Raw genomic sequence first — 57671 nt, forward strand, 5'->3', positions numbered from 1 at the left:
CACATCCTGTTCGACGAAGAAAAGCTACCGGGTATTAAGCCTTGGAATGCCGAACATCCTAACCTTTATACATTAGTGCTGGAACTGAAAGATGCGAATGGAAAAACCACACAACGCACCGGCTGCTCAATTGGTTTCCGCACCTCGGAGATTAAAAACGGGCGTTTCTGCATTAACGGTGTTCCAATATTAGTGAAGGGGGTAAACCGTCACGAACACTCGCAACAGGGACGTACAGTAAGTAAGGAACTCATGGAACAAGACATTCAATTGATGAAGCAACATAACCTGAACACCGTGCGTAATTCGCATTACCCTACCCACCCGTATTGGTACGAATTGTGCAACCGCTACGGATTGTATGTTATTGATGAGGCAAATATTGAGTCGCATGGTATGGGGTATGGTGAAGCTTCTTTAGCCAAAGACTCCACCTGGCTTCCTGCTCACATGGACAGGGTGAAGCGCATGTACGAACGATCGAAAAATCATCCGGCTGTTGTTATATGGTCGTTGGGTAATGAAGCCGGCAACGGTATCAACTTTGAACGCACTTACGATTGGATGAAAGAGGTAGAGGAAAATCGTCCGGTACAATACGAACGGGCAGAACAGAACTATAATACAGATATCTATTGCCGGATGTATCGTAGCGTAGAAGAACTGTTGGCCTATGCCCGGCAACAAGAGCCCAAAGTGTATCGTCCTTTCATCATGACCGAGTATCTGCATGCCATGGGTAATAGCTGTGGCGGGTTGAAGGAGTATATGGAAGTATTCGAAAGCGAACCCATTGTTCAGGGAGGGTGTATCTGGGATTGGGTAGACCAATCTTTCTGCGAGATAGATGCAAACGGGAAGTGGTATTGGACATACGGCGGCGATTATGGGCCGAAGGATGTACCAAGCTTTGGAAACTTCTGTTGCAACGGACTGATAAGTGCCGATCGTAAACCACATCCGCACTTGCTTGAAGTGAAGAAAGCCTATCAGTACATAAAAACCACACTAACAGATAGTCAGACCTTGACATTAAAGATTAAAAACTGGTACGACTTTACCGATTTAAGCAACTATACACTGCATTGGCAAGTAATAGGCGATAATCAGGAAGTTATCCGAACAGGAACCGAACAACTAAGTTGTCCCCCTCACGAAACAACAGAGCTTATATTGGGAAAAATAAAACTTCCCACTAATATTCGTGAAGCTTATCTCAATCTGAGTTGGACACCTAACCGGCAACAGCCTTTTATCCATACAGCATACGAGGTGGCCTACGACCAGTTTGTACTACCTGCCAACACCAACTACCGCAAGCCACAACCCAAACTCGCAGGAAAGGTAGAACTAGACATTGACCAGCAAACCGGAGCATTACGTTCATATCGTTACAACGGACAAGAAATGTTGGCCACTCCAATAATATTGAGTCTCTATCGTCCTGCCACAGACAACGACAGGCGAGAAAGAGCAAACGGGGATAGAGCATGGAAAGCAATAGGCCTGAATATGCTAACACAAAAAGCTACATCCGTAAAACTATCGGGCAAGGGTGGCGAAGCCGATGTTGAATTATTCAATCCGCAAGGCATAAAGGTAGGGCAGGCTGTGTTCAAGTATACCCTAAAGAGCAATGGTGCACTTGAGATACATACCCGTTTTATGCCGGATACTGCGCACATCACTTCACTGGCAAGAGTGGGATTAACGTTTGAAATGGCGGATAAATATAATCGTGTAAGCTATTTAGGGCGCGGAGACCATGAAACGCATACCGATCGCAATCAGTCTGGCCGTATTGGTATCTATCATACAGATGTAGAACGTATGTTTCATTACTATGTGCGTCCACAATCTACAGGCAACCGCACAGATGTACGATGGATGCAACTGGCAGATAATACAGGGAAGGGATTGTTGTTCCACTCGGATGCAAACTTTCAGTTCACTGCTTCTCCTTTCACTGATGCTGTGATAAACGCTGCCGGGCACATTAATGATTTGCAACACACAGGCAGTGTAACTATACACCTCGATGCAGAACAGGCAGGTGTAGGTACAGCTACTTGCGGTCCCGGGGTTTTACCTCAATATCGTGTGCCAGTGAAAGAATATACATTCGGATTCAATATCCGTCCATTGAAATAATGTGAAACAATCATGAAAAAAAACATCTCAATCTTTATTCTTTTGCTTGCACTCTTTGTGGAGGCACAAGCACAGAAACAGTATTACGAGAAACATGTTGTATTCCCTGCAAATGCCACTACCGAAGAGAAGTTGGATATGGCTTCCCGTCTGGTGCCCACTCCGCAACAGTTGGAGTGGCAACAAATGGAGCTGACTGCCTTCCTGCATTTTGGAGTGAACACGTTCACGGGGCGTGAATGGGGGGACGGAACAGAAGACCCAAAGATATTTAATCCTACTGAATTGGATTGCGAACAATGGGTGCGTACACTTAAAGATGCCGGATTCAAGATGGCTATCATTACAGCAAAGCATCATGATGGATTTTGTCTTTGGCCAACAAAAACAACCCAACATTCCGTTGCTGCCTCTCCTTGGCAAAACGGCAAAGGCGATGTGGTACGTGAGTTGCGTGATGCTTGCCTGAAACACGATATGAAATTTGGAGTTTACCTTTCTCCATGGGACCGCAATGCACCTTGTTATGGAGATTCACCAACCTACAATCTATTTTTCATTGAACAGCTTACCGAACTACTGACCAATTATGGTGATGTGCACGAAGTCTGGTTCGACGGTGCCAATGGTGAGGGTCCTAATGGGAAAAAGCAGATCTATGATTGGGAGGCAATACTGGCAACCATTCGCAGGTTGCAGCCCAAGGCTGTTACTGCCATTATGGGCGACGATGTGCGCTGGGTAGGCAACGAAAAAGGTATTGGACGCGAAACGGAATGGAGTGCCACAGCTCTTACACCGGGCATTTATCCACGTTCGGGTGAACAAAATAAAGCACTGGGTATTTTTGGAAAAGCAAAAGATTTGGGTGGACACAGCATTGTAGCTCGTGCCGCCGAACTATTCTGGTACCCATCGGAAGTAGATGTTTCAATTCGCCCGGGGTGGTTTTACCATACCGAACAAGACAATCAGGTGAAGTCGTTACAGCATCTGGTAGATATCTATTTTAAATCTGTGGGTTATAACTCTGTACTTTTACTCAACATCCCACCCGACCGTCGTGGGTTGATTCATGAGAATGATGCGCAACGGTTGAAAGAGTTATCTGCTTACCTGAAAAAGAGTTTTGCACAAAATCATGTGCGAAAAGGCAGAGCTGCATGGCAGGCAGCTTCGGGCGCAATGCGTCAATACAATGTACAAAAGGGCGCACTAGTCAATACATTCATGATACAGGAAGACATATCTAAAGGGCAACGTATAGAGAGTTTCCTTGTAGAAGCCTATAAAAATGGAGCATGGCATTATTTATGCGAAGGAACAACAGTAGGTTATAAACGCCTCGTGCGGTTCTCGGATTCCCGGCCGGAGCGCATCAGGGTAACCATTCGATCGGCCCGCGGCATGGCTAATATTTCTGCTGTGGGGCTTTTCTATGCAACGCCCCTTGCTAACAAAAACGAAGAGATACAGTTGAGCGATGTTCCTCTTGACAAATGGTGTGCTACAGAGGATAGTTCTTGTTTGGCTTTCGATGGAAACCGGAATACCGTTTGGCGCTCTCCCTCATTGACTACACTAGTGGTTGATATGAAGCAGAAAGTTGAGGTAAATGGCTTCAGTTATACACCTCCTACTGAAAATGATTTAACAGGAACAATCTATAAATACACTTTCCACGTCAGCCTTGATGGCAAAACCTGGGAGAAATGCGATGCCGATGGCGAGTTCAGCAACATTATGCATAATCCAACTCCTTATTTTGTGCGTTTCGGAAAGACTTATACAGCACGCTACTTCAAACTGGAACCTCTTTCCGAAATCAATGGCGAGGCCTGCACTGCTATTGCCGAAATTGGTATCCTTACCAACAAATAGCATTTCACTGAACAAATAATTCACCTTAATTATCAATATATCCACATCCTGAATTACAAATAGAAGTATTTTTGCATTGTTCCTTAATAGCGAATAAATGAAAACAACCCTTATATACTTCTTTTTTATTCTGGGTGTGGTTATGCCCTTCTCCGTATATGGACAAGACAACTCCATAGTCTACGAAATTGTAATTGCCAACAAATGGAAAGAGCACAGAACCGATGCACCTGTTGCCATTAATATAGGTGAATTTATTACCAGCTTCCCTGTTTTGTCGGCTGTGGTAACAGAGGGCGATACAGAGATACCCTCGCAGTTGGACGATTTAAACAACGATGGACAGCCGGACGAACTGGCTTTTGTGATAGACATCCCGGCTCAATCAACCAAAACACTTCAAGTACGGTTATCGCCTCAAAAAGCAACCCATAATTATAAGCCTCGTGTATATGCCGAAATGCTTTTACGTAACGATAAAGGCAAACATCAGCCTATAACTTCGCTAACCGTACCGGGAAGCAGTGATATTTATAACCTCCTGCATCATCATGGCCCGGCATTTGAATCGGAGTTGGTTGCTTACCGCATCTACTTCGACCGCAAGCAAACAGTAGATATTTATGGCAAGTTCAACAAGCAACTGGAAATCGAGGAATCACAGTTTTACCCTACCGACGAGCAACTGGCACGTGGTTTTGGTGATGATGTTCTTCGCGTTAGCGGCAGCTGCGGACTGGGAACACTGAAAGGTTGGAACGGCAATAAAGCCATACATATTGAACCTGTAAAAACACGCACCGAAAGTATTCTGGCTACCGGACCTGTACGCACAATTGTTGATGTGGATGTAAACAACTGGGAATACCAGGGAAGCAACCTCAATATGAAACAACGCTATATTCTGTATGCTGGTCACCGCGATTGCGAAATACAGGTAAGTTTCCAAAAACCACTGAAAGATGAACTATTCTGCACCGGGGTACAAAACATCAAGGGGTCCGAATCTTATTTCGATAACAAAGGATTGGTGGCCTGCTGGGGAACCGACTGGCCTGTTAATGATACCATAAAGTATGCCAAAGAAACCGTAGGATTAGCCATCTCGCTACCCGAAAGGATGGTTAAACACCCACATACCGATAAAACCAATTTTCTTTATGTTATTGGGGCCAACAACGAAACAACATTCAGCTATCATATCAGCTTTACTTCCATGAAAGAAACATTCGGCTACAAAACCAAAGAAGAATGGTTTGCCCATGTACGCCGTTGGAAAGAAGAAATAAATAATCAGTTACAAGTTGCGAGTTGCAAGTTACTAGTAAAGTAACCTGCAACTCATAACTCATAACTTATAACTCATAACTTATACATGAACCGTATTATTAGTTTAGGTGCAGGCCTCCTCCTGCTTATGTGTAGTATAGTGGGAAATGCCCAACAATCGAATTATGTTTCCCAGGTATGGGTAGCCGATCAGGGAGATGGTACCTATCGCAACCCCATTTTATATGCCGATTATTCCGATCCGGATGCTATCCGGGTGGGTGATGACTTCTACATGACGTCGTCCAGTTTTAACTGTATACCAGGATTACAGATACTTCATTCTAAAGATCTTGTAAACTGGACAATTATTAGTGCAGCCATTCCCAGCGCACTCGAGCCCTATAATATGCCCGAAGTGCCCGAACATGGCAATCGTATCTGGGCACCTTGCATGCGTTATCACAACGGAGAGTTTTATATTTTCTGGGGCGACCCCGACCAAGGTGCATACATGACCAAAGCGAAAGATGTTCGCGGGCCATGGAGTAAACCGGTACTGGTTAAACCGGGAAAAGGTATTATTGATACCTCTCCTCTTTGGGACGATAACGGTAGAGTATATCTGGCACATGCTTATGCCGGAAGCCGTGCCGGATTAAAAAGTGTTCTGGCTGTTTGCGAGCTGAATGCCGATGCAACTCAGGCTATTACCGAAAGCCGAATAATATTCGACGGACACAAAGGAAACGAAACCATTGAAGGGCCTAAGTTTCATAAGAAAGATGGATTCTATTATATATTTGCACCTGCCGGTGGAGTAGCTACCGGATGGCAGGTTGTACTGCGCTCTACCAATCCTTATGGTCCATACGAGGTTAAAACCGTTATGGATCAGGGACGTAGCACCACAAATGGCCCACATCAAGGGGCTTGGGTAGATACCCAAACTGGTGAAGACTGGTTTGTTCATTTTCAGGATGTGGGTGCCTACGGCCGTATTACCCATCTGCAACCAATGAAATGGGTAAAAGGATGGCCTGTTATCGGTTCGGATAAAGATGGCGACGGCTGTGGCGAACCTGTATTGCAATATAAAAAACCGAATGTAGGCAAAACATATCCTATTTGCACACCGCAAGAAAGCGACGAGTTTGTAAGCAACGAACTTGGGCTACAGTGGCAATGGCATGCCAACGCTAACAGTAAATGGTATTATACCGATGCTACAAACGGAGTGCTTCGCTTATTCTCGTACCCGGTAAAAGAAGACTTCCGCAGCTTGTGGGATGTACCTAATCTGTTGTTACAGAAAACCCCAGCCGATGCTTTTACTGCTACCATGAAGCTGCGTTTTTCGCCTTCATCGAAATACAAAGGCGAACGCACCGGATTGGTTGTTATGGGTCTTGATTATGCCGGGCTTATTCTTGAAAACACCGATGCAGGCATCACCTTGTCGCAAGTTGAATGTTTAAAGGCCGATAAAGGAAGTACTGAAACTGTAAATAACAAGGTTACTGTATCCGATAAATGGATATACCTTCGTGCATCTTTCAATCCGGCAGCCGAATGTACTTTTACTTATAGTACGGATGGAGTTAATTATCAGCCGTTAGGCAAAACCTTCCAGGCACGCGAAGGTAAATGGATTGGAGCAAAAATCGGTTCGTTCTGTACCCGTCCGGCCATTACCATTAACGATGGGGGTTGGGCAGATATCGACTGGTTTCGTATTACGCCTAACAAAACCAACGAGTATCCTGCACTGAAGTATGCTATTGACATTGTAAACTCGGAAATGGTTCGTTGCCCGGAATCGTGGCAGCTCGATTTTCAACCCACACTTAAATGGGATTATTGCCACGGTTTAGAGTTGCAGGCATTTTTAGACCTTTACGAACGTACCGGAAACGAAAAGTATTTTGAATATGCCAAGGCTTATGCCGATACAATGATACACGCAGATGGTTCAATAACCGCCTACAAACTTAGTGACTATAACATTGACCGTGTAAACTCGGGCAAGATGCTATATAAACTGTACGATTATACCAAAGATGAGAAGATTAAAAAGGCAATAGACCTGCTACGCAGCCAGTTAGATACTCATCCGCGGAACGATGATGGTGGTTTCTGGCACAAGAAGATATACCCGCATCAGGTATGGTTGGATGGCGTTTATATGGGCACTCCCTTCATGGCAGAATATGCTGCACGCTATAATAAACCACAGGATTTTGCCGATGTTATAAATCAAATAACAATGGCTGCACGCCATACGTACGATTCGTCGAACGGTTTATACCGCCATGCATGCGATGTTAGCCGCCAAATGTTCTGGGCCGATCCTACAACCGGACAGTCTAAACACAGTTGGGGACGCGCTATGGGATGGTATGCCATGGCTATTGTCGATGCACTCGACTTTATTCCGGAGAACGAAAAAGGACGTACCGAAGTACTGGCCATCTTAGATAATATAGCCGTACAGCTTAAAAAGATTCAAGACAAGAAAACAGGACTTTGGTATCAGGTATTAGACCGTAGCGGTGCCAAAGGCAATTATCTGGAGTCATCTTGTTCGGCTATGTTTATTTACTCGCTGTTCAAAGCAGTAAGAATGGGATATCTTGATGCTTCGTACCGCGATGTGGCCGAAAAAGCATTCAATGGTTTTATTAAAGAATTTGTAGAATACGATAAAGATGGTTTAATGAATATTACCCGCGCCTGTGCAGTTGCAGGATTGGGTGGTAAAGGCGATCGATCGGGCACATTCGAATACTATATTAACGAACAGATTCGTGCAAACGATCCGAAAGTTGTTGGCCCCTTTATTATGGCAGTATTAGAAAGAGAAAAGGTAGGGTTAAAATAAGGGTTTGTATCATTTCTAAAAAAGAGTCGCACAAAAACATTGTGCGACTCTTAACATTAAAAAGGTCATAGTTAAGTAAGTATAAAAGCTTTAAGAGAGTTAATATATTATCTTCTACCACCCGAGCGAGAAGAAGAACTGCTCGAAGATGATCTGGAAGAACTGGATGAACTACTTGAACTTGGTGAGCTGCTACGACTGCTTGATGAAGACGAAGAACTTACCGAACTGTTTGAACGACTACTGCTGCTACTTGAACGGCTACTACTTGAAGAAGAAGATGGCGAAGTACTTTCTGAACGTCTGGTACTGCTGCTACTTGAAGAAGAAGTAGATGTTCTGTTACTGCTTGAAGAGCTGGAAGGCCTGCTTGTTGAACTGCTACTGCTGCTACTTGGTGCAGTAGTTGTAGTTGAAGGCCTGCGGCTACTTGAATTACCCGAAGAACTATTGTTGGTCGAAGTAGACGGTCTGCTTACCGAGCTACTACTTGACGAAGTTGTAGTTGATGGGCGACGGCTTGAACTACTTGAGTTACTTGTTGAAGTAGACGGTCTGCTTGAACTACTACCTGATGAAGTTGTAGTTGAAGGCCGACGGCTGGTACTACTTGAACTACTTGCTGCATTCGATGGGCGGCTTGTTGAACTGCCTGACGAAACAGATGGCCTACGGGTACCACTTGAATAAACATCATCGTTTCTTCTAGGTGCAGTACTGGTGTTGGGGCGTACTCTTACCGAACTAAAATCTGATTTACGTGTGTTATGATACACATTATTGTTTCTGATATAAACCGGTTGGTGATAAACAGCATGGTGGTGGCGTCCCTGATAATAGCTAACATGGTCATGATGAGCACGGTAATGTCCGCCACAATAACTGGTATAGTGATAAGGTACCGGATAATAGAAATGATTAAAGTTGGTATAAACAATATGGATACGGAAATTCCATTTTCTTCCATTGGTATAAACCGGACGGTAGAAGTACTCGGTATCCAAGAATCTGTAATACTGTGAATTGGTTAATACCCAACGCAAATCATCATTGCGAATATCTAACAGTTCATAATACCTGTCCATTGCCCACTCTTCACCTCTCATTACATCGTCCATTAAATAACGGATTGAGTAAATAAAGTCATAATTGATTTCGTAAGCATCATTATATTGGTTATTATTTAAATTCAATTCATAAGCCATTTTATCTGTAAGGAAGCGTGTTTCTTTACGTACTTTGTTAGTGCTCATGGCGGCCATACTCATACTGCTCATGGCAGCTATTCCGATGGCAAATAAGGTTATCATCAATCGTTTCATAATTTCAACTTCTTTATAAATTAATACTCTCACTGTTTCTTATAATGCAAAGATATTGTCAGGAATTCCTTTGCCCTAGTGATTATCTCTAATCGTTCATAGGGATTTCCCTACAACTATTTCCAAACCATTCTCTTTTATTGCAATAAGTCTTTTCTTATATAAATCACCTACAGCCTTTTTAAACACTTTCTTACTAACCCCAAAAGTATCGTATATTAATGCAGCATCGCTTTTATCAGTAAATGGAATAAAGCCTTTATTATCTGCAATGTATTGCAATAGCTCGTCCGAGAAATCTTTTACCTTACCTATTCCTCCTTTTTGCTGAATCAAATCAATCTTACCATCTTCGCGCACTTGCTTTATATATGCTTTCAGTGTCATACCGGTATAGAGGTTGGTAAATATCTCACTATCATACAATAAACCACTAAATTCATTGTCGACTATTGCTTTAAATCCTAAATCGGTTTTCTGCCAAATCAGTATATTTACTTCATCGCCGGGATTATACTCGGGTATTTCTTTAGATAGATACCTGTCGACCTTTGCCGAGGCTACAATACGGTAACTTTCTTCGTCCAGATGCGCATGAATAATATATTTCTTTCCTACCTGCATTTTCATTTTCTGTTCCGAGAAAGGAACAAACAGGTCTTTCATTAATCCCCAATGGAGGAAAGCACCATACTGGTTTATCCATGCTACTTCGAGAAAAGCAAACTCGCCCACCTTAACCAAAGGAGTAAGGGTGGTAGCAATTAGTCGTTCTTCGTTATCGAGATAAAGAAAAACGTTTAACCAGTCGCCAATTTGTGTATTGGCAGGCACATAACGGGTGGGTAACAATATTTCGCCGGCATCATACCCATCCAGATAGATTCCAAAATCAACTTCTTTAACTACCTCTAATTGATTGAACTCACCTAACTTTATTTGCATATATTCTTTAATTTTATACAAACCTACAATAAAAATAAGAATAACGAAAACCAAACATTCATTTTATTGTTTAAGTTATGAAAGTAGATTTAATGTGCCAATGTGAAAATATGCCAATGTGCCAATTACCATGCGGATACTGCAAATCAATTTTCACATTGGCATATTGGCACATTGGCACATTAAATCTTACTGAAGTATAAACCTAAACTTTTAAAAACAATAGTTATGTCACAATTTTATGAATCACTGAAACGCTTCGTAACTCCTGCCATGATAAGCAAAGCAGCAGGAGTTGTTGATGAAAAAGAAGCAAACATTTCAACCGCAGTATCCTCTATTTTTGCCAGCCTTTTAGGTGTTATGGGCAAAAAAGGTAATTCTCACCTCAAAAATATTCTCGATGAGGGAGGAAACTTGAATATACTGAAAAGTGTTGAACTTTTGTGTGAAGAGAACCCTAGTGAAAACCAAAGAAAACTTGGTGATGATTTCCTTCAAAACATTTTAGGCGATAAAGCTGCCGATTTCAGTAACTCGATTGCCAAATATGCAGGTATATCGAAAGTTGCTGTTAACAGATTGGTTTCAATGCTTGCACCTATAGTTGTTGGATACTTCGGTAAAAAAGTAGCGGTCGATGGATGGAGTATGCAAAAGATTCAACATGAAATCCAAAACCAGAAAAACAGTTTCATCGGATTGATTCCTGACGACCTGGCTCGCGGTTTTGGCATAAGCAAAGTCGCCACCAATGGTAGTGAGCCTCAAAAACCTGCTAAAAAGAATGGTTGGATTACATGGGCAATTATCGTTTTGCTACTGCTTTTGGCTTTATTCTTGTGGCGTTCGTGCCGAAGTGGTAATTCAACCATCAACACCCAAAGTATGGTTATCGACACTATACGTCAGGCTCCTAGCAATGTGAGCACCGCCTCTTATACCGACGATACACAGTCGACAAACGTTGGTACAGCCACTCGTGCCGTTACTGCTGTTACCTTACCCAACGGAACTGTGCTCAATATTTACCGTGATGGTACAGAAGAGATGATGCTAAAGTATTTGAACTCTGACGAATACAAGAAAGCTACTGATAAGGATTTGCAAAACAGATGGTTTGAGTTCGATAACATCTCGTTTGAGCTTGGCAGTGGCAGCAAACTAAAAAGCGGTTCAAATCAGTTAGAAAATATAATTTCTATCCTCAAGAACCACAAAGATGCTAAGATTGCAATTGCCGGATTTGCCGATAGAACCGGTGGTGAAGAAATTAACATGGAGCTATCGCAAGAAAGAGCCCAAACCATTGAAAAAATATTCGATAATGCCGGAGTAGGTTCACAAGTGGTTAAAGCCAAAGGGTATGGCGAGGAGTATGCTAAATACAAAGCCAGCGCACCCGAATCGGATCGGGCTAAAGATAGGGATATTGCGTTGCGATTGGTGAAGTAATAAGCCTTAAGTAGATAATTAGTTCAGGAAATTTTAACCCTCCTTAGTCAATTGCGACCAGGGAGGGTTTTTGTTTTAAAGCAGATTCTTCATTGCTGCATCAATATCGCAGATCTACTTTGAATAATTTGCTTATATTCTTCTTTCATTGGTTCAGGCAGGAAAGACGCATCTATAAAATCATACCATTGAGGTAGTACCTTCCTGAATTTCTCATATACATTTTCAATCGTCTTTTCGTCTACTTTAAAGGATTTTAGAAGATAATCGAAGTCTGCCCTTTTCAGTTTTCGTTTCTTACCATTCAAGGTCAAAGCTAGTTCTTCATTATCTTCGGGTATAACTAATTTGGTAGATAACAAATCATAAGCAGGAGCAAAAGTATATTGCCCTGTACCTTTGTAAAGAGAGAAATTTTTCAAGTGCATATCTGCATTTCCTGTCAAATAGCAAAATAGTAGAACTTCAAAATAATTAATCAAGTCCAATACAGGATAAGCTGAATACTCTATAATTTTTTTGGCTATTTGTTCGTGTGAACCTTTATATTTCTGCTCTGTTAGCTTCTCCGTTAACTGGCACATATCTTCCATTGGTATTTTTTCGCCTCTTTTATCTCGGTCTATCCGTTTTGTGATATAAGCCAATGAACCATCTTTGAACCGTATTAAAGAATGAGGAACGGTTTTTATCTTTGCCAACTCAGCCAAATGCATGGTTAAATCCTCATTTTCAGGAAGATTATCATATTCTTCGGTTTGAGGTTTCAGGATGTAACCACCCCATAAACCAACTATTGTAAAACGTTTCTCACCGTTTTTCTCTTTCTCTAAATCAACGGATAACTTCGGCTGTACACCTGTAATCGTTATTTGCGAACGAACAACCTCTAAAGCTAACAATTCTATATCTGCTTTGCTATATGGAAGAACAGGAGGCGTTGCTGTTCCAAATATGTTTATTTTCGGGTATTTACGGGATTATCCTACTGTGATATAAAAAGTTTACGCAAAGAGCAGATATTGACGGATAACAAGGGCAATCAATGGTATGAGGGAACTGGCGAGGGGGTAAAGTGTTCAAAATGCTTTGCATGAATGTGGTTTGTTCCTATACCAAACAAATCGGAAAGCTCTGTAAATTAGATAAGAAGATGAGCCGCCACTCGTTCGGAACGACTATTTGCCTCTCGCAAGGTGTTCTGATTGAAATACTTAGCCAAATGATGGGGCATCGGAATATCAAAACTACACAGATTTATGCGGAGATTACAGGCTAAAATTGAGGAAGATGCAACTGCTTTCCAAAAAGATTAAAGATGATTATTTGCTGGCGGGTAGTTAATCAGGTAGATACCCAGATTTGCAAACAGAGCCGTTCCCACAATGAACGGCTCTGCATATTTCAATGACTTAGCTTGCTGCAATAACAGGAACTTTATATTTTTCGTCTCTTATATATGTTTCAATTGACATTATAAATTTCTCCAAGTGTTCAACAATGTAGAGTTTCCACTCATCTAAACGATTATATGGAAAATCTTGCCCTATTTCTGCAAAAGACTTATCTCCGTGAGCTAACCAATTCCGATTTCGTTTTATTTGCCTGAAAGCCTCTCCATGTGTGTTTTTATCAAACCCATTTTTAAGATTTCCAATATTGACCCCCAAATCAATTGCTGTATCCTCAATTGATTCTGCATCTAATGTTCCTCCGTATTTTAAATAGTTAGAAGCCAATGATAAGGATTCACTAAAAATACGATTAGCAATTTCCATGAAACTTTTTACAACAGTTTCTTTTTTTATTTTCTCGTCATGCTTATAAACATTATTGAGCCAATACTTCTTAATAGCATCAATTACATCAAAATATTTCAATTTAGGGTTATGTCTATCCGAATTAACCGCGTCGAAAATCGATGTAACTGAATTAAAAACAGTTGATTCCACAAGGTTGTATAATAATAAAAATGCGTTTGAACGTAATATATTTATTCTTCTACTATCAAAATTAATTTCTACAGATTGATTGCTTTCTATATTATGAGCGGATAATTTAGGTTTATCCAACTCTAATAATTGCAAAATCTCAAAATATGTATTGACTTCAAGAAGTCTTTTGTCAAACTCTTCCCTAATTGCCATAAGTCAAAGTGTTTACATCTACTCTTGAAAGAAGACAATCTCGAACAAACTCTATTCTACCTATGAGTTTACTTTTATTGTTTGAAGAACCCGAAGTCACCCAGTTCAAGTATTCTTTTGATTCAAGCCACCTTAAATCAGGGTTTGCTAAACTAGGATTCTCTTTTAAAGCAAGACTCGTTCCAACAGCAATAGATTCAAACCGAACTTTAGGAATGGACTTTGAAGTTGCTGTTCTACGGAATCCATTCGGGAAATACAGGGTAATAAATGCCAGCGTATCTTTTATTATTTTTGTCTTTTCAGCTTTTTCTGCATCATTAAATGTATCTCCCTTTTCCTTGATATAATCATTTAAAAATTCTTTAACAGAGTGCTCAAACTCCGTATATTTTTCGGTATAAGCAAAGAAGCGAGTAATTAATTCCTCTTTATCTCCTCTCAATTTTTCATCTTCTTTTGCTGCTGAAAACAACGATAAAAATTCAGGATAATTTATACACTCCAAAATGAAATCATAAAATCTATTATTTAGAAAACTTCCTTTCCTGATTTCAGCAGGAGATAATTTTTTGCCCGTAGAGTTTATTCTATTAAAAATATCTGCTCTTATTCCTTCATCAGCATCTTCGTCCAAGATGTATATTTTAAGGGATAGATTATTAAATTTTCGTTGTCTCGAAATTTCCAATTCAGAAAACTTATAACCATTCAATGAATCTAACACTTCGAGATTATCCAATGTTAGTTGGTCTTTCACAAAAGCAATAATAGTTGATAAGCGTTGTACCCCGTCTAATAATTCTAAATTCCCCTCATCATCCAATAGAAATGCAAATAATGGCGGCATGGGAATCCTCATAAAAATAGATTCAATAAATTTGGCTTTCATTTGGTCGTCCCAAACAAATTCTCGTTGAAATTCGGGAACAATTATTACGGAAAATTGCTCTGCTCCTTGTGGAATAAGCTCCTTATAGGTCTTGTTCGCTGACTTAGGAATAAACTTTTTAACAAGAACTTCGATAGGCCATTCTACCAATCTATAATTGTAGTCTTTCTCTGTATCTTTGATTTGTTCTTCAACTAAATCAAGTGCTATTTTTTCTGCCATGATTTATATTTCTTTAAATGCTCTTTGATACTCTGTGCAACAATTTGTCCCAACATTGGAGGAACTGCATTGCCAATCTGTTTGCAAATAATGGATGTATTATAAGTTTCCATTGATTCAAAAAACTGATAATTTTCAGGAAATGTTTGCAATAATGCTGCTTCTCGTAAAGTAATTGCTCTATCTTGCTGTGGATGTCCAAAACGTCCATTTCCCAATCCTGTACAATGAGTTGTCATTGTAGGCGAAGGCTTATCCCACCTCATTCTGCCATAAACGCTACCATATGTTTTACCCGAATCTTTTTTAAAACATTCGGGTAATAGTTCTTTTGGCCAATCTTTCCAACCACCACCCTCTTTAGTATATCTAAGGCGTTTAAGATTTAACGCATTTAATAACCTTGCCCTATGTAACGGGTCTGCCTTATCATATTCCCCTGCTTTTACAGGGTTCAAATGACCAATAGCATCTCTTACTGTAACATAGTTTTCGGGGGTATGAGTTGGGGTTAATAAGGATATTTTTCCAAGTTTTGATGCTAAAAGGACTAATCGTTTTCTTGTTTGTGGAATGCCGTAGTCAGGACAATATACAATCTTATAATCAATATGGTAATCCAAAGATTTCAAGACATTTATAAAATCATTGAATATAGATGACTTATTAAAATTTAGAAGTTGAGGAACGTTTTCCATTGACACTATATCAGGAGAACATTCTTTTATTAATCTGGAAAATTCATAAAGTAAATTTACCTTATGCTCATCTTTTTGCTTTATTTTGAAGCTATATGAAGAAAAAGGCTGGCAAGGAGCACAGCCTATCAATATTTTGATATTTTCACCAAACAAAGAATTCAATTCACTACCTTTTAGCAGTGTAACATCTTTGTGGTGAAATTTTGCTTTGTTGTTTTTTTCATAAGCATATTTGCAATTCAAAACATTGTCATACCCAGCCACAACATTAAAGCCCTCTATCACAAATCCATGTGATAGCCCACCAATTCCACAGAAGAGGTCTATAACTGCAATGTCGCTTTGCTTTTTCGCCATATATGCATTTTTTTGCAAAGGTACAAATTTGCATCGAAAAATTCTCACTTGTCATCTAAATATTTAAAAGACGAAATAGTTGCTTCTGTGTACCAATCCCCTGCATATTTTTTTCCTTTGTTTATCTGTTAAACACCCCTCTTATGGAAAGAATGAATAAGGCAATACTTTGGGGGAATTTACTCTTTTTGTGAAACAAAAAGGAAGAAATTCTTCCAAACGATCGCCATGATTATGTGTCAATAATATTAGATCTACATCTTGGATAATATCTTTAAATCAACTAAAGGACTTTTTGCTGTTCCTGTTATTGACCATAGAGCACCTTTAGGAGAAAACATTGGGTCAACTAATATCTTATGACCCGCATAATTAATCGTTACTGTTACACTTCTGATTAGCCTAATATTTGCTTCTGCTTTTAAATTTACTTGTGTGTGTGAGCTTGTATGCAAGCCAGCATGGCAAACATAATCATTGCTGTCTTTAAAAAACACTTTTTAATTATTAAATTTTAACAATGCAAAAGTAGATGTGGCAGAAAATTTACAGGCTACCAAATAACTGCAATTAAATACCATTTTGATAACCAAATACAAACTGAGAGGTCGTTTGGAATTTGAAAAAAGCATTAAATGGTTGGATTCCGAGAAATTAAGTTTATCAGTAATATTATGATTAATATTTATCTTTGCATTTAAGCTATTTGAAACAGTGAGAAACTAAGCAGACCGAAGAACTTCGCTCGTTTCTAAATCATTACCTATTCTACTTTTCCGGTTTATTAAATACTTGTTATATAGCGAAATAGCAAACAAACGCATCTTATTGATGAACACCTGCAAATGTACTGTACATGTAAATCTTAGCTTGTTTCATGGTTCTATAAGACTGCTTCTATCCATTGGTACAACACCAAGCTGCATCCCGAATAATTTTAGTACCTGATTTACTTTATCCATTTTCAGGGTTTCTTTTCCCTGCTCTAATTCACGTAAAAAGCGAAGTCCTACGCCTGCTTTTTGTGCAAGCTCTTCTCGTGATAACCCCAAGTGCTTTACGCTTGGTTTTCACATATTCATTCAATGGTAAATTATTCATATTTGATACCTTTTCGGGTACAAATATAAGAGTATTATTTAATAAATACCCGAAAGGGTGCTAAAATTGGCACTAAAACAAAATAATACCCGAAAGGGTGCTGACGCATGCAATTTCTGCAAGTTTATCCCGGTAGGATAACTCTTTTGTCCCGGTAGGATAAGGCCTTTATGCCGGTAGGATAAACGGTTTATGTCGGTAGGATAAAGGCGTTATCCTACCGGCATTAATCGTTTATGAATGTGTAATATAATTCTTGTTTTTATCCATTCTGCAAAACATCCTCCTCAACCTTAGCAGGCTCAGCAGGTTCCAGACGTTCGCGTGGTGCAAAAGGATTAAAGTAATAGATATTCTTTGTATCCAGGTATTGCAGGAACAGAGGGAGTTTTTGCATAAATACAGAGCATTCCTTTCTTTTTTCCAGTGTCCAACCAACTTCGGCTACAGCAGCCAAACGGGGGAATACCATATAATCCAGACGTTTACCATCGCCTACCCGCTCGGTCCACATACACATTTGTATGCCCTTTACCTGTTCTTCGTATCCCTGGGTGAGGTAGTTTACAGGATCGGGAAAACGATATACCTCTTCTATTGTATTGTAGCCGCCCCAATAACGACCTATTTTATGTTCGCCATATTGCACAAAGTCTGAATAGAACGGACGACGGGGACACATTACAACATCAAATCCCTGCTCTAGGGCTTTAAGCAGTTGGTACTTCCTGTCGTGTCGCCACCACAACACAATTGCTTTGGATGGAGAAACTCCGGCATCAACAATCTCGTCCCACCCGGCAATCTTTTTACCTTTGGCAAAAACCATATCCGTAACACGCCTTATAAAGTAATGCTCCAGGCCAACTTCGTTGGTCAGTTTTTTATCTTTGATAAACTGTTGTATTTCGGGATCGGTAAACCAACTTTGGTTTCCATAATGTACCTCATCGCCTCCAATATGAATGTATGGAGCAGGGAAAAGCTGAACCAGTTCGTCTAAAATGTTATTGATAAACTCGTAAGTGGTTTCCTTACACGGATGGAAGGTGAAATGTTCCCATCTCCCCTCTCCGCCCCCGGAAACTTCGGGATAGGCACGACAAACTGCTGTTGCATGACCAGGCATATCAAACTCAGGAATAATCATAATATGGCGGTCGGCAGCATAAGCTACAATTTCTTTTATCTCTTCTTGAGTATAGAATGAAGCCGGAGCATTAGGGTCGTGATAGTTTCCGGTTGCCCCAATGGTTGTAAGTTTGGGATATCTCTTTATCTCGATACGCCATCCCGGTTCGTCGGTGAGATGCCAATGGAACACATTCATGCGAAGCGAGGCCATGATATCCAGATATTGCTTCACTTTTTCTTTTCCAAAGAAGTGACGACTTTCGTCGAGCATAAAGCCACGCCAACTGTAACGGGGATGGTCTTCTATTTTGCATACCGGCAATGTACCTTTATTAAAACGCGCCAGTTGCAGTAATGCTTCTTTTGCATAAAATAGTCCGGCCGGGGTCGATGCTTCCAACGTTACTCCATTAAGTGTAACATGCAGTATATACCCTTCGGGTTTAATTTGCAAACCCGGATCTAAGGTTAGTTTTACGTTTCCTGCAGCAGCAGGATTTGTAAGGTCCAATTTACTTAATTCGGCAGTAAATGTTTCAACAAGTTTTCTTTCGTACTCGCCTTGTGCTTCAAATACTGCTTTCTTCCCAATGGTATAAGTTCCTTTGCCCCCTGATGTTTTAGAAGGAGTTGGAAACAAGTTGATTTGTGCAATGGCCGAGGTTACATAAAGAAAGACAAAAAGGTTAATTAAGATCGTTTTTTTCATAAAAAATAGTTATTTAGAGATTTCGTTTCCTGCACTTTGCCATGACAAGAAGCCTTTATCTAATTCATAGACTTTGTATCCTTTTTCATAGAGAATGCCAGCAGCTTTCTTACTTCGAACCCCACTTCGACAGTATAATGCTACCGGTTTTTCTTTATTCAGTTGTTTGATGGCTTCCTGCTCAAAGCCTTCGGCATTTACATCAATATTTACTGCGCCGTGGATGTGTCCCTCGCTAAATTCATCGGGTGTGCGAACATCAAGAAGCTGTACTTCTTCTTTCTGAATAAATTCGGCAAAGGCCTCAACAGACAATGATGTAAACGATTCCTTTTCCGTTTTGCACGAAAACAAAGATAATAACGAGAATGCCATAAGTAATATTGTTTTATTCATTATCCTGTAAAGTTAAGAAGTTTTTCAATGGGTTAGCATACATCAACAAAAGCTTTTCGCGCAAGAAAGGGATGTCTTTATTGGGTATTGTAATCTTATCCAACTGTCCCTGAATATAGTTTTCGAACTTCTTTTTATCGTCTGGCGTATACTGTGAAGCAAACTGTTGTGTGCCTTCAAGAAGATCGAAAGCTACATAATTACCCGGATAGAAACGATAGTTACGGTGAATGTGAGTATCAATCAGTTTAGCTATTGCTTCGAATAATTGTGATTTGGGTAATGAGCGATCCAGTGCTTCCAACTCTTCGTTTAACAAGCCGGTGGTTTGGAAATGCACCTTGCCTTTATAACCCATTAATCCGGTTTGCATGTTGCGCAAATCATCTTTTGGACTTTTCTTATAACCATCAATATCGCGTTTCAACTGAAACTCTTCTGCTTTCAGATAATCGCAGGGGTCGTACTCGTAAGAAATTGCAAGTGGGGCAATATTCAGTTCTACCAAGCGGTTTATGATGTCGCCTTCTCCGCCCATAGCCAGCATTTTGAGAACACTTTCCTGGGTACGGTCGTTCGAGTCTTTGGCGCGGCCTTCGCGTTGGGCTATCCAGATAGATTGTTTTTTTGTTTGAATGGCATAGTGCATATAGCGCGACATCCTTGCCGACGACTCAAGTATCTGCCGCATGGAGAGGGCACGTTGTACTATAAAGCTTTTATTTACACGTACCAGTTTTTTAATCCATGGATAAATCAACAGGTTATCGCCAATGGCAATCTCAACAGTATCCAGTCCTTCATCAATTAAAAGTACAGAAAGGAAACCGGAGTCCAGGATAATATCTCTATGATTAGATATATAGGTGTATGCCAGCGCTTTATTCTTCAGGGATGAATGATCGATATCAAACCCTGTTGTAGTTGTTTCGGCCAGCTTTTTAATTAATGCATACGAGAAAGCTACCTGAAATTCTTTTTTAGTTTTACAACTACGTATCTTTTGCTCAATTAATGCTGCCGGTGCTTCGGGGAAAGCCATGGATATTACTTTCCTGAAATCAGGATCGGCCAGAAGCTCTTCAAAGATAACGGGTAATTCTTCGTCGTGGTACGGACGAATTTCATCAAATTCGGTATTCATAATAGAGGAGGTAAAGTGAGGTAGAGGAGGTAAAGGAGGTAAAGTAAGATAAGAGTATACTTCTACTTTACCTCCTTTACCTCACTTTACCTCCTTTACCTCACTGATTAATAAATTCTTCTTCAATAATATCTGCCATCACATCCTTAATATCCAATCCGGCAGCCTTTACCTGTTGAGGGATAAAGCTGGTGACAGTCATTCCGGGAGTGGTATTAACTTCGAGTAGGTTTATTTTATTGCCTTCGGTGATGATATAATCAACACGGATAATGCCCGAACAGCCAAGTATATCGTACACGGCAGAGGTTAACAGTTTCACTCTTTCTGTAAGATCATCCGATATCCGGGCGGGGGTTATTTCATCTACCTGACCGTTGTATTTGGCATCGAAATCGAAAAATTCATTTTCGGTAACCACTTCGGTGATGGGGAAAACGACTTCTTTGTTTGCTGTTTTGTAGCAACCACAAGTAATTTCGGTTCCTTCCATATATGCCTCGATCATCACTTCGGGGGCCTCATCAAAAGCTTTTTCAATGGCGGGTTGTATCTGTTCGGCTGTTTTTACTTTGGTTACTCCAAAGCTCGACCCTCCCAGGTTGGGTTTTATAAAGCAGGGAAGTCCCACTTTATTGATCACTTCCTGATCGAGGATTTCGAAGCCTTCACGAAGCATCAGCGACTCTGCAACGCGTATACCAAACCCTTTCAGGTATTGATTACATGTAAATTTATTGAAGGTCAATGCCGAAGGAAGTACTCCACAACTGGAATATGGAATCTGGAGCATCTCAAAGTAGCCTTGCAGTAAACCGTTTTCGCCGGGAGTTCCGTGAATGGTGATATAAGCAAAATCAAAGACTTTCTTTTCACCGTTTTCCATGAAGCTAAAATCATTCCGGTCTATAGGTGTCATAGATCCGTCGGGTAGTTTAACTTCCCAACGAAGTCCTTCCATTTCTACGATATAGGTGTTGTATACATCTCTGTCGATAAAAGAATATATACCTTCGGCACTGCGGAGAGAAACGACTATTTCCGACGAGTCTCCTCCTGCTATTATTGCAATTCTGCGTTTCATTCTAAATCCCTGTTACTTATATAGCCTCTCCATTTGTTGAGCAGCAAGGTCATATCTTCGGGAAGTGGAGATGTAAAGTTCATCTCTTCGCCTGTTACAGGGTGTACAAATCCCAAAGTCATGGCATGTAGTGCCTGCCGCGGACAAGTATCAAAGCAGTTGTTTACAAATTGTTTATACTTACTAAAATGAGTTCCTTTCAAGATTTCATGCCCTCCGTAACGTTCGTCGTTAAAAAGTACATGACCAATGTGTTTCATGTGTACCCTGATTTGATGGGTACGCCCTGTTTCGAGTATACACTCTACCAATGTAACATAACCTATACGCTCCAACACATTGTAGTGGGTAACAGCGTGTTTGCCAATCTCGGGATCGGAGAAAACAGCCATTTGCATACGGTCGCGGGGATTGCGGGCAATGTTTCCGGTTATGGTGCCTTTGTCTTCATCCATAATGCCCCATACCAATGCCTGATACCTGCGTTTAGTTGTTTTATTAAAGAATTGAAGACCAAGGCTGGTTTTTGCATCGGGTGTTTTGGCTATTACCAGTAAGCCGGATGTATTTTTATCAATACGGTGCACCAAACCCACTTGCGGGTCGTTAGCATCGTAATCGGGGTTATCTCTCAGGTGCCATGCAATGGCATTAACAAGCGTACCTGTATAGTTTCCGTGTCCGGGATGTACCACCAATCCGGCTGGTTTATTGACTACCATCAAAGCTTCATCCTCGTACACTATATCCAGCGGAATATCTTCGGCTATGATTTCGTTATCATAACGCGGACGATCCATCACAACCGTTATCACATCTAAAGGTTTTACCTTATAGCTGCTTTTTACCGGCTTGCCGTTTGCCATCACAAATCCAGCATCGGCAGCTTTCTGTATACGGTTGCGCGAAGCATTTACAATGCGTTCGAAGAGGTATTTATCTACTCTAACCATTGCCTGACCTTTGTCTACCACCACCCTGAAATGTTCGTACAGGTTGGCTGCATCTCCTACAGGTTCAATGTCGTCAATGTCGTCAAGATCATTCTCTATCATAATAATGTGCCAATGTGGTTAATGTGCCAATGTGGTTAATGTGCCAATGTGCTAATGTGGTTAATATGCTAATATGAATAATGAACTAATGCGCAGCCAATTGGCACATTGGCATATTGTCGAATTGGCATATTGTCGAATTGGCAATTAGAAAAATGAGTCGTCCGAGATTAATGTATCATCGGTTATTGGTTCTGTATCGCCCAATTCCATCTCGTCGCTGGTTCCATCTCCAACCACCAGTGTAAGATTAGCTCCCACAGGGGCCTTGTCGCCGGGTTTCAACATATTTCCGTTGTGTTTAATGCCATATACCCAATCTTTTGCCCCACTAATATGTTCGGGTGTATTCAATTTGAATCCAGCTGCAAGTATACGGGCTTGTGCCTGCCTTAACGAACTGTTATCGGCAACATCGGGTACCAATTGCAAAGGAACGGTTAATGTATTGATTGTTAAATAAATCACTCTTCCTTTCTTTACCCTCCGTCCGCTTTGTGGGCTGTGTTCCAGAATAATTCCGGCAGGTTTGTCTTTTACATAAGTAGAGTCGGAGATTACAGCCTCTAGTCCTTCGTTTTTGAAGAGGGTCTGCGCCTGAGCTATAGTCATACCTTTTGCATTGGGCACAGCAATGGCTTCGCCATGGCGTGTATATGCATCCAGTGATTTCAACACAATGAATATCAGCACAACAGCAACCACAATCATAGCCAGCAGGTTGAGCCAGAACATCTTATTTTTCCAGGAGAAGAATTCTTTTATTTTCATTATTCTATTATAAAATTAGAACACAAAGATAATATCTGCTGCTTGAATTACCGTATATAATTGAATAAATTTGCCTGTAAGCCCGTTCGATTTAGCCCAGGGTTTTAACCCTGGGTAAGCTATCAATCGCCAGCAATGAAGTGCTGTAAGCACGAACGAATAGCCTAGGATCGTGCTTACAGCACTCTGATTGGTGCTTTTCGTACATACCCAGGGTTAAAACCCTGGGCTAAATCGAACGCACTTTCAGTGCTTAACTTACAATTCGTTACTCTAAGAACACGTTCTATTTTGACACAGCTTCCTGAATTAAACCGGGCTTACAGCCCGTAGAACGCAGATTGCAAACAATGCAAAAACAGTTCGAACATAACTGGGTTTTCTTTTGTAACCATACTCCCTTTTCACTAAATGTCTATTTTTATCCATTCGCAAATCATTACTATTTCATTATGCTGCAAATCGTAATTTCAAAATGCTGCATTTCGCATTGATGAAATGCTGCATTTCGTTCAATCAAAATGCTGCATTTCGAAAGTGTGAAATGCTGCATTTTGAAAATACGCACTAAAATAGCCCCTACAGCACGTACAGCGGGTGGCAAGCAAGGTGTTTTTCTGTTTTTTGTTGCTTTTTGCAGGTGCGAAACAACTAAACAGGCGGATGGGTTTCGGAAAGATTTTTCGTTTTCAATGTGGAGCCTTTCAGGTTATCTGCCCTGAATGTTTATGAGTAGGCTTGGTTTTAATAAAACCAAAAAAGGAGTAAAGCTTATAAAACCTTTACTCCTTTCTATTTTGTTTAAAATAAGCTTGTTGCTTATTTTGTTCCGTTATACTCATCCGAAACGGTTAATTTCTTTCTGCCTTTAGCACGACGTGAAGCCAATACTCTGCGTCCGTTTGCTGTGGCCATTCTTTCACGGAAACCGTGTTTATTCTTTCTCTTTCTGTTAGAGGGTTGGAATGTTCTTTTCATTTTCTATATTGTTTTATGTTATTGTCTCACAAATCGGGTTGCAAAAATAGGTACTTTTTTTAAATAAACCAAGAGATAAGTCTTTTTTAAGTAGATAAGTTTTTGAGTTCCTGAGTTTTTGAGTTATTTTTGCACCGAGAACCCACGAACTTATTAACTTAAAAAACTTATAATTCAAATTTATGGCTACTACAGCAGACATCAGAAATGGTATGTGTATCGACCTTGATGGTCACTATTATTTTATTACTGAATTCTTACATGTAAAACCGGGTAAAGGAGCAGCTTTTGTTCGTACCAAAATGAAAAGTGTAACCACCGGACGTACACTCGAAAAAACATTCAATGCCGGAGTTAAAATTGAAGAAGTTAGAATCGAACGTCGCCAATATCAGTACCTATACATGGACGATATGGGTTACAACTTCATGAATCAGGAAACATTTGAGCAGATCTCTATCCAAAAAGAACTGATTACCGGAGTTGACTTCCTGAAAGAAGGCGATACTGTTGATGTTGTAAGCCATGCCGAGTCGGAAACTGTACTGTATGCCGAAGTTCCTGTAAAAGTACAACTTAAAATTACTTATACCGAACCTGGTTTGAAAGGCGACACTGCTACCAATGCAACAAAACCTGCAACACTCGAAACCGGAGCAATTGTACGCGTACCTTTATTTATTAACGAAGGCGAAACAATTGAAGTAGATACAAGAGACGGCTCTTATCAAGGAAGAGTTAAAATTTAGTTGAGAGTTAATAGTTGAGAGTTGAGAGTTACTATACAGTTCAACTCAACTCTCAACTCTCAACTCTCAATTCTCAACTGTAAATTATGTATTACTCTGTCATCATTCCTGTTTACAACCGCCCCGATGAGGTTGACGAACTACTTGAAAGTCTTACTCATCAGCACTTCAAGCAATTTGAGGTTATTATTGTTGAAGATGGCTCTTCGCTATCCTGCAAAAATATTGTAGACAAATATATGAATGATTTAGACATTCAATACTTCTTCAAATCAAACTCCGGACCTGCGCAATCGCGTAATTATGGAGCAGAACGTAGCAAGGGTGACTATTTTATTTTCCTCGATTCGGATTGTATTGTTCCCGAAGGTTATTTTGAAGCGATTGAAAAGGAACTGAATACTGAATACGCCGATGCCTTTGGCGGACCCGACAGAGCACACCACTCTTTCACCAACATTCAAAAAGCGATTAATTATTCTATGACTTCTTTTTTCACCACTGGCGGAATACGTGGTGGAAAAAAGAAAATGGATAAATTCTATCCCCGTAGTTTCAATATGGGAATACGCAGGGAAGCTTTTAATAATCTGAAAGGATTCTCGGACATGAGGTTTGGTGAAGATATTGATTTCAGCATCCGCATATTTAAAGCCGGATATGCTTGTCGTCTTTTCCCCGATGCCTGGGTGTATCATAAAAGACGTACAGACTTCCGGAAATTCTTCAAACAGGTTTATAACTCGGGTATTGCACGTATCAATCTTTATAAAAAATACCCGGATACGCTTAAACTGGTGCATTTATTACCTGCATTGTTTACATCTGGAATATTCTTCCTGTTTCTTATTTCTTTATTTGTGTGTCCATACGCAGCAACTCTTATATTGCTATATGCTTTACTGGTAGCTATTGATGCCAGCATACAAAACAAAAGTGTTTCTATTGGTTTATTAGCTATAGTGGCAGCTTTTGTACAACTAACAGGATACGGACTTGGTTTCCTTTCGGCCTGGTGGAAACGCTGTGTGTTGGGTAGGAATGAGTTTACGGCTTTCAATAAGAATTTCTATAAGTAAAGTACTATGAGAATATACATTCTTCTAACTGCTTTTTGTTATGCAGCAGCATTGTTCGGACAAAATGAGCCACAAAGATTTCCGTTTTCCTACGATTCTTTTTTGATTATTGCTGAAGGAATAATCAATGATTCTATAAAAGCTAAATTTTGTTTGGATACAGGTGCCACAGATATTTCTTTATCTGAAGAGTTGGTAGAGAAATATGCTATCAATAAAAAGGAACTGGAGTATAGTCCTTTTTTTGGAGGTGGTGCTGGCAACGATAGTGCTAAAGTTAAGGTCGCTTTTGAAAAGATCAACTATAAAATCGCAAACGAAACGTTAACAAACTCCATTTACAAAGTATATAAAAATCTTTCCGAAGATGTTTTAGTGGGTATAGAACCTAAAGATTTGTTCACTTTTGAAATATATTACGATAAAAAAGAATTCCGGCTATATAAAGGACAAGCAAAAATGGATTTTGATAAATCCTGGACTCGCATCAAGTACAAAAATCATCTCACTAAAATTACAATACCATTAAAGGTCAAGATTGGTAAAAAAACAATCAGTGGAGATTTCCTGTTAGACACTGGTAGTGGACATGCTATCCTCTTCACTGGTAAGACAGCAGAAAAGTACAAATTGAACCAAATGAATGTACGTAAATGGAAAGCAGAGTTAGGATTGTCGGGGAAATCCGAAGGAGGAACCATTCAATCAGAAAGTATTCAGCTAGGAGAAAACAAATTCGACAATGTTGATATACACTATTTTAATGATCAACAAGGTGCACTTTCTGATGGTTATTTCTATATTGGTGTTCTGGGAAACAGAGTACTGGAAAAATTTGATGTAATTATTGACTATGTAAAAGAATATGTTTACATCCGTCCGAATTCATTGTATAACACTCCAATTATAACCACCAGCAACAGATTAAACTACGAGTAATACTATTTTTGCAACATGCAAAACACAGAAAAGCCAAGACTCAGTATTAACAAATGGGCAGAAGAAGACCGCCCGCGCGAAAAAATGCTATCCAAAGGGATTAATGCATTGAGCGATGCAGAATTACTAGCCATACTTATCGGTTCGGGAAATAAAGACGAAAGCGCTGTTGAACTTATGCGACGGATGCTGTCGACATGCGACAATAACCTTAACGAACTTGGAAAATGGAATAGTGCAGACTTCTCTGTTTTTAATGGTATTGGACCCGCTAAAGCTACCACAATAATGGCAGCATTAGAATTGGGGAAAAGAAGAAAACTCCAAGAGGCAAAAGAACGCAGCGTGATTTTATCCTCGCGCGATGCCTACAACATATTCCACCCCATTCTATGCGATGCCCCACAAGAAGAGTTCTGGATACTGCTTCTCAACCAGGCTAGTAAAGTGATTAAAACAGTTAAAATTAGCACTGGTGGTATTGACGGCACCTATGCCGATGTGAGAACAATTTTACGCGAAGCTCTTCTGGAAAGGGCAACATCAATTATTTTATGCCATAATCACCCATCAGGTAATCCCGAACCTAGTATTAATGATAAAAGGCTAACTTCGGCCATACAACAGGCAGCCAAAACTATGAACATCAATCTGGTAGATCATATTGTTGTTTGCGATGGAACTTATTTTAGTTTCGGTGATAAAGGCTTAATCTGACTTGTACGATTTCACCACGAGTTCACAGAGTTACACAGAGTTTTAAACTTCCATGCGGCATCGTATTTAAAACTCTGTGTAACTCTGTGAACTCTGTGGTGAAATTTCGCTATGACAAAATAATAACGTATATTTGCAGTAAGGTGAAAGCCATATTCCCCTATAAATATTATTATTATGACAACATTCGAAATAGAAGAAAAAATAGTCGATGTACTGAAAACCGTATACGACCCGGAAATCCCTGTTAATGTTTACGACCTGGGATTAATTTATAAAATAGATGTAGAAGAGAATGGTGCCACTACCATCGAAATGACTCTTACCGCTCCGGGATGTCCGGCAGCCGACTTCATTATGGAGGATGTGCGGCAGAGAGTAGAATCGGTAGAAGGGGTAACTTCTACAACCATCAATCTTGTTTTTGAACCGGAATGGAACAAAGATATGCTTAGCGAAGAAGCAAAACTTGAACTGGGACTATTGTAAATGAAGAACGTATATTTTCTTTCGGATGCCCATCTGGGATCTCGTGCTATAACAAGCGGACGAACTCAGGAGAGGCGTTTGGTTAATTTCCTGGATAGTATTAAACACAAAGCATCGGCCATATACCTGTTGGGCGATATGTTTGATTATTGGTACGAGTTTAAAACTGTTGTACCTAGAGGATACACCCGTTTCCTCGGAAAGATATCCGAGCTAACAGATATGGGGGTAGAAGTACATTTCTTTATTGGCAACCACGATATTTGGTGCTACGATTATTTTCAGCAGGAGTGTGGCATGATACTCCACAAAGAACCATTAACTACCGAGATTTACGGAAAGGAATTTTATCTGGCTCATGGTGATGGATTAGGCGACCCAAGCAAAACTTTCAAGTTTTTGCGTTCTGCTTTTCATAGTAGCACATTACAAACTATATTCTCGGCCATTCATCCACGGTGGTCTATGGAGTGGGGATTAAGCTGGGCCAAACATAGCCGTTTGAAGCGTGAAGATGGTAAAGAACCGGAGTATATGGGCGAAGATAAAGAATTTCTTGTTCTCTACTCGAAAGAATATTTAAAAGACCATCCCAATATTAACTACTTTATTTATGGACATCGGCATATCATGCTCAACCTGATGTTAAGCAGAGATACCCGAATGCTGATTCTGGGAGATTGGATCTCTTACTTCTCGTATGCTGTATTCGATGGAGAGAATCTGTTCTTGGAAGAGTATGTGGAGGGAGAGACGAAGTTTTAATTATGAATTATAAATTACGAATTACGAATTGTCCATGCGGCATCGTTAATTCGTAATTCGTAATTAACAATTCGTAATTTTTTAAAACCCTCCTGCTTTTGCTATCCTCTTTGGTATATCGGTATTATCCATTTTACCCATGAACAGTTCGGAGCCGGCACCAATGGCATAAACGGGAACATAACCTCCGGAATGATCACCACTTGACCAACCTACATAAGCAATATTGCTCATTACTTTAATGGCAGCCGAAGCTAAAGGTTCACTGCTTGAATATTCGCGTTTTTCCATTTCCTGATTTGCTTTGTCGTTAAAAGAAGCTTCGAATGCATCGCGAAGAATCTTTTCGTTTTCCCAGCTAACAGGGGTCTCGGTCCAGAATCCCATTGTTTCACCAAGCAAAGACTTAATCTCTTCCCAGGTTACTTTATGATTCTTTTGTTTACGCAGTTCGGTTATTTTGCCCGATAAACCACCTAACGATTGCTTTTGGTGTTTCAGTACTTTCAGGTTTGCATAATAACTCTTCTTACCCAATGTAATACCACCAGTTTCATGATCGGCAGAAATTACAATAAGCGTTTCTTTGGGATGTTTCTTGTAAAACTCCAATGCAACTTTAACAGCCTCATCCATATCCATAACTTCGTGTATGGCATTGGCAGCATCGTTATCGTGGCATGCCCAGTCAATCTTACCCCCTTCAACCATCAGGAAAAATCCTTTCTTATTATCCTTTGTAAGGAAAGAAATTGCACTCTCTGTTATTTGTGCCAATGTTAAATCGTCCGATTTACGGTCGAGCGCATAAGGCAGAGACGATGGGTCTTTTCCTTCTTCCTGAATAAGAATCATTTTCTTTGCCGAAGAAGATTTGGCTTTAAAATCTTTGTAACCACGTGCAATGGTATAGCCAGCCTCTTCGAATATGGGGAATATATTGGGAGCATCCTCTTTCTTATATGTTTTATCGGGTTTTACAAAACCACCACCGGCATAAAAGTCCAGATTTGCTTTCGGAAGATCTGTTGCAATTTCATAACACATGCTTCTGGAAGGCTGATGAGCATAAAATGCAGCTGGTGTAGCATGGTCAACACTTACACTGGTAGTAATCCCTACCCTCTTACCTGCTTTCTTGGCTCTTTCGGCAATAGTAACGATAGGTTGTTTGTTTACATCAACACCAATTGCGCCACTATATGTTTTTTCGCCTGTAGCAAGAGCCGTACCTGCTGCTGCTGAGTCGGTAACCGGACTGGTGGTACAATATGTTGTAGCAAGATTAATCACCGGAAATTGTGTAAACTGCAAAGGAATAATACCAATACGGTTTTCTTCGGCATCGGCACGATACATTTCTGTAACATTAACCTGGTTAACACCCATTCCGTCTCCAATAAAATAAAAAACATATTTTGCTTTTCCCTGTGCAAAAAGAATGCCTGGGATTAAAACAAAAAGTAATAAATAAAGAGTTCTTTTCATGATATCAGTTTTTAGGGAAGGAGGTAAAGGAGGTAGAGTGAGGTAAAGGAGGTAAAGTTCCATGCGGCATCGTTACTTTACCTCCTTTACCTCACTCTACCTTCTTTACCTCCTTTTATTCAATATTTCTACAGTATCTAAAGCTATAGTTAATTCTTCGTCGGTAGGAATAACAACAACTTTCACTTTCGAATCAGGGGCGCTGATTACAACTTCTTCCCCTCTGGTTCTGTCGTTTACTTCCTTATCCATTTTAACGCCCATAAATTCAAGATCCTTGCATACTGTGTAGCGCAATGGATATTGGTTCTCGCCTACTCCGCCAGTGAAAACAATAATATCCACACCACCTAAAGCTGCAGCATAGGCACCGATATACTTCTGAACGCGGTAGCAATACATGGCATCGGCAAGAATAGCACGTTCGTTACCTTCGGCAACCGCTTTTTCCAGTTCGCGCATATCCGATGATACGCCCGATATACCTACTACTCCGCTCTTCTTGTTCAACACTTCGGCCAAACCAGTTCTGTCCAGTCCTTCTTTTTGCATGATGTAGGTAAGCAGGCCAGCATCCACATCACCGCAACGGGTACCCATCATTAAACCTTCGAGTGGAGTTAATCCCATAGAAGTGTCTATTGATTTACCATCTTTTATTGCAGTAATCGAACCACCGTTACCAATGTGGCAGGTAATAATACGTTTACCTTCGGGGCTAACTCCCAGGAATTCGCATACACGTTGCGATACATATCTGTGGCTTGTTCCGTGGAAACCATAACGACGGGCAGCATATTTGGTATAGTATTCGTAAGGCACGGCATACATATATGCATAATCGGGCATGGTTTGGTGGAAGGCTGTATCAAAAACGCCCACCTGCGGAACGTTTGGCAACAGTTCCTGAATGGTATAAATTCCTTTCAGGTTTGCCGGGTTATGCAAAGGAGCAAGATCGGAGCATGCTACCATTTGGTCGATAACTTCTTTGGTAATCAGTACCGAAGAGTTGAACTTTTCTCCTCCATGAACCACACGATGACCAACTGCTGCTATATCTTGCAACGAGCTGATGCAACCATATTCTTTGCCTGTCAGCGTTTCAAGAATAAATTCAATACCGGCTTTGTGTTCGGAAATGCCACGTTCAATTACAGCTTTCTCGCCATTAGGCAATGTTAGTTTCAAGAAAGAACCTTGCAGACCGATTTTCTCAAGTCCACCCTGAGCCATAATTTCTTTGCTGTCCATATTGAACAGCTTATATTTAATTGATGAACTTCCACAGTTCAATATCAATACCTTCATTTTGTTTTAAGTTTTAAGTAGTGAGTAGTGAGTTGTGAGTAATGAGTTTTGAGTTATGAGTAATGAGTTGTGAGTGATGAGTTGTGAACCCGCATGGTAACTCATTACTCAAAACTCATTACTCATTACTCACTACTCGCAACTTGCTTGATTAGCTGTGATAGCTATCATTTTATATATATCTGATACAGAACATCCACGTGATAAATCGTTCACTGGTTGAGCCATACCTTGAAGGATTGGTCCTACAGCTTCCACATCACCTAAACGTTCGGCCAATTTATAACCAATGTTACCTACTTCGAGGCTTGGTACTACCAGTACATCAGCATGTCCGGCAACTTCCGATCCCGGAGCTTTTCTTTCTCCCACAGATGGGATCAATGCTGCATCTGCCTGCATTTCTCCATCAATAACTAATTCCGGATTCATTTCTTTTGCCAAACGGGTAGCTTCAATTACTTTATCGGCAGCCTCGTGTTTTGCAGAACCCTTGGTCGAGAAGCTCAACATTGCTACTTTCGGTTTTTCTATTCCAAGCACCGCAGTTGCAGTATGCGATGTACATACAGCTATTTGTGCAAGTTGTTCGGCATTAGGAACCGGAGTTACAGCTACATCACTGATTACTACAACACCATTTTTTCCAAACTCCTGATGCTTGGTAATAAGCAACATGGCGCCCGACACGGTGGTAATTCCCGGTTTTGTTTTGATTATCTGCAATGCAGGACGCAACACATTTCCTGTAGTATTTTCTGCACCGGCCAATTGTCCATCGGCATCGCCGTTCTTAACAATTAAGCAACCCAGGTAAAGCGGGTTTAAAACTAATTGGCGTGCATCTTCAATTGTCATACCTTTACTTTTACGCAATTCAACCAGTAATTGCGCATACGTTTCTTTCTTGGGATGATTTTCAGGGTCGATAATTTCAGCCTTGTCAATGTTAGTCAGGTTCAGTTTAGAGGCTACTTCCTTTATCTTTGTAGGATTGCCTAGAATAATAAGATGTGCTATACCTTCTGCCAAAACCTGATCGGCTGCGGTTAATGTACGTTCTTCTGTTCCTTCGGGAAGAACAATGCGTTGACGAGTCGCTTTTGCGCGTGCGACAATTTCGCTAATTAAATCCATGAACAATTTGTTATAAATAAGATGTTATAATACAGGTAGATATGCTAATTGCGCTGCAAAATTACACAATTTTGCAATATCCACATTGCAATTCCAAGTATTTTTTCATCTGATTTACAAAATAAGCGAAAAGGCGCGAAAGCAAGAAGGCGCGAAGGCGCGAAGGAAAGAAAGTGAAAGGCGCGAAGGAAAGAAGGCGCGAAAGCGCGAAAGTGTAAAATCTTTCTTGCCTTCGCGCTTTCATCCTTTCGCGCCTTCGCGCTTTCACGCCTTCGCGCCTTCATGCTTTCTTGCCTTCACGCCTTCGCGCCTTTTACCTGATAACCGCTGGCGACACAGATTTGTATTGCTCCATACACATACCTATAGATGCTCCGATATATGTTGGGTCGCAGATAATGTATTTTTGGTCTTCAAAAGTAACATAGTCGCCTTGAATGTTTTCTGTAAAATTCACGGCAGAAGCTATGTGATCGGGATAATCGAGTAAGATAACATTCAGCCCTAAAAGGTCTTTTACCAATGTGGCATACAACATTGCGCGATCTTCGCAGTCATTATAAGGATAGAAGAAGTTTTCTTCGTAGAAGTTGGGTTTCTCGTATCCAAACTGTTCACCATCGGTCATATAAGGAAATGCGGTTTGCACAAAAGTAATCAGAATGTTGGCTGCATCTTTTTGCGATTTACCTTCGATGGCTTTCTTCAATGGTGGATATAAAGAATTCTTTAATTCCGCACTCATTGGGGTTTTATAATGAATCTCTACATTGCACTGCGGATAGTCCTTATAAAAATCGATCAGGTTCTTATTCACAACTGTTTGCACAATAACATCTTTGTTCTTCGACTGCAATGTTTTTGTATGAGGCACCATTTCAAAAACAGGAACTCCAGGCATATATAATGCTACATGATTTTTAGAATTAGCAAATTCTTGTTCGTAAGTGTATATATTTAGCTTTCCTTGTTGTTCGCGAGGTTCAAAGATATAATACCTTGTTCCGCTTAAAGTAATATATGGAGCTCCATATAGTGTAGCTGCGGGGGCAAGCATTAGTTTCAGCTCATCATTTATCTTGGCCAGTTTTACCTTATAGCCCGATTTTGCCAACAGAAACATTTGCAGAAATGTAATTTCTTTGGTTCTATTGCTTCCATAAAGTTGTGTCCCGATTTGCTTGGTAAACAAAACATATGCCCAATCGTTTAATTTCCGTTCCTTACGGATGGTCATACAATCTTTTATCAACTGTTCATAATCGGCTTTACACACTTTGGTCCATGCATCGGCGATATTCGATTCGCTCATACCTGTTAAAGACAGTTTTTCGACCGAACTGGTTGCCACCTGCAAAGTGGTTCCGTAAAACCGGATAGGTGTACGCTTAACAGAAGGGCCTGGTGGCACTTTTGGTGCTTCTACCACCACAGGGGTATAGGGTTTACCCGGCACATAGACTCCCGGATCGGGTTTATCGGTTGGTTTATCTTTAGCTGGTGTTGCTGGTTTTTTAACCGGATCAGGGTCTAATACCATTACTGGTTCATCTTCCGGTTCGGGATCGGGAACAGTAACAGGTTGGGGTTCTTTAGGAACTATTTCGACCGGTTTTTCAACTGGTTTATCTTCATCAAACTCCTGAGGCTTTACCGGCTCCGGACGTACTGGGGGCGGAATGGGCTCGGATGCTTCGAACTTAGCCCAGACTTCACGAAGGAAACCGGCGAATTCTTCGTCGGCCTTGTTTTTAAAATCACTGTAATCTTTCCCTGCCTTATTCTGAAAATCTTCGAATTCTTTCTCAAAGTCACGTTCCTGTGCTTGGGTAGTGAATGAAAAAGAGACAAAAAAAGCAATCAGTAAATATTTGTTTCTTTTCATGATACTTTATTTTTTAGTTAGTAGTTAGTAGTTAGTAGCTAGTAGTTAGTAGTTAGTAGCTAGTAGCTAGTAGTACGATGCCGCATGGATTCTTACTACTTGCTACTAACTACTAACTACTAACTACTTACTACTAGCTACTAACTACTAGCTACTAGCTACTAACTACTATTAATATCCTAATTTATCAAGTTCCTTAGCTAGTTCTTCCGATTTCTTTGCCAACTCTGCCCGAATAGCTTTAACTGCTGCCTGATTGGCTGCATCCAAACTGTAACCCAGAGTAACCTGTACCTCTACATTTTTGTTAGGGAGTGTACGGTAAATTTCGACCAAAGGAATGGTACGGCCCAAAGTTGCGGCTATAATTGACTTACTTTCGGCAACCATGCTCGAAAGACTGGCGGCAGCTTCCTGTCCCATATCATCGTTTGCCACAGTGGCGCTGATTAATTGAGAAACCTTGGTTTGTATTTGTCCGGCAAGATCCAGCTTTGCTGCATTGGTAGCCTGTAGTGCAGCAGCCGACTGATTTCCACCAATTGCTCTCGATGATGCAACATACCAGTATGGATTACCATCGGTATCGATCTCTACTTGTTTTTGCCAGGCGTTTTCTAACTGCTTATCTAAAGGCAACTTGCCAGCAGGGGTTTTAAAGCCTTCTTTTGTTAGTTTTTTTGCTTCTTTGCGTGCTTCCTTCAGTGCTTTTTGCTGCAAGTCTTTATTTAATACTTTTTCATGTTTTTGTTGACCCTTCATTTCGGCTTTGGTAGCTTTGGTTTGAGCGCTTACATTCATTGAAAACAGAACAGCAAAAGCTGTTAACAAACTGATTAAGAAACTTTTTTTCATATTTCCTCTGTGTTAATTAGTTATTATACCCCTATTAAAATAATTGACTATCCATGCAAAAATAAGCAAATATTCCATTTTTATGCTAAATCCGATTACATTTCTTTTATGAATAGCCACATTTAATATCGATTGTAACAGAAAATCAGCACGTTTACCTTTTAACAATTAGCAAGGAATTATAAATCTAATAAATAAACTCTTTCGTTTACTTTGGCTATTTTTGCAAAATTTGAATTCTTTTTTTTAATTTAATAAAGCAGCAGTAACAAAACACAAAGTAATTTGTTTTAATAATTATGATACCATTTAAAGAAATCACTCTACAGGATAAAGATGTTATTACTAAATACACAATGAACAGTTCACGAAGAAACTGTGATCTTTCTTTTTCGAACTTATGTAGCTGGAGGTTTTTATACAATACTCAATTTGCCGAGATTGATGGTTTTCTGGTATTTAAGTTCTGGACTCAGGAGAGTCTTTCTTATATGATGCCGGTAGGCGAAGGAAACCTGAAACAAGTGTTAGATGAAATGATTAACGATGCACAACTCGAAGGGAGCGAACTCTGTATGTTGGGTGTATGCAAAGATATGAAAGCCGAGTTAGAGAGTATATATCCCGGTAAATTTAGTATTGAACCGGATAGGGATTATGCCGATTATCTTTATCTGCGAACAGACCTTGCAACATTAACTGGTAAGAAGTTTCAGCCTAAAAGAAATCATATCAACAAATTCCGTAAGAATTATAACTACAAATACGAGGCTATTACTCCCGATTTGGTACCCGAGTGTTTAAGACTGGAAGCCGAATGGTGCAAAATGAATAACTGCGACCAGCACGAAGGCACAGGTAACGAGCGACGGGCAATTATTTATGCATTGGAACATTTTGAAGAGATAGGACTAAGTGGAGGATTGCTTCGGGTAGACGGACAAATTGTTGCTTTTACTTTTGGAATGCCAATTAACCACGATACTTTTGGAGTACATGTCGAAAAAGCTGATACAAGCTTTGAAGGCGCGTACGCTATGATTAACTATGAATTTGCGAGCCATATCCCCGAACAGTTTACGTACATTAACCGGGAAGAAGACTTGGGTATTGAAGGGCTTCGCAAAGCTAAATTATCTTATCAGCCTGTAACTATTCTTGAAAAGAGTATGGCTTGTTTAAAGAAAGGAACTTAATGACTGTTAAAAATAGAGTAAAAGAGCTCTGGAAACTTTGTTTTAACGACAGTGAAGAATTTATTGAATTATATTTCGGACTTCGTTATACCAATAAGATAAACGTATCTATTCAAAGTGGGGACAACATGATTGCAGCACTGCAAATGATTCCCTACCCCATGACTTTTTGCGGTACAGAGATTTCTACATCCTACATATCGGGGGCATGTACACACCCAGAATACAGAGGTAAAGGGGTTATGCGCGAACTTTTATCGCAAAGTTTTGCACAAATGACCCGTAAGGGAGTATATGTAAGCACATTGATTCCGGCCGAGCCCTGGCTCTTCGATTATTATGCTAAAGCAGGGTATGTACCTGTATTTCATTATTCGGAAAAAGAGGTCGGCATCAAGGAGGTAAACATACCGGATAGTATCACCATTAAACATGCTTGCAGCCCCGACGAGGCATCTTATGCATACTTCGACCAAAAAATGCATGAACGTTCTTGTTGCATTCAACACGAACAAGATGATTACAATGTTATTCTGGAAGATCTTAAACTAGCCGGAGGTACTGTTTTTACTGCATGGGAAAATAACAATATAATAGGTATGGCTTTTGTTATTCCCGAAAGCAAAACGCTCAAAGTAAAAGAAATACTTTGCAACAACACCGATCTCGAAAACATACTTATTCAACAAGCGGCTATTCACTACAATTCAGATAAAATAGTGGTGGTGCATCCTGCCGATGCCGAGGGTAAACCCAAAGGTATGGCACGCATTATTTACGCCAAAGCTGTACTGCAATTATTTGCAGCAACTCATCCTGATAAAGAACTAAATATTGAGTTAACCGACGATCAGCTGTCTTTGAATAACGGATACTATTATCTGGTAAACGGCAAGTGTATGACTACCCGGAAAAGAATACCGGGCAGCCATTTACAATTAACAATTGGAGAGCTCACTAAGTTGTTGTTTTCTTATACCGAACCTTATATGAGCTTAATGTTGGAGTAACTACAATCCGCTAAAGTCTACACCTTCGAACACCAGTGATGGTATTCTCCATGACGACGATAAGCGAGGATCGTTACCTGCCTCAACAAAAGAGTTCCATAGCGTAATCATGTTACCGGTAACATTCATTTCGGATAGCGGAGTGGTAAGTTTACCGTTTTCAATCAGGAATCCTTCAATACCAAACGAGAAGTCGCCTGTTGAACTATTACTGTTACCACCATTAAATCCGGTAACAAGGATAGCGTTGTTTAATCCGGCTATCAACTGCTCCAGATTCTTGTTTCCGGGTTGAAGCACCAATATAGAAGCCCCGCTGATGGTAGGTTCAACTCCCATCTTCTTGGCATTATATGTATCTATGAAATAAGTTTTCAATACTCCGTTTTCGTATATCGGACGCCTTTGGGTTGCAATACCTTCGCCATCGAAGTAACGGGCACCCGAAGCTTGCATAAGATGCGGTTCGTCCATAAGGGTAAACTTTTCGCTTCCTACCTTCTCGCCAAGCTTGTTCATAAGGAATGAGTTGCGTTGTTGCAAAGCTCCACCATTAAGGGCACTCATCATGGGCGATATCAAACGGCTGGCATTAACCGGATCAACAACCATGGTGTATTTACCCGATTTTATTTTCTGCTGACCCAATTTACGTAGTACACGGGTTAGCGCAGTTTGCCCGATTCCGGTTTTAATCAGTTTATCAAAATAGAGGGAAGAATCCCACCAACCATCAGAGGGGCGTGCTTCGCCTTCACCTTTTATACTTACACCGGTTGATAACGAACACCAGGATTGTTTGGTTTCGCCCTCAAATCCATTGCTGGCCAAACGGTATCCAAATTGTTCGCCATCATTGTATGATGAATCTACCGATATAATACGGCTATCTTTCCCCATTACCTCATTGGCGGCGGCTACAGCCAACGCTACTTTTTCGTCGGGGTTTATGTTGGCCATCTTCGAGTCGTAAAGCTGCAGATCGGGCATTCCGCCTTTATAATAGCGCGAAGCATCGGGTAAAACTCTTGCTTCGTCTTTAGCCAGGTAACGGGTCGAGTCTATTCCGTTTTTAATAAACGATTCCAGTTCTTTTTTCTCTAAGCGGTTGGTCGAGTAATTACCATACCGTCCATCTACATACAACGACAGGCTTAAACCACTTTCACTTGCCTGCTGAAGTTTATCCATTTTGGCATCGCGCAACTCGAATGTGGTATTCGATCCTGAATACAAATTTACTCTCGCTGCCTGACAACCATTCTTAAGGGCGAAATCCATTGCCCACTGTGCCAGTTTTTTATTGCTATCTGATATCATGTTATTTGAGTTTTTGAGTTTGTAAGTTTTTGAGTTTGTAAGTTTTTGAGTTTTTGAGTTTTTGAGTTTTTGAGTTTGTAAGTTTTTGAGTTTGTAAGTTTTTAAGGTGCAACGCATCAATATTAAAAACACTTTGACTCAAAAACTCAAAAACTTAAAAACTTAAAAACTTAAAAACTCAAAAACTTAAAAACTAAATTTAGCTTTCTCCACCTACAGTAAGTTTACTTACCAATGCCGAAGGCATTCCATCAGTTACCGGACAAGATTGCCCGTCTTTTCCACAGGTCCATGTGCCGTTATCAATCTTATCGTTGTTGGCTACCATGGTAATATCTGCCAATGCTTTGGGGCCATTACCAATAATATTAATATCCTTGATGGGTTGTGTTAACTTACCATCTTCAATAAGATAACCCGATTTTACGAAGAATGTAAAGTCGCCCGCACCAATCTGTACTTGTCCGTTAGTGAAGTTATCTACATAAACCCCTTTCTTTACAGAAGCAATAATATCTTCTTCCTTCATATTACCGGCTTCCATATATGTTGAACGCATACGTGGTATAGGAGTATGGCGGAACGATTCGCGGCGACCGTTTCCGGTTGATGGTATACCATAGTGCTGTGCACTGATACGGTCGTGCAGGTAGCTTGTTAAGATACCATCTTTTACGATATAAGTTTTTTGCCCGTCGGTACCTTCGTCATCTACATTAATAGAACCACGGTTAAAGGGGATGGTACCATCATCGACCACGTTGATGTTTTCGTTACATACTTTTTTGTTCAACAGGTCGGAGAATATAGACACATTTTTGCGGTTAAAGTCGGCTTCAAAAGCATGACCAATGGCTTCGTGCAAGAAGATTCCCGAACCTCCGGCTCCAAGTACTACAGGCATTTCGCCCCCTTTGGGCTTTATGGCCTTGAACATAATAGCAGCGCCATCTACAGCTTCGCGGGCAATAACATCAATAATATCGTCGGAAAGAAACTCATATCCCCTCCGATAAGAACGGGCAGAGTAATTGTTTTCAGTTTTTCCGTTCTCTTCCATAATACAAACAGCACTCAATGACACCATTGGGCGATAGTCGTAATAGATAATGCCTTCCGAATTGCAGAATAAGATATGAGAGGTTTGATCGGATAACGAGGCAGATACCTTCTGCACACGTTTATCTAACGAGAAAACCTTATCGTTAAGTTTTTGCAGATAAGGCATTTTATCTTTCAGGATAACCGATTCCCAAGGAGTGGTTATTGAATAATAATTCTTTGTGATTGGCTTTTCGGTAAGGTTTACCGGTGTTTTTGCTTTTCCGTCCGAAGCGATACGGGCAGCAGTACGGGCAGCTTTAACCATATCGTTCAGCGAAACATTTTCAACATAAGCATATCCGCTCTGATCGCCCGACAGTACCCGCACACCTACACCAAAGTCGATGTTTGAGCTGCAACGGTTTACTGCGCCATCTTGTAAACCAATATTGTTGTAAAAGGTATGTTCAAAGAAGAGATCGGCATAATCGCCCCCTTTTTCAAGAGCTACCGTAAGTACTTTCTTTAAATCTTGTTCGGTTACTCCAAAGTGTGCCATTGCCAGTGATATAGCAGCTTGCTTGTCGCCATTTCCTAATGCCGAACCACCGAACGAACCGGCAACGGCAGGCGTAGCTAGTGAACCTATCAATGCAAGGCCACCTGTTCTAAGAAAATTTCGTCTGTCCATAATATATTTATTGAGTTGAGAGTTGAGAGTTGAGAGTTATTTACCATGCGGTGTAACTCTCAACTATCAACTATCAACTATCAACTAGTTGTTAATAGGCTTTCCAGTTCTTCTGCCGATAAGCGCAGATAGAATTGTCCCCGGTATGCAATTGATATCGATCCGGTTTCTTCGGATACAATAATTGCATGAGCGTCCGACTCTTGTGATATCCCCATAGCCGCCCGGTGTCTTAGTCCGAGTTCTTTGGGAATATTAAGATCGTGCGAAACGGGCAATATACATCCTGCTGCCCTGATTCTGTTTTTCCGTATTATCATTGCTCCATCGTGCAGCGGACTGTTTTTAAAGAAGATGTTTTCAATCAGCCGTTGGTTAATGTCGGCATCTATTACTTCGCCGGTACGGATTATATCGTCCAAAGGCAGGTTGTGTTCAACAACAATCAGTGCTCCGGTTTTTTGTTTCCCCATACTGATGCATGCCATTACAATGGGCATAATATCCTCGTTGCCTTTCTTCTCCTTTTTTTTGTTATTGGTAAAAAACTTGATGATGGCACTAAACTGCCGATGCGCCCCCAGGGTTAAAAGGAAACGCCGTATCTCATCCTGAAACAATACTATCAGGGCAAGTACCCCTACACTTACCAATTTATCGAGTATGGTTCCCAGCAACCTCATTTCGAGAATCTGAGTTACCACAAGCCAGATAAGCACGAATATCAGTATACCCGAGAATATATTTATAGAACCCGATTCCTTCATCAGTTTGTATGTATAAAACAGTACAAGGGCAACGAGTAATATGTCGATAAAATCTTTTAGGCCGAAATTAATAAAATCCATATTTTAAAGTTATGAGTTTTGAGTTTTGAGTTTTGAGTTCCATGCGGCATCGTAAACTCAGAACTCTAAACTCAGAACTATTTTCTTGGCTTCAACAGCTTCCTTTACATCATGTACGCGTATAATATCTGCTCCTTTCATTAAGGAGATGGTATTTAACACGGTTGTTCCGTTCAATGCCTCGGCTGGTGATATGTTTAAGAGACGTGTTATCATCGACTTTCGTGACACCCCAACCAACAGTGGAAGTTCAAATATACGAAAATCTTCTAAATGCGCCATCAATTCATAATTATGCTCAACGGTTTTACCAAAGCCAAAGCCGGGATCAAGAATAATGTCTTTTACTCCCAGATTGCGCAACTGCTGCACTTTTTCGGCAAAATAGAGGAATACTTCTTTCACCAGATTATCGTAATGGGGAGATTGCTGCATACTTTGCGGAGTTCCCTGCATGTGCATTATTATATAAGGTACATTGAGGCGGGCAACAGTATCAAACATATCAGGGTCCATCTCGCCGGCGGCAATATCATTTATTATATCTACCTGATACTCTTTTACACAAAACTCGGCCACTTTGGCGCGAAACGTATCTACCGAAATAATGGCATCGGGATGGTTGCGCCTGATTATTTCGAGTCCGGTACGGAGGCGTTCTATTTCTTCTTTGGCTGTGATATGTTCGGCTCCGGGACGCGATGAGTAAGCACCAATGTCGATCATTTCGCCACCTTCTTCAAGAATTTGTTTGGCGCGTGCGGCAATATCTTCTTCGGTTTGCATCCGGCTTTTTGAGTAGAATGAATCTGGAGTTACATTCAATATACCCATTACCCTAGGTATGGAAAGATCGATCAGCTTCCCGTTTACGTTGATAAGCTTGTTCATTTACGTTTTAACTATTTGAATACTTCAATCTCACAAAAGTATAAATAATATTTTTAATATAATTCATATTCAAGAATGGAAGCAATCGCTCTTTGCTTTAGTTACGAATTGTAAGCAATTACCCCGGCAGGGGTAATATGTGCATAACCCCGGGTGAGCAAAGCGTAACCCGGGGTACGAACTCCCCTCCATTTCCTGAGCTCCGAAGGAGTTCAACCCTTTCAGGGCTGTTTTGAGTAGGGTTTAGCCTACCCCGGGTTACGCTTTGCTCACCCGGGGTTATGCATAGTTAAAGCCCTTCGGGCTTATGTAACTTAACAGCCCCTGCCCTTTCGGGGTGATTGCTTATAAATCATTGACCCTCATAAAATCTCTGTGCCTCTGTGTCTCTGTGTTCTATAAATAGTATCTTTGTCCCTTCAATCGTAAAATCGTAAATCGTAAATGAACAAGCTATATTCTATATTCGAAGTTAGTAACGGAGTTACTACCGATAGTCGCAACTGTCCTGAAGGTTCAATCTTTTTTGCTTTGCAGGGAGATTCGTTTAATGGGAATGCTTATGCGGCCCAAGCTTTAGAGAAAGGTTGTTCGTATGCAGTTATTGACGATAAGAATTATTTTGTACCCAATGACCGTTATGTTTTGGTTGATGATGTTTTAAAAACATTGCAGCAGTTAGCCAATCATCACCGCAAAACATTAAAAACTAAGATTATTGGTATTACCGGAACCAATGGTAAAACCACTACCAAAGAGTTAATAGCTGCTGTTTTGCAAAAGTCATTTAATGTTCTTTATACACTGGGCAATTTAAACAATCATATTGGTGTACCGCTTACTTTATTACGGTTAACCCCCGAACATGATATTGCAGTTATCGAAATGGGGGCCAACCATCAGGGAGAGATTAAAGAGCTATCCGAGATTGCCGAACCCGATTATGGAATTATCACCAATGTAGGCAAAGCCCATCTGGAAGGATTCGGTTCTTTTGAAGGGGTTATAAAAACAAAAAGCGAATTGTACGATTATCTTCGTGGAAAAGCAAATAGTATTGTTTTTGTGAATAAAGACAATGAATACCTCATGCAAATGGCTAAAGGGCTTAACAGCATGTTTTATGGCACAGAAGATGATCTGGATATAAACGGAAAAATTACAGGCAACTCTCCTTACCTGGAGTTTGAGTGGAAGGTAGGAAAGGATGGAGAGAAACAACATGTAAACACCTTGCTGATTGGCGATTACAACTTTACCAATGCGCTTGCTGCAGTTGCCATAGGTCACTACTTCAATATTGATACCAGTTTAATTAATAAAGCACTCAACGAGTATCAGCCTCAGAACAACCGGTCGCAGCTAAAGAAAACCGCATTCAACACACTGATTATTGATGCTTACAATGCTAACCCCACAAGCATGAAGGCTTCTGTTGAGAACTTCAGCAAAATGGATGCGCCACATAAAATGGTTGTACTGGGGGATATGAAAGAGCTAGGAAACGATAGTTTAGCGGAACATCGTAAAATTCTTGAACTAGTTGATAAAGCAGGCTTTGAAAGGGTTGTGCTGATTGGGGAGTATTTCAAAGCTGTAAACAGCAAGTACGAATTTTATGATCATGTAAATAACTTTATTGCCGAAGTTAAAAAAGATACGCCCAAGGGAATGACGATTTTAATAAAGGGGTCGAATAGTGTTAGGTTGAGTATGGTGGTTGAATATTTATAAGTATTTCAAAGAACGCTGATCACAATGCAAAAGTACAGCACTGTGAATAAAGCGTATCCATGAAATTCTTATTTTGGAAGATATTGATCATTTTTGCGAGATAATTTTTCATTTATTTTATATCTCGCTGTACATTAGCGACTTAAAATTTCGTTGTGTTGTAATGTTTCAAATGGCCTTATTGCCTATCATTTTCATCCTACCGGGATAAACGTTTTCTCCTACCGGGATAAACGCCTCATCCTACCGGGACAAATGGTTTCTCCTACCGGGATAAAGGCTTGATCCTACCGGGATAAACTGATCACGATTTTATCTTTCCATTTTTTTACATCAGAGTGTGTGTTTAATAACTCACTAGAGTTATTAAATAGTTTTTGTTTTAGTTTTTGTTTTGGTTTATTGCGCGTTCTTATATATAAAGGCTTTGGTTGCCCTTTAGGTATACCTTTAGGTTGCCCTTTAGGTGTGCTTTTAGGTTGCACTTTAGGTGTACTTAAGGTGCACTTTAAATTGAATTATTCATACACGGTTACTCGATTAGTACAAAGCCTGCCCATTTTGTAATCTTGCTTTCTGGCTCCTTCCGGAATTTTCTTTGCGTATTTGCAAAAGCCCCCCGCAAAGAAGAACCGGGAATCCATTGTTTATAGAACTCAACCATAAATTCCTGAGCTTCTTTATCGTTTACACTCCAAAGGGTGGTTATCATATTCTTAACACCTGCCAAACGGAAAGCACGCTGCAAGCCATAAGCACCTTCATTGTTCATAATATCTCCCTTTGCAGTATTACAGGCAGAAAGCACAATTAGTTGAGTGCCGGATAGGTCAAGGCTGGATATTTCGTAGGCGGTGAGTACGCCATCTTCGGTTGCGTCGTCGGATAATTCGCTTGAGGTCCAGAAACGGTTGACTCCTGAAAAAACCATTCCCGAACGCATTAGTGGATTGCCGGATGCTTTATATGTGTTCTCGTCATCCGGAGCCAACCTAAAGTAAAAACCATGAGTAGAGACATGGATAATAGGGGGCGATTGTGAGGATAATGCTTTGAAATTACTTTCTGTTGCCTCATTCTTGGTATAAAGATTTGTTTCCCAACCCTTTGAGGTAAATAGTTTGGCAATGCTATCTACTTCCATGCCCGAAAACCGAAGATCGCCAAATCCCTGCCCCCTGTCCATATCAAGGCTATCTACAAGAGAACGCATTAATGCTACATGTGTTTTTTCTTGCTTGAGTTTTTCTAATGTATAGTTTGTTTGTGTATAATCCATACCACCAAACAAAGCTATAGGCGGTTCTACTTTCAATAAATTTCCCTTGTTGGCAGATTTAATTTCTCTTGTGGATAATACATGATGAAGATTGTACTTATCTATCAAACAATTGCCTTGCGTATCTTTTAGGGCAGCAAAAGGCACATGGTGCAACAGGCCGGCAGATGCAATATAAATATCTGTTACACCCTGCAATTCATTATCTAACGATTGCCATATTAATGCATATAATCGATTTACCGAATCGGGAAGGGCTGCTTGTAAATCGGGCTCGCTGCAACAAGAAATTATTTTAGGTGATGTGTATTCCGGACGGATTAAAAGCACATAATAATTTACCTGATTACCGGGTGATTTGGCAAAGGCAAACTCTATGGCAGCTTCCCCTTGCTGAAGAGAGTTTTTTACATCCTGCCACGATTGGTTGTATTCGTTCTTAAATATCCGGTATTGCCCCGATATACGAGTTAATTCTTTTTCTATCAGTTGCATTTCGGTTGTTAAGCTATCTACTTCTTTAATACGTCCACGTACACGGTTTAATATAATTTGTTCCTTTAGGTGTTTAATTTCATTCCACCATTTAATTAACTCTTCGTTGTTGCTTTTCAAAATAGCGTCTCTGGTTTGGGTAGAAGAGGTTAGTAACAGGTTTTTATGAAACAACTCTACATCGTAACACAACTCACTCACCGCTTTGCTATCCCTATTACGAAAAGAGAATCTTTTAATTGTATTGAAAACAGATTGGCGCGAGTTAAGAAACAGTTCTTTATCATCGGCTGGTAAAAATGTAAATCCATCAAAAATATTTTCTTTTACCGACTCCAATACTAACCGGAAATAGGGCACTGCATCTTCGGGGTTATTTGCACCAATTGCCAATGCTATATTTTGTGCCAATAGTTTATAAACAGTATGTTGCTTTCCCAACTTAATATCATTCACTATTTCCCAACCTTCCATAAAACACAACATTGCCTTCTGGTATTTTCTTTTTGTATAGTAGTATTCGCCTGCCTGATTCAATAATGTTGCATAAGCAATACTTTTTGTACCATACTTTGTTTTTATAGTTTTAACCAGAGAGGTTATTTCTCTCTCTCTTACATGTCCAGGGCGAGTAGAATTTAAAAGGCTCAGGTATTTTTCTGTAATTGTTATATAGGTTATATCTTTCTTACCCAAGTATTTCTTCTGAATCTTCCGGGCTTTGTTATAATGTTTTAAAGCTTGTTCTGTTTTATTTTTCTGCTCATATACTTTACCCAATGCATATATATTCTTCACATCAGATTGTTTTTCTTTTTTTGAACCTACTATCTTCTCAAAATGTTCTTCGGCTGCATCATAATTGCCTATGGTCATATAAAAATTCCCGATTGAGCTATATAATTCATAGCTCATTGTTTCCAGTTGTTGGGTTTTTGCCAGTATTTCCTCGGCTTTGCTATAATTCTCCAGCTCCATATATGCCTCTATTAAACAAGCCAAATAATCAACATATTGATAATCAACAAGAGTAACTTCTGGATTAGGTATTGAGTTTAATACCAATATAGTATCTTCGAAATAAAAATTATCCAAACATGCTTTTCCTAATAAAAACATAGCTGTATGCCAATCACTACTGTTTGTTAAGCCCTCTTTCTCGTAAATCAAGATGGCTTCTTTTAAATAGTCTATATGGTCTTCGGGAATACTGCCGGTTATACGCATATACTCCTGGCATTTCTTTACCAAAAAATAAGCATGCTGACGCTGTTGAGCAAAGTATTTTGCAGCAAATTCCAATCCTGGGTTATATTCAATAAGCACATCCTTATCTTTTAAATGTGCCGAGAAAGAACGATTTATCTTCATAGCCAGTTCTAAGTCTATTTCCGGCTTTTTATTTATCCGCAGCCAGGCTTTATAGGCTTTGCGCATAGCTATATCGCCCCTTTCTATATCCAGATAAGCCAAAAACGGTTCCCATAACAATGAAATATTTTCACGACTGTACCTTGGAAATCTTTTTCTAAACTGATCGGATCGCTTCAACAGTTTTTTTGCTTGCATCACTTCGCCATGCTGCGCATGAGATTTACTTTCGTTTATTAAAAAACGAGCATGGTCGAACAGGGTTTCGTTAGTAAGGAGTTTTTTCAGCTTGCTTTCTCCCACACTATCAAACTGATTGAGTGCATTGATTAATTCTTCTTCAAGCCTTAAATCGGGTTCGTTTATCAGTATGTTCTGAATTTCAAAGAATATTTGTATGGCTTCCTCGTCTCGGTCTGTAAGTTTATGCGATACATAAAGCTCAAACAACAATGTAACATTTTCAATACTATGCTTAGGGAATTCTTTCCTTATTTTATTGGCCTCTTTGAAAAGATTCTCTGCTTCTTTCTTTTCATTGTAATTGAGGCTTAAAGTGCCTTCACGAATTAATTTTTTGGCATGTTCAAGTGGCGAATCCTTTGGCGGATAAACATAATCCGACTCTGCATTTTGTGCACATACAGAAAGTGGGAGAAAGATGATCAGGAAACAGATTACTTGTATCATTGGCTTTTACTCTATCAACACAAACGCATTACGGAAATTCTCTCATATTCTCTTTTACGTATTCGTACAATGTGTCTATCAATTCCGAACGATGTTTCAAGAATACTTCGTTCAATGATATATACATATCATCTTCCCATATATTTTCAACCTCTTTACTTCGATTGATTGTATGATTAAGTATGTCTGCCATCCTATTCATTTTCAGAACTTGGCATGCTTGTACTACAGCAGGAGAAAGAACGATATCTCCTTCCCACGATTCGTAATTGATCCATTCCATCAGTACTACAAATGGATATTCTATGGAACTAATTTGGGGACATTCCTTTTCCCAACAGAGCCAAAAGTCAAATGCATATTTTTCGTGAATTGCATGTAGTACCTTATCAAGTGCATCTTCTTTATTTTTGTTTTTGAGTAAACATAGTTTTGTTATGCTATGCGTATCCATTTCAAAATTTTGGATTGCTACTCCTAAATCATAATTGGCTGCTTCAAGGTATTGAACTGCTTGTTCTGTATTCAATGATTGCTTTTGCATGAATGTGTTGATTAAGTTTTTCTTAAATCGAGATTCTGCTTCAGCAACATTTCCTGCTGATTCTACCAACAATTTTTCAGCCTGATTAATTCCAATTGGGATCTTTTTTCGTAGTATCTTTATTTCTTCCAAATATTCCATTTGTTTGTACTTATGTGTGTCACAAAATATTTTGAACCGGATTTCAAAACCATCTTTTTTGTTTTATCTGTTTTAACAAGTTATTTGCTTTACCGGCATACTCTCCTTCTTTGAGTTGCTCAAGTAGTTCAATGCTTTTGGCCTCGTTGCCTTCCTTTAAATGCAATAGGGCCAGGTACCATTGTGCATCTTGCACAAACAACTCGCCATTGGTTATTACATACTGTAAGATGGTTACAGCCTCGCTGGCGGCTCCGGTTTCTATTTTACAAACAGCATTGTAAAACAACACATCCTCTGAGAGATATGCTTTATCAACAACTGCAATTATGGGGTCGAGAAGTTTAGGAACCTCACTGTATTTTTGTTCTTTGTACAAATCAAGTGCTTGCTGTATATCTATTTTCTGTGGAATACTAAGTTGGGTACTACTACTCCGGCTATAGTCTTCTTCGTATGCAAGGGGGGCATAATACATGTCGTAAAGTTCGCCCGACGAATACTTGTTACCCAAACCAATATAGAACAGTAAGAAAATAGAGGCTGCTGCCAACAAACCAATCAGCGGCCTGATTCGCCGTTTTGTTGCTGCGGGTTTCTTTTTCTCGTTCTCCAGCATTTCGGCAAGTGCTTCCTCTTCATGTAAACGCTCTAAACTGTCGACTAGTGCTTGGGTAAACTCCAATTGTTCTCTGAATTTGGGTTCGTTGTGCAACAACTCCCGAAACAGTGTTTCTTCTTCGGCTGATAGTTCGTAGCGTATATAGCGATCAATAATTACTTCCCAATCTTTGTTCATAACAAGTCCTCCCTTTTAAGTTTTTCTTTTACGGTTAGTCGTATCTTCTCCATACAGGTCGACTTTTTGTTTTTGGCCACTTGTTCGCTTTTGTAGCCCATGGCCTGAGCTATTTCTTTCATATTTTTTTCTTCCCAATAGCAAAGATTCAGCACTTCTTTACATGGACTTTTCAGCTTAGCAATCTGTTCATAAAGAATAGTATATTTTTCTTCTTTTTGATAAGAACCATCACAATAAGATTCTACTTCGCGTTCTAAATTGTTTGTAGATGGCTCTGCAAATCTGTCTTCGTGTTTAAAATGAGCCATTAGTTTGTTTTTGGCTATAGTAAACAGATAGTCTTTCCACGATTTTATCTGGGCATTTTTTAACTTAATGGCTTCTATCAAACTCAGAAAACTGTCTTGATAAATATCGTCCAATATATATGCATCGTAAAACCGGTATTGGCGTGCAATCGAGTCGAAGAACTTTTTCCTTAACATGTTGTATACCTCTTCCATTTTCTTATTGGACTGCAACAGGTCATTTATTTCCTTATTCATCTTCCTAACTTAAAGGTTTTGTGTTCAATAGTGCTTTCGCAATAAGGTGTTTGCTTTTCTTTAGCGCTTGTATAAATCTCGCTGGTTTCGATGGCCTTTATCAACCCTCTTACTGTATATCCTGTTGGGTTTTTGCTCAACAAGTTGTACAGCGCATAAGATAAACGGCCATAGTGTATTCCTTTGGTTACTAGTTTGTATTCGCGGTTGGCCTCGTTGGCCTGGCAGGCCGATATTTCGGTTATTGGGGCCATCCGAGGATTGTTTACCAACTTATTAATTTGTTTACTAGCATCTCTCTCTTCCTTATATCTGTCTATATCGAACTCGTCGTTTGTTTTGCTTTTATATCCGAAAGGAAAATCTGTTCCCCGAATAAATTCGTCTTCCTCTGCCCGGGTTCCTGTGGCACTGTGGCAGGCGTCCATTACCACAACTACATTACCGGTGGGGCCGGCTTTCAGGCGGATGGCTGTAAGGAATACATTCAGTTCATCATCGCGCAAATGATTTTCACCTTCATAATGGCCGGGGATATGCCTATAATAGGCGTCGTAAGGAACAAAGGCTTCGTCCCATCCATCGTCCTCATCAAAGTTATCGTCGGCCATTTGTTGTCCATGTCCGGAGAAATGTATGTAAATGTAGTCGCCGGCACGGGTTTGTTGTTTCAGCAGATTAAAAGCAGATACAATATTCTGCTTGGTGGCTTCCTTGTCTTTTAATGCACGGATGTTTTGAGCCGAAAAGTTGTTAGCAATCAATAACGATTCAATCAAGAAATAATCGTTCAAACTATTGAGCTTACGCCATCCATACTCTTTCAAACTATACTCGCCTATTGTAATTAACAGGGCTCTGTTTGTTTGTGCATACAATGTAAATGGTATTGCCAATAATGCTAATAATAGATATCTCATGGTTTATTCTCAGTTGAAACGCAAATATACTCTTTTTTACTTTTCTTATGCAAAAAAACCACTTTTTACCTGTTACCTTTTTAGGGGGTCTACTCTATAAAGAATGGAAGGAGTTATCGCTTCGCCAGGAATTAAAGGAGTTAAACAAATGGAACACATAATTAGGAAAATTATTCAAGCTATGGCAAAAGAGCCACGGGTAAAAGCTGTTATCGAAGATGAACTAAACAATGCATCATTTTTAAATGAGGTAGCATTAAGTGAAATAAGGATAGATAAAGAGTGTAACCTTTACCTTACCAACTACGAAAATTGTTTAATCGGCCTAACAGAGCCTCTACCCAAAGCATTGTACTTGTTTTATCTTTTTTCGTCGAAAGGAATATCGAACAAAGAGTTGTCTGCGCATAAGGATACACTAAGAAAGATTTACCAGATTGTTTCCGGGAAAGACGATTATCAGTCGGGACTTACCATAAATGGTTTTCTTAGGCGAAAAGGAGGCATAGCCGATGTTACCTACAAAATTAATACTGCTTTGCGAGAGGTTATTCCTGCCGAAAGCCTAAAATACTATATGATACGGGGTATTAAAAACAGTGTCCGGCAAATACTTATACCTAAGCATTTGGTAGTTATTGAGCATGAGGGGTTATTGAGGGGTGTATCAAAGCACTTTATTTATCCTGCAACAAAAAAAACTTCTTTTTAGCTGTTACCTTTTAGGGGGTTTCACTCTATAGTATATAAAGGCGAAGTTTTTGAGACGATGAATAGAAGCGAAAATCGTTTTTTCCTTTTATTATTTTCATTTAAAATGCTATTTAATAAATAGTTATATCGATTAAAAGGATCAAGTGGTATTAATCAAAAGTCGCTTTTAAAAAACAAGTTGAATGAACGCTTAAATTTGTAAAAGACTGTAAAATTAATCACTAAATAAAATAGATTTATGAAAAAGTATTATTATTTGCTATTAGTAGCACTGTGTACCTTCTTTGTTAGTTGTGGTGGAAACAGTCCAAAAACCGTTGCCGAGAAATTTGCCAAGGCTTATTTAGTTAACCATGATGTAAAAGAATTCACAAAATTTCTGGATACAAGAACCAGAGAGGCATTATTAGACCCCATCATGGCCGAGTATCATTTAGAGCAGCAAGCCATTGTAAAAGAATTGAAGCTAAAATATACAGTTAACAAGGAGAAAAGCTTTGTTAACGAAGCAGGGGCAGCTATTTATTTTGATATAACATCGGATACTGATCCTAATTACAAGAAATGCCAATATGTTGACCTTAAGAAAGATTTGGATGGTAAATGGTTTGTAGATCTTTATACTTTTCCTACACGATTTTAATTAAGCTCACCTATAAATAAATAAAAGCACATGAAACAATTAGTAAACCTACTATCTATTGTTATTTGCCTTGGATTCTTTGCTTGCTCGGGCGGAAGCAATGAAGAAGCTAACATCGACTACAGCAAGCACACTTATTTCCGGGGCAAAGTAAAGCAAATGACAATAAAAGGGCACGAAGTTGGCGATATAACCTTGCAAGCCGACACCTGCGGAAACATCACCGAGATTACCTTCGGCCAAACAGGCAAAGTTCAACTGGCATACAATGCCGAAGACAATTTGGTAAAATACACTGCCAACGCCGAAGCATACGCCTTACCCATGTTTAAAAGCACACTTGTTAAACCTTGGTTCCGTAGCATGTTGTCATCTTACTACGATGCCAATATAACATTGAGCTATGATAACAATAAAATAACTCAATTCACTGATGCTAAAACAGGATGGACCGAAAAGTTTAGCTATGATAAGGAAGGCCGTATCAGCAAAATTAAAATAAGCGATAAAAAAAGAACCCGCTTTAATGATACCAACTATAGCTATTATGAAGAGGATGGCAAAACACGTGTTATGGTTGTTCAGCAAGAGGGAGAAGTATATGTGTACGATGCGCAAGGCCGTTTGATTGAACAGGATGGAGCAAAAACAACTTACAACGATAAAAACGACATTGCCACCGAAGAAACATTGGACTGGAACGATGATGAGTATGGCTTTATAGTTAATGGCATATACACCTATACCTATACGTACGATAAGAAGGGGAACTGGATTAAGCGCGAAGGAACACATCAACGTGTAGAGAACGGCAAACCAACAGGTAACCCCGAAGCAGTACAAACAGTAACCAGAGAAATTGCATATTATTAATTCATCTTTTTAAACAACACTATTATGAACAAAAACATTTTCCTATCGTTTTTCAAACCTGTATTCGATTACATCGACTCGGGTGCATTGTTCCGCGATCCTTTTAAATGGTTGTATGGTGGTGCAGCAATTCTCAACCTGCTGTTTCCTTTCCTGATTTTCTTTAGTTTTATTGATACTGGACTCTTTAGCAATGGTGCTAAATTTGCTACATTCGCTGTATTGGTTACATTAACATTGATTGCTGCCGGTTGGTTTAGCTTCCAGCTGTGGTGGAACCGGATGTACAAAGTAGTCAAAATTACCACCCCTAGCGATGATTTTGCACTCACTCCTGTATTTGCACATCTGATACAAACATCTGGCGAGTGGTTGGGTTGCTATGTAGGCATAGTAGGAACATTGTCCTCCTTATTTTCCACTATCTTTCTAAGTGGGGAAGGCGGTTTCTCGGGCAGCCCACTTGGTTTCATGGATCTTTCGGCAGCTGGTATAATAATCATGCCTATTACCGGATTCTTTATTATTTGTGTGTTCCGGTTTTTTGCCGAAATGGCAAGAGCTTTGGTTTGCATAGCTAACAACACAAAAAAGTAAACAACACTACACTGCCGACTATCTGTTGTAGTACGTTTTTTTAACTGTGTACAAAAAGTATAAAAACAAGCAAAGACACTATAGTGACCCCTTCTATATGTGTTGTAGAGGCGTTTTTTTACTAGTTTTTCAAAATGCTGCATTTCGTTCTTCCGAAATGCTGCATTTTGATCAAACGAAATGCTGCATTTCGAAAGTGTGAAATGCAGCATTTTGAAAGTGCGTTTTGCAGCACTCTAAAAAAGCCAAGATTGATAACTGTTTGCTTATAGGTTATACCAGTAAAGAATGTTGTTAAGCAAAGAAAGCGAGACATAAAATGTATAAATCGTTTTTTAGCCATTTGCAAATTGCTTAAACAACTCACAGATAAACACTTATAAACATATCGGTTAATTAATACACAAATCAAAAGTCGCTTTTCAAAAACAAAGGGAATCAACACTTAAATTTGTGACGACTCAACAATTACAATGAACGAAGTTGTGGAAAACATAATTCGAGATATAATCCAGATTTTAATGCAGGAACCGTTAACCCAAACGATTTTGGAAGACGAATTGCAAATGCTATTAAAGAACACACATGGGCGAGTTAAAGTAGACAAAGACTGCAATGTGTATTTCAATAATGTGCTTGTGCCATTTTCGGGTCATCAGTCTAAAATTTTATATCTCTTTTATTTATTGAGTAAAAAAGGAGCTGCATTCCATGAACTGGTAAAGCATGAAGATATACTTAAAAAAATAATTCAGGAAGTTACCAAGAAAGATAGTTATGGAGTGGAAGAAGCCGTAAAACCCTATTTTAAAAAGAAACGGGTACACGATATGAATAGCAAAATAAACTCTGCACTCGAAGAAGTAATACCCAAAGATTATATAAGCTATTATCGAATAACCGGAAAAAAAGAAAACACCAAACGCATACAGTTACTGAAATCAAGAATAGTGATTGAAAACGATGTGTTGGATAAAATTGGTAAAATAAAGTTTTAATAGATAATATTATGGGAAAAGATATAACAGATGTTATGCTTGAAGGCCTTTTTGAACTAATAGGATGGATAGCCAGCATGTTTATGAAGTTTGCATGGTGGATTATAGTAGGAATCTTTGGACTGATAATTGGTTGGTTTGCAAAGAAGAAAGGAGAAAACGATCGGAAGAGAATAGAAGAATAAATTGAAGAAAAAGGCGTATCCCGAAAAGCCTATTCAACAGAGTAGGGAAATTTTATAATTAATGTTATGGAACAAAACGAATTAATTATGGAACAAAACGAGCAAATTTATGAAGATGTAATTGCTCGCTTGGATGTTAGTGAAGAAAGCGCAGACTGGTGCGATTGGTGCAAAGAAGGACATCCACTTTATTGATCAATAGATATGCCAACACATAGAAGCCTATTTGTTACTATTAAGGCAACCCTAAACTGCAATCTTGCCTGTAAATACTGTTATGGGAGAGATAATCACTTCCTGGGTAAGGAAATGGACAATGTTCAAATAAAACAAAGTTTAAACTTTGTTTGTGAATATGCAAAATTAATAGGTGTAAATAGGTTGTCTTTGTGTTGGCATGGTGGTGAACCTCTTCTTCTTGGAGAAAAAAGGCTGGAAGAGGTCTTAAAATATGCAAGCGAATTATTCTCTACAAATAACATTAAATATGAGTTTGGTACACAGACTAATGCTACACTACTTACACCTGCTTATTATTCAATCATAAAAAAGTACTTTAATGGTTATGTAGGTGTTTCATTAGATTTGTTCAGTGATTACCGCATATTCAAATCTAATAAGGTTTCAAATGATCTTGTAATTAAGAATATAGATGCAGCACTCGCTGCAGGAATCAGATGTGGCTCTATAAACTTAATTACCAAACAAAATATAAACCACATAGAAGACATTTATAATTTTTATAAGATAAGAAACATGAATGTTAGACTAGCAAGAGTTTTTCCAATATCAATAGAAGAAAACAAGTCTAGTTCAATGTATGTTTCTGATGAAGAGTTCGCTTCTGCCATGATAGAATATTTTAATTTGTGGAAAAGTGATAGCAAACCTGCCAAAAACACCGACATAGTACGTCTTGTCGGGGATTTACTTTTAGGACGGCCTTCTATATGTTTAAGAGAGCGAAACTGTCAGGAAAGATATCTGGCATTAAGTCCCGATGGTGATATTTACCCATGTGCTGAATTTGATGATCCAAAATCTGTAATTGGTAATTTTCTGAGCCAAACTCCTAAGGAATTTTTCGATTCGGATATTAAAAGGAGTATTTTTGAACATGCTCCTATTCCGCCCCAATGTAGTGAATGTAAATATGAAACTACTTGCTATGGCGGTTGTTTAAGGGAGCGTTTTGTGCTGCAATATCCATTCAGATGCAAATCTAATGTTATATACTGGGATCATATTTTAAAGTGGTTAGAATCGAAAGGGTGCTATCTGTATATGTTACGAGGAAAATCGCGAGAAGAGATTATTAAAGTTATGACTGAATTATTTGCAAATTCATGAAAAGTATTCTATTCGTTATTCCTTGGAAAGCATCACTGATTAATTGTGGGGATATCGATGTATCTCAATATATTGAAAGAGCTCCCGAGAATGTTGTAGCACTTGCTACATATTTAAATGCACAAGGTGCACGGGTTGAGATTGCCGATTTAAACAGAACTCTTCTTTCTTGTAAAGGAGATGTAGAATGCTGTTTAAACTTACTAAAACAACAATGTCAACGTTTTAATCCCGATATAATTGGATTATCATTCTTTACAGCTCGTTTTGAATATGCGGCTGATATCACTACCTATTTACGTTCTGTTTTCACTGATAAAACACCCCTTATCATAGCAGGAGGTGTACACCCTACTCTCTTACCAACCATTACTTATGAGTACATCAACTTCGATGCTCTTATTATTGGCGAAGGGGAACTACCATTAGCAGCCATACTTAAGGGTGAACCTCTAAATCAAATCCAAGGAGTATTTTTGCCGGGCCAGGATATACCAACAGCTGCCGATGCTATCAAAAATTTAGATTGTTTACCATTCCCAAACTGGGATCTTTTGGATAAAAATTTTTATGCACAACCTTCTTATCTGATTTCGTATACCCAGCTCAATAGAGTCATGCCACTATCATTCAGCAGGGGTTGCATGTATAGATGTAACTTCTGTGCGCACAGTTGTTTCTTATCTGCTCGTTGCCATTCTCCTGAATATTTTGTAGAAATGATGCGGTTAACATCTAAGCAGTGCAATGTAAATTCATTTCTCATCCAAGATAGTTCCGT

Annotated in this window: 49 protein-coding genes and 2 pseudogenes (2 of these 51 running past the window's edge); 23 read left to right on the forward strand and 28 right to left on the reverse strand. The window is 39.6% G+C overall.

The window, feature by feature from the left end:
* The 4 genes from D0T85_RS03715 to D0T85_RS23170 form a co-directional block, all read left to right on the forward strand.
* On the forward strand, positions 1 to 2151 hold the 3' portion of the coding sequence (locus tag D0T85_RS03715) for a glycoside hydrolase family 2 TIM barrel-domain containing protein (protein WP_163210379.1). Its footprint begins 918 nt before the window's first position; 2151 of the gene's 3069 nt are visible here — the last part of the coding sequence; the start codon falls outside the window, past its left edge; its stop codon occupies positions 2149 to 2151.
* 12 nt (positions 2152 to 2163) lie between these two features.
* Entirely contained in the window at positions 2164 to 4032 is a 1869-nt protein-coding gene (locus tag D0T85_RS03720; RefSeq protein ID WP_163210381.1) for an alpha-L-fucosidase, read from the forward strand.
* Between the two features lie 97 nt (positions 4033 to 4129).
* The gene (locus D0T85_RS03725; RefSeq protein WP_163210383.1) at positions 4130 to 5365 is read left to right on the forward strand and encodes a DUF4861 domain-containing protein; all 1236 of its coding nucleotides are present in this window, start codon (positions 4130 to 4132) and stop codon (positions 5363 to 5365) included.
* 42 nt (positions 5366 to 5407) lie between these two features.
* Positions 5408 to 8182 (forward strand): glycoside hydrolase family 88 protein, encoded by a 2775-nt coding sequence (locus D0T85_RS23170; protein ID WP_163210385.1) that lies wholly within the window; start codon positions 5408 to 5410, stop codon positions 8180 to 8182.
* Positions 8183 to 8289: 107 nt separating this feature from the next.
* On the opposite strand, the gene D0T85_RS03735 is transcribed toward D0T85_RS23170, so the two are convergent.
* Both D0T85_RS03735 and D0T85_RS03740 read right to left on the reverse strand, forming a co-directional pair.
* The gene (locus tag D0T85_RS03735) at positions 8290 to 9504 is read right to left on the reverse strand and encodes a hypothetical protein (protein WP_163210387.1); all 1215 of its coding nucleotides are present in this window, start codon (positions 9502 to 9504) and stop codon (positions 8290 to 8292) included.
* A 96-nt stretch (positions 9505 to 9600) separates the two neighbouring features.
* Complete coding sequence (locus tag D0T85_RS03740; protein WP_163210389.1) at positions 9601 to 10449, reverse strand: S1 RNA-binding domain-containing protein; 849 nt, start codon at positions 10447 to 10449, stop codon at positions 9601 to 9603.
* Positions 10450 to 10677: 228 nt separating this feature from the next.
* On the opposite strand from D0T85_RS03740, the gene D0T85_RS03745 reads away from it, so the two are divergent.
* Positions 10678 to 11904 (forward strand): OmpA family protein, encoded by a 1227-nt coding sequence (locus D0T85_RS03745; RefSeq protein WP_163210391.1) that lies wholly within the window; start codon positions 10678 to 10680, stop codon positions 11902 to 11904.
* Between the two features lie 89 nt (positions 11905 to 11993).
* On the opposite strand, the pseudogene D0T85_RS03750 reads toward D0T85_RS03745, so the two are convergent.
* A pseudogene (locus D0T85_RS03750) lies at positions 11994 to 12860 on the reverse strand (HipA domain-containing protein); the annotation flags it as partial.
* Positions 12861 to 12997: 137 nt separating this feature from the next.
* Here D0T85_RS03750 and D0T85_RS03755 point away from each other — a divergent pair.
* Positions 12998 to 13183: a tyrosine-type recombinase/integrase gene (locus tag D0T85_RS03755; protein WP_239060633.1), complete on the forward strand. Its 186-nt coding sequence runs from the start codon at positions 12998 to 13000 to the stop codon at positions 13181 to 13183.
* A gap of 133 nt (positions 13184 to 13316) precedes the next feature.
* On the opposite strand, the gene D0T85_RS03760 is transcribed toward D0T85_RS03755, so the two are convergent.
* The 11 genes and pseudogenes from D0T85_RS03760 to rpmH all read right to left on the reverse strand — a co-directional run bounded on the left by D0T85_RS03760 (position 13317) and on the right by rpmH (position 24595).
* Positions 13317 to 14051: an MAE_28990/MAE_18760 family HEPN-like nuclease gene (locus D0T85_RS03760; protein WP_163210394.1), complete on the reverse strand. Its 735-nt coding sequence runs from the start codon at positions 14049 to 14051 to the stop codon at positions 13317 to 13319.
* Complete coding sequence (locus tag D0T85_RS03765; RefSeq protein WP_163210396.1) at positions 14041 to 15165, reverse strand: DUF262 domain-containing protein; 1125 nt, start codon at positions 15163 to 15165, stop codon at positions 14041 to 14043. The genes D0T85_RS03760 and D0T85_RS03765 overlap by 11 nt, the downstream gene beginning before the upstream one ends.
* Positions 15150 to 16223: a DNA cytosine methyltransferase gene (locus D0T85_RS03770; protein WP_163210398.1), complete on the reverse strand. Its 1074-nt coding sequence runs from the start codon at positions 16221 to 16223 to the stop codon at positions 15150 to 15152. The genes D0T85_RS03765 and D0T85_RS03770 overlap by 16 nt, the downstream gene beginning before the upstream one ends.
* An 875-nt stretch (positions 16224 to 17098) precedes the next feature.
* A pseudogene (locus D0T85_RS03775) lies at positions 17099 to 17324 on the reverse strand (type II toxin-antitoxin system Y4mF family antitoxin).
* Positions 17325 to 17586: 262 nt separating this feature from the next.
* On the reverse strand, positions 17587 to 19167 hold the full coding sequence (locus D0T85_RS03780) for a beta-N-acetylhexosaminidase (protein ID WP_163210400.1): 1581 nt from the start codon (positions 19165 to 19167) through the stop codon (positions 17587 to 17589).
* Between the two features lie 9 nt (positions 19168 to 19176).
* Positions 19177 to 19563: a rhodanese-like domain-containing protein gene (locus D0T85_RS03785; RefSeq protein WP_163210402.1), complete on the reverse strand. Its 387-nt coding sequence runs from the start codon at positions 19561 to 19563 to the stop codon at positions 19177 to 19179.
* On the reverse strand, positions 19556 to 20707 hold the full coding sequence (locus tag D0T85_RS03790) for an acyltransferase (protein WP_163210404.1): 1152 nt from the start codon (positions 20705 to 20707) through the stop codon (positions 19556 to 19558). The genes D0T85_RS03785 and D0T85_RS03790 overlap by 8 nt, the downstream gene beginning before the upstream one ends.
* Before the next feature lie 100 nt (positions 20708 to 20807).
* Positions 20808 to 21791, reverse strand: a complete 984-nt coding sequence (locus D0T85_RS03795) for a D-alanine--D-alanine ligase (RefSeq protein WP_163210406.1) — start codon at positions 21789 to 21791, stop codon at positions 20808 to 20810.
* Entirely contained in the window at positions 21788 to 22846 is a 1059-nt protein-coding gene (locus D0T85_RS03800) for an RluA family pseudouridine synthase (protein WP_163210408.1), read from the reverse strand. Before D0T85_RS03800 ends, D0T85_RS03795 begins: the two co-directional genes overlap by 4 nt.
* Positions 22847 to 22993: 147 nt before the next feature.
* The gene (locus D0T85_RS03805; RefSeq protein WP_163210410.1) at positions 22994 to 23617 is read right to left on the reverse strand and encodes a PASTA domain-containing protein; all 624 of its coding nucleotides are present in this window, start codon (positions 23615 to 23617) and stop codon (positions 22994 to 22996) included.
* A gap of 819 nt (positions 23618 to 24436) precedes the next feature.
* Positions 24437 to 24595, reverse strand: coding sequence for a 50S ribosomal protein L34 (gene rpmH, locus D0T85_RS03810; protein WP_163210412.1), 159 nt, complete (start codon positions 24593 to 24595; stop codon positions 24437 to 24439).
* Between the two features lie 182 nt (positions 24596 to 24777).
* Here rpmH and efp point away from each other — a divergent pair, with 182 nt between their 5' ends.
* The 6 genes from efp to D0T85_RS03840 all read left to right on the forward strand — a co-directional run bounded on the left by efp (position 24778) and on the right by D0T85_RS03840 (position 29333).
* On the forward strand, positions 24778 to 25344 hold the full coding sequence (gene efp / locus D0T85_RS03815; protein WP_163210414.1) for an elongation factor P: 567 nt from the start codon (positions 24778 to 24780) through the stop codon (positions 25342 to 25344).
* An 86-nt stretch (positions 25345 to 25430) separates the two neighbouring features.
* Complete coding sequence (locus tag D0T85_RS03820) at positions 25431 to 26423, forward strand: glycosyltransferase family 2 protein (protein WP_163210416.1); 993 nt, start codon at positions 25431 to 25433, stop codon at positions 26421 to 26423.
* A 6-nt stretch (positions 26424 to 26429) separates the two neighbouring features.
* Positions 26430 to 27362, forward strand: a complete 933-nt coding sequence (locus D0T85_RS03825) for a pepsin/retropepsin-like aspartic protease family protein (RefSeq protein WP_163210418.1) — start codon at positions 26430 to 26432, stop codon at positions 27360 to 27362.
* A gap of 15 nt (positions 27363 to 27377) precedes the next feature.
* Positions 27378 to 28079 carry a DNA repair protein RadC gene (gene radC, locus D0T85_RS03830; protein ID WP_163210420.1) on the forward strand — a complete coding sequence of 234 codons (702 nt, stop codon included), beginning with the start codon at positions 27378 to 27380 and terminating at the stop codon, positions 28077 to 28079.
* A 177-nt stretch (positions 28080 to 28256) separates the two neighbouring features.
* Positions 28257 to 28568 carry a metal-sulfur cluster assembly factor gene (locus D0T85_RS03835; RefSeq protein WP_163210422.1) on the forward strand — a complete coding sequence of 104 codons (312 nt, stop codon included), beginning with the start codon at positions 28257 to 28259 and terminating at the stop codon, positions 28566 to 28568.
* Positions 28569 to 29333 (forward strand): UDP-2,3-diacylglucosamine diphosphatase, encoded by a 765-nt coding sequence (locus D0T85_RS03840; RefSeq protein ID WP_163210424.1) that lies wholly within the window; start codon positions 28569 to 28571, stop codon positions 29331 to 29333. It abuts the gene before it with no gap.
* 81 nt (positions 29334 to 29414) lie between these two features.
* Here the strand turns inward: D0T85_RS03840 and D0T85_RS03845 are convergent, their stop codons facing one another.
* The 5 genes from D0T85_RS03845 to D0T85_RS03865 form a co-directional block, all read right to left on the reverse strand.
* Positions 29415 to 30821, reverse strand: coding sequence for an alkaline phosphatase (locus tag D0T85_RS03845; protein WP_163210426.1), 1407 nt, complete (start codon positions 30819 to 30821; stop codon positions 29415 to 29417).
* A gap of 105 nt (positions 30822 to 30926) precedes the next feature.
* Positions 30927 to 32132 carry an acetate kinase gene (locus D0T85_RS03850; RefSeq protein ID WP_163210428.1) on the reverse strand — a complete coding sequence of 402 codons (1206 nt, stop codon included), beginning with the start codon at positions 32130 to 32132 and terminating at the stop codon, positions 30927 to 30929.
* Positions 32133 to 32264: 132 nt separating this feature from the next.
* Complete coding sequence (gene pta / locus D0T85_RS03855; RefSeq protein ID WP_163210430.1) at positions 32265 to 33269, reverse strand: phosphate acetyltransferase; 1005 nt, start codon at positions 33267 to 33269, stop codon at positions 32265 to 32267.
* A 313-nt stretch (positions 33270 to 33582) separates the two neighbouring features.
* Positions 33583 to 35154, reverse strand: coding sequence for a hypothetical protein (locus D0T85_RS03860; protein WP_163210432.1), 1572 nt, complete (start codon positions 35152 to 35154; stop codon positions 33583 to 33585).
* 171 nt (positions 35155 to 35325) lie between these two features.
* Positions 35326 to 36009, reverse strand: coding sequence for a hypothetical protein (locus D0T85_RS03865; RefSeq protein ID WP_163210434.1), 684 nt, complete (start codon positions 36007 to 36009; stop codon positions 35326 to 35328).
* 299 nt (positions 36010 to 36308) lie between these two features.
* Here D0T85_RS03865 and D0T85_RS03870 point away from each other — a divergent pair, with 299 nt between their 5' ends.
* Together D0T85_RS03870 and D0T85_RS03875 are read left to right on the forward strand one after the other, a co-directional pair.
* Complete coding sequence (locus D0T85_RS03870; RefSeq protein WP_163210436.1) at positions 36309 to 37205, forward strand: DUF2156 domain-containing protein; 897 nt, start codon at positions 36309 to 36311, stop codon at positions 37203 to 37205.
* Positions 37205 to 38215 (forward strand): GNAT family N-acetyltransferase, encoded by a 1011-nt coding sequence (locus D0T85_RS03875; protein WP_163210438.1) that lies wholly within the window; start codon positions 37205 to 37207, stop codon positions 38213 to 38215. The genes D0T85_RS03870 and D0T85_RS03875 overlap by 1 nt, the downstream gene beginning before the upstream one ends.
* On the opposite strand, the gene D0T85_RS03880 is transcribed toward D0T85_RS03875, so the two are convergent.
* The 4 genes from D0T85_RS03880 to folP form a co-directional block, all read right to left on the reverse strand.
* Positions 38216 to 39535 carry a TldD/PmbA family protein gene (locus D0T85_RS03880; RefSeq protein ID WP_163210440.1) on the reverse strand — a complete coding sequence of 440 codons (1320 nt, stop codon included), beginning with the start codon at positions 39533 to 39535 and terminating at the stop codon, positions 38216 to 38218.
* 199 nt (positions 39536 to 39734) lie between these two features.
* The gene (locus D0T85_RS03885; protein WP_163210442.1) at positions 39735 to 41270 is read right to left on the reverse strand and encodes a TldD/PmbA family protein; all 1536 of its coding nucleotides are present in this window, start codon (positions 41268 to 41270) and stop codon (positions 39735 to 39737) included.
* Between the two features lie 80 nt (positions 41271 to 41350).
* Positions 41351 to 42118 carry a diadenylate cyclase CdaA gene (gene cdaA, locus D0T85_RS03890; protein ID WP_163210444.1) on the reverse strand — a complete coding sequence of 256 codons (768 nt, stop codon included), beginning with the start codon at positions 42116 to 42118 and terminating at the stop codon, positions 41351 to 41353.
* Positions 42119 to 42175: 57 nt separating this feature from the next.
* Entirely contained in the window at positions 42176 to 43009 is an 834-nt protein-coding gene (gene folP, locus D0T85_RS03895; protein ID WP_163210446.1) for a dihydropteroate synthase, read from the reverse strand.
* Positions 43010 to 43453: 444 nt separating this feature from the next.
* Here folP and murF point away from each other — a divergent pair, with 444 nt between their 5' ends.
* Complete coding sequence (gene murF / locus D0T85_RS03900; RefSeq protein WP_163210448.1) at positions 43454 to 44743, forward strand: UDP-N-acetylmuramoyl-tripeptide--D-alanyl-D-alanine ligase; 1290 nt, start codon at positions 43454 to 43456, stop codon at positions 44741 to 44743.
* Positions 44744 to 45275: 532 nt separating this feature from the next.
* Here murF and D0T85_RS03905 read toward each other — a convergent pair.
* Genes D0T85_RS03905 through D0T85_RS03925 form a run of 5 tightly spaced genes read right to left on the reverse strand, consistent with a single transcriptional unit; the run spans position 45276 to position 51530 of the window.
* Positions 45276 to 48578, reverse strand: a complete 3303-nt coding sequence (locus tag D0T85_RS03905; RefSeq protein ID WP_163210450.1) for a CHAT domain-containing protein — start codon at positions 48576 to 48578, stop codon at positions 45276 to 45278.
* 28 nt (positions 48579 to 48606) lie between these two features.
* A complete protein-coding gene (locus D0T85_RS03910) occupies positions 48607 to 49263 on the reverse strand; it encodes a ubiquitin-associated-like domain-containing protein (protein WP_163210452.1) in 657 nt (218 codons plus the stop codon).
* A gap of 43 nt (positions 49264 to 49306) precedes the next feature.
* Entirely contained in the window at positions 49307 to 50062 is a 756-nt protein-coding gene (locus tag D0T85_RS03915; protein ID WP_163210454.1) for a tol-pal system YbgF family protein, read from the reverse strand.
* Positions 50059 to 50610, reverse strand: coding sequence for an RNA polymerase sigma factor (locus D0T85_RS03920; RefSeq protein WP_163210456.1), 552 nt, complete (start codon positions 50608 to 50610; stop codon positions 50059 to 50061). The genes D0T85_RS03915 and D0T85_RS03920 overlap by 4 nt, the downstream gene beginning before the upstream one ends.
* The gene (locus D0T85_RS03925; RefSeq protein ID WP_163210458.1) at positions 50607 to 51530 is read right to left on the reverse strand and encodes a caspase family protein; all 924 of its coding nucleotides are present in this window, start codon (positions 51528 to 51530) and stop codon (positions 50607 to 50609) included. The genes D0T85_RS03920 and D0T85_RS03925 overlap by 4 nt, the downstream gene beginning before the upstream one ends.
* A gap of 148 nt (positions 51531 to 51678) precedes the next feature.
* Here D0T85_RS03925 and D0T85_RS03930 point away from each other — a divergent pair, with 148 nt between their 5' ends.
* From D0T85_RS03930 to D0T85_RS03965, 8 genes are all read left to right on the forward strand, one after another.
* Positions 51679 to 52242: a hypothetical protein gene (locus tag D0T85_RS03930; protein ID WP_163210460.1), complete on the forward strand. Its 564-nt coding sequence runs from the start codon at positions 51679 to 51681 to the stop codon at positions 52240 to 52242.
* 240 nt (positions 52243 to 52482) lie between these two features.
* Positions 52483 to 52887: a hypothetical protein gene (locus tag D0T85_RS03935; protein WP_163210462.1), complete on the forward strand. Its 405-nt coding sequence runs from the start codon at positions 52483 to 52485 to the stop codon at positions 52885 to 52887.
* 30 nt (positions 52888 to 52917) lie between these two features.
* On the forward strand, positions 52918 to 53760 hold the full coding sequence (locus D0T85_RS03940) for a hypothetical protein (RefSeq protein WP_163210464.1): 843 nt from the start codon (positions 52918 to 52920) through the stop codon (positions 53758 to 53760).
* A gap of 24 nt (positions 53761 to 53784) precedes the next feature.
* A complete protein-coding gene (locus D0T85_RS03945) occupies positions 53785 to 54357 on the forward strand; it encodes a hypothetical protein (protein WP_163210466.1) in 573 nt (190 codons plus the stop codon).
* A gap of 473 nt (positions 54358 to 54830) precedes the next feature.
* Positions 54831 to 55355 (forward strand): hypothetical protein, encoded by a 525-nt coding sequence (locus tag D0T85_RS03950; protein WP_163210468.1) that lies wholly within the window; start codon positions 54831 to 54833, stop codon positions 55353 to 55355.
* Between the two features lie 11 nt (positions 55356 to 55366).
* Positions 55367 to 55540 (forward strand): hypothetical protein, encoded by a 174-nt coding sequence (locus D0T85_RS03955; RefSeq protein WP_163210469.1) that lies wholly within the window; start codon positions 55367 to 55369, stop codon positions 55538 to 55540.
* A gap of 204 nt (positions 55541 to 55744) precedes the next feature.
* The gene (locus D0T85_RS03960; protein WP_163210471.1) at positions 55745 to 56890 is read left to right on the forward strand and encodes a radical SAM/SPASM domain-containing protein; all 1146 of its coding nucleotides are present in this window, start codon (positions 55745 to 55747) and stop codon (positions 56888 to 56890) included.
* Positions 56887 to 57671: the 5' portion of a B12-binding domain-containing radical SAM protein gene (locus D0T85_RS03965; RefSeq protein ID WP_163210473.1), read on the forward strand. Its footprint extends 568 nt past the window's final position; 785 of the gene's 1353 nt are visible here — the first part of the coding sequence; it begins with the start codon at positions 56887 to 56889; its stop codon lies beyond the right edge, outside the window. The genes D0T85_RS03960 and D0T85_RS03965 overlap by 4 nt, the downstream gene beginning before the upstream one ends.

It is taken from the genome of Bacteroides sp. 519 (genome assembly GCF_010500955.1).
Lineage (GTDB): Bacteria > Bacteroidota > Bacteroidia > Bacteroidales > Bacteroidaceae > Bacteroides.

Coding starts and splice junctions, on each gene's coding strand:
- D0T85_RS03720 (WP_163210381.1), top strand. CDS start 2,164: ATGAAAAAAAACATCTCAATCTTTATTCTTTTGCTTGCACTCTTTGTG.
- D0T85_RS03725 (WP_163210383.1), top strand. CDS start 4,130: ATGAAAACAACCCTTATATACTTCTTTTTTATTCTGGGTGTGGTTATG.
- D0T85_RS23170 (WP_163210385.1), top strand. CDS start 5,408: ATGAACCGTATTATTAGTTTAGGTGCAGGCCTCCTCCTGCTTATGTGT.
- D0T85_RS03735 (WP_163210387.1), bottom strand. CDS start 9,504: ATGAAACGATTGATGATAACCTTATTTGCCATCGGAATAGCTGCCATG.
- D0T85_RS03740 (WP_163210389.1), bottom strand. CDS start 10,449: ATGCAAATAAAGTTAGGTGAGTTCAATCAATTAGAGGTAGTTAAAGAA.
- D0T85_RS03745 (WP_163210391.1), top strand. CDS start 10,678: ATGTCACAATTTTATGAATCACTGAAACGCTTCGTAACTCCTGCCATG.
- D0T85_RS03755 (WP_239060633.1), top strand. CDS start 12,998: ATGAATGTGGTTTGTTCCTATACCAAACAAATCGGAAAGCTCTGTAAA.
- D0T85_RS03760 (WP_163210394.1), bottom strand. CDS start 14,051: ATGGCAATTAGGGAAGAGTTTGACAAAAGACTTCTTGAAGTCAATACA.
- D0T85_RS03765 (WP_163210396.1), bottom strand. CDS start 15,165: ATGGCAGAAAAAATAGCACTTGATTTAGTTGAAGAACAAATCAAAGAT.
- D0T85_RS03770 (WP_163210398.1), bottom strand. CDS start 16,223: ATGGCGAAAAAGCAAAGCGACATTGCAGTTATAGACCTCTTCTGTGGA.
- D0T85_RS03780 (WP_163210400.1), bottom strand. CDS start 19,167: ATGAAAAAAACGATCTTAATTAACCTTTTTGTCTTTCTTTATGTAACC.
- D0T85_RS03785 (WP_163210402.1), bottom strand. CDS start 19,563: ATGAATAAAACAATATTACTTATGGCATTCTCGTTATTATCTTTGTTT.
- D0T85_RS03790 (WP_163210404.1), bottom strand. CDS start 20,707: ATGAATACCGAATTTGATGAAATTCGTCCGTACCACGACGAAGAATTA.
- D0T85_RS03795 (WP_163210406.1), bottom strand. CDS start 21,791: ATGAAACGCAGAATTGCAATAATAGCAGGAGGAGACTCGTCGGAAATA.
- D0T85_RS03800 (WP_163210408.1), bottom strand. CDS start 22,846: ATGATAGAGAATGATCTTGACGACATTGACGACATTGAACCTGTAGGA.
- D0T85_RS03805 (WP_163210410.1), bottom strand. CDS start 23,617: ATGAAAATAAAAGAATTCTTCTCCTGGAAAAATAAGATGTTCTGGCTC.
- rpmH (WP_163210412.1), bottom strand. CDS start 24,595: ATGAAAAGAACATTCCAACCCTCTAACAGAAAGAGAAAGAATAAACAC.
- efp (WP_163210414.1), top strand. CDS start 24,778: ATGGCTACTACAGCAGACATCAGAAATGGTATGTGTATCGACCTTGAT.
- D0T85_RS03820 (WP_163210416.1), top strand. CDS start 25,431: ATGTATTACTCTGTCATCATTCCTGTTTACAACCGCCCCGATGAGGTT.
- D0T85_RS03825 (WP_163210418.1), top strand. CDS start 26,430: ATGAGAATATACATTCTTCTAACTGCTTTTTGTTATGCAGCAGCATTG.
- radC (WP_163210420.1), top strand. CDS start 27,378: ATGCAAAACACAGAAAAGCCAAGACTCAGTATTAACAAATGGGCAGAA.
- D0T85_RS03835 (WP_163210422.1), top strand. CDS start 28,257: ATGACAACATTCGAAATAGAAGAAAAAATAGTCGATGTACTGAAAACC.
- D0T85_RS03840 (WP_163210424.1), top strand. CDS start 28,569: ATGAAGAACGTATATTTTCTTTCGGATGCCCATCTGGGATCTCGTGCT.
- D0T85_RS03845 (WP_163210426.1), bottom strand. CDS start 30,821: ATGAAAAGAACTCTTTATTTATTACTTTTTGTTTTAATCCCAGGCATT.
- D0T85_RS03850 (WP_163210428.1), bottom strand. CDS start 32,132: ATGAAGGTATTGATATTGAACTGTGGAAGTTCATCAATTAAATATAAG.
- pta (WP_163210430.1), bottom strand. CDS start 33,269: ATGGATTTAATTAGCGAAATTGTCGCACGCGCAAAAGCGACTCGTCAA.
- D0T85_RS03860 (WP_163210432.1), bottom strand. CDS start 35,154: ATGAAAAGAAACAAATATTTACTGATTGCTTTTTTTGTCTCTTTTTCA.
- D0T85_RS03865 (WP_163210434.1), bottom strand. CDS start 36,009: ATGAAAAAAAGTTTCTTAATCAGTTTGTTAACAGCTTTTGCTGTTCTG.
- D0T85_RS03870 (WP_163210436.1), top strand. CDS start 36,309: ATGATACCATTTAAAGAAATCACTCTACAGGATAAAGATGTTATTACT.
- D0T85_RS03875 (WP_163210438.1), top strand. CDS start 37,205: ATGACTGTTAAAAATAGAGTAAAAGAGCTCTGGAAACTTTGTTTTAAC.
- D0T85_RS03880 (WP_163210440.1), bottom strand. CDS start 39,535: ATGATATCAGATAGCAATAAAAAACTGGCACAGTGGGCAATGGATTTC.
- D0T85_RS03885 (WP_163210442.1), bottom strand. CDS start 41,270: ATGGACAGACGAAATTTTCTTAGAACAGGTGGCCTTGCATTGATAGGT.
- cdaA (WP_163210444.1), bottom strand. CDS start 42,118: ATGGATTTTATTAATTTCGGCCTAAAAGATTTTATCGACATATTACTC.
- folP (WP_163210446.1), bottom strand. CDS start 43,009: ATGAACAAGCTTATCAACGTAAACGGGAAGCTGATCGATCTTTCCATA.
- murF (WP_163210448.1), top strand. CDS start 43,454: ATGAACAAGCTATATTCTATATTCGAAGTTAGTAACGGAGTTACTACC.
- D0T85_RS03905 (WP_163210450.1), bottom strand. CDS start 48,578: ATGATACAAGTAATCTGTTTCCTGATCATCTTTCTCCCACTTTCTGTA.
- D0T85_RS03910 (WP_163210452.1), bottom strand. CDS start 49,263: ATGGAATATTTGGAAGAAATAAAGATACTACGAAAAAAGATCCCAATT.
- D0T85_RS03915 (WP_163210454.1), bottom strand. CDS start 50,062: ATGAACAAAGATTGGGAAGTAATTATTGATCGCTATATACGCTACGAA.
- D0T85_RS03920 (WP_163210456.1), bottom strand. CDS start 50,610: ATGAATAAGGAAATAAATGACCTGTTGCAGTCCAATAAGAAAATGGAA.
- D0T85_RS03925 (WP_163210458.1), bottom strand. CDS start 51,530: ATGAGATATCTATTATTAGCATTATTGGCAATACCATTTACATTGTAT.
- D0T85_RS03930 (WP_163210460.1), top strand. CDS start 51,679: ATGGAACACATAATTAGGAAAATTATTCAAGCTATGGCAAAAGAGCCA.
- D0T85_RS03935 (WP_163210462.1), top strand. CDS start 52,483: ATGAAAAAGTATTATTATTTGCTATTAGTAGCACTGTGTACCTTCTTT.
- D0T85_RS03940 (WP_163210464.1), top strand. CDS start 52,918: ATGAAACAATTAGTAAACCTACTATCTATTGTTATTTGCCTTGGATTC.
- D0T85_RS03945 (WP_163210466.1), top strand. CDS start 53,785: ATGAACAAAAACATTTTCCTATCGTTTTTCAAACCTGTATTCGATTAC.
- D0T85_RS03950 (WP_163210468.1), top strand. CDS start 54,831: ATGAACGAAGTTGTGGAAAACATAATTCGAGATATAATCCAGATTTTA.
- D0T85_RS03955 (WP_163210469.1), top strand. CDS start 55,367: ATGGGAAAAGATATAACAGATGTTATGCTTGAAGGCCTTTTTGAACTA.
- D0T85_RS03960 (WP_163210471.1), top strand. CDS start 55,745: ATGCCAACACATAGAAGCCTATTTGTTACTATTAAGGCAACCCTAAAC.